The sequence below is a fragment of the Streptomyces lycii genome, from assembly GCF_009735685.1.
GTDB lineage: Bacteria > Actinomycetota > Actinomycetes > Streptomycetales > Streptomycetaceae > Streptomyces > Streptomyces lycii.
In genome coordinates, this window is record NZ_WHPN01000426.1 from 1 (window position 1) to 57,671 (window position 57,671).

At 73.3% G+C, this 57,671-nt stretch carries 41 protein-coding genes and 1 tRNA gene (1 of these 42 running past the window's edge); 30 read left to right on the forward strand and 12 right to left on the reverse strand.

What is annotated here, in order from left to right; all coding sequences use genetic code 11:
• The first annotated feature begins 110 nt into the window (after positions 1-110).
• Together GCU69_RS31070 and GCU69_RS31075 are read left to right on the forward strand one after the other, a co-directional pair.
• Positions 111-827, forward strand: coding sequence for a DegT/DnrJ/EryC1/StrS family aminotransferase (locus tag GCU69_RS31070; RefSeq protein ID WP_170315983.1), 717 nt, complete (start codon positions 111-113; stop codon positions 825-827).
• Positions 828-887: 60 nt separating this feature from the next.
• Positions 888-960 (forward strand) — tRNA-Thr (locus tag GCU69_RS31075).
• Positions 961-1,054: 94 nt separating this feature from the next.
• On the opposite strand, the gene GCU69_RS31080 is transcribed toward GCU69_RS31075, so the two are convergent.
• On the reverse strand, positions 1,055-3,730 hold the full coding sequence (locus GCU69_RS31080; RefSeq protein WP_156207891.1) for a SpoIIE family protein phosphatase: 2,676 nt from the start codon (positions 3,728-3,730) through the stop codon (positions 1,055-1,057).
• A gap of 407 nt (positions 3,731-4,137) precedes the next feature.
• Between GCU69_RS31080 and GCU69_RS31085 the strand changes: the two genes are divergently transcribed.
• The 9 genes from GCU69_RS31085 to GCU69_RS31125 all read left to right on the forward strand — a co-directional run bounded on the left by GCU69_RS31085 (position 4,138) and on the right by GCU69_RS31125 (position 18,429).
• Positions 4,138-9,648: a HAMP domain-containing protein gene (locus tag GCU69_RS31085; protein ID WP_098749868.1), complete on the forward strand. Its 5,511-nt coding sequence runs from the start codon at positions 4,138-4,140 to the stop codon at positions 9,646-9,648.
• A 237-nt stretch (positions 9,649-9,885) separates the two neighbouring features.
• On the forward strand, positions 9,886-10,560 hold the full coding sequence (locus GCU69_RS31090) for a response regulator (protein ID WP_098749869.1): 675 nt from the start codon (positions 9,886-9,888) through the stop codon (positions 10,558-10,560).
• A gap of 144 nt (positions 10,561-10,704) precedes the next feature.
• Positions 10,705-13,461: a DNA translocase FtsK gene (locus GCU69_RS31095; RefSeq protein WP_098749870.1), complete on the forward strand. Its 2,757-nt coding sequence runs from the start codon at positions 10,705-10,707 to the stop codon at positions 13,459-13,461.
• Positions 13,462-13,649: 188 nt separating this feature from the next.
• Complete coding sequence (locus GCU69_RS31100; RefSeq protein ID WP_156207892.1) at positions 13,650-14,444, forward strand: helix-turn-helix domain-containing protein; 795 nt, start codon at positions 13,650-13,652, stop codon at positions 14,442-14,444.
• A gap of 78 nt (positions 14,445-14,522) precedes the next feature.
• Positions 14,523-16,046, forward strand: a complete 1,524-nt coding sequence (rimO, locus tag GCU69_RS31105; RefSeq protein ID WP_098749872.1) for a 30S ribosomal protein S12 methylthiotransferase RimO — start codon at positions 14,523-14,525, stop codon at positions 16,044-16,046.
• Entirely contained in the window at positions 16,043-16,750 is a 708-nt protein-coding gene (pgsA, locus tag GCU69_RS31110; RefSeq protein ID WP_098749873.1) for a CDP-diacylglycerol--glycerol-3-phosphate 3-phosphatidyltransferase, read from the forward strand. The genes rimO and pgsA overlap by 4 nt, the downstream gene beginning before the upstream one ends.
• 32 nt (positions 16,751-16,782) lie before the next feature.
• The gene (locus GCU69_RS31115; RefSeq protein ID WP_235978822.1) at positions 16,783-17,262 is read left to right on the forward strand and encodes a CinA family protein; all 480 of its coding nucleotides are present in this window, start codon (positions 16,783-16,785) and stop codon (positions 17,260-17,262) included.
• Between the two features lie 109 nt (positions 17,263-17,371).
• Positions 17,372-17,752 (forward strand): helix-turn-helix domain-containing protein, encoded by a 381-nt coding sequence (locus GCU69_RS31120; RefSeq protein ID WP_098749875.1) that lies wholly within the window; start codon positions 17,372-17,374, stop codon positions 17,750-17,752.
• A 188-nt stretch (positions 17,753-17,940) separates the two neighbouring features.
• Complete coding sequence (locus GCU69_RS31125; RefSeq protein ID WP_098749876.1) at positions 17,941-18,429, forward strand: Dps family protein; 489 nt, start codon at positions 17,941-17,943, stop codon at positions 18,427-18,429.
• Positions 18,430-18,783: 354 nt separating this feature from the next.
• Here the strand turns inward: GCU69_RS31125 and GCU69_RS31130 are convergent, their stop codons facing one another.
• Together GCU69_RS31130 and GCU69_RS31135 are read right to left on the reverse strand one after the other, a co-directional pair.
• Entirely contained in the window at positions 18,784-19,599 is an 816-nt protein-coding gene (locus GCU69_RS31130) for an Fpg/Nei family DNA glycosylase (protein WP_098749877.1), read from the reverse strand.
• A 45-nt stretch (positions 19,600-19,644) separates the two neighbouring features.
• Positions 19,645-24,396 (reverse strand): Lhr family ATP-dependent helicase, encoded by a 4,752-nt coding sequence (locus GCU69_RS31135; protein ID WP_408055868.1) that lies wholly within the window; start codon positions 24,394-24,396, stop codon positions 19,645-19,647.
• 112 nt (positions 24,397-24,508) lie between these two features.
• Between GCU69_RS31135 and GCU69_RS31140 the strand changes: the two genes are divergently transcribed.
• The 7 genes from GCU69_RS31140 to recX all read left to right on the forward strand — a co-directional run bounded on the left by GCU69_RS31140 (position 24,509) and on the right by recX (position 30,368).
• On the forward strand, positions 24,509-25,552 hold the full coding sequence (locus GCU69_RS31140) for an AraC family transcriptional regulator (RefSeq protein WP_098749879.1): 1,044 nt from the start codon (positions 24,509-24,511) through the stop codon (positions 25,550-25,552).
• 9 nt (positions 25,553-25,561) lie between these two features.
• The gene (locus GCU69_RS31145) at positions 25,562-26,521 is read left to right on the forward strand and encodes an AzlC family ABC transporter permease (protein ID WP_156207873.1); all 960 of its coding nucleotides are present in this window, start codon (positions 25,562-25,564) and stop codon (positions 26,519-26,521) included.
• On the forward strand, positions 26,518-26,826 hold the full coding sequence (locus tag GCU69_RS31150) for an AzlD domain-containing protein (RefSeq protein WP_098749880.1): 309 nt from the start codon (positions 26,518-26,520) through the stop codon (positions 26,824-26,826). The genes GCU69_RS31145 and GCU69_RS31150 overlap by 4 nt, the downstream gene beginning before the upstream one ends.
• Before the next feature lie 30 nt (positions 26,827-26,856).
• Positions 26,857-27,051: a DUF3046 domain-containing protein gene (locus tag GCU69_RS31155; RefSeq protein WP_098749881.1), complete on the forward strand. Its 195-nt coding sequence runs from the start codon at positions 26,857-26,859 to the stop codon at positions 27,049-27,051.
• A 43-nt stretch (positions 27,052-27,094) separates the two neighbouring features.
• Positions 27,095-28,471 carry an AI-2E family transporter gene (locus GCU69_RS31160; RefSeq protein ID WP_408055869.1) on the forward strand — a complete coding sequence of 459 codons (1,377 nt, stop codon included), beginning with the start codon at positions 27,095-27,097 and terminating at the stop codon, positions 28,469-28,471.
• Between the two features lie 136 nt (positions 28,472-28,607).
• On the forward strand, positions 28,608-29,729 hold the full coding sequence (gene recA / locus GCU69_RS31165; RefSeq protein WP_176604688.1) for a recombinase RecA: 1,122 nt from the start codon (positions 28,608-28,610) through the stop codon (positions 29,727-29,729).
• Between the two features lie 3 nt (positions 29,730-29,732).
• Positions 29,733-30,368: a recombination regulator RecX gene (gene recX, locus GCU69_RS31170; RefSeq protein WP_098749883.1), complete on the forward strand. Its 636-nt coding sequence runs from the start codon at positions 29,733-29,735 to the stop codon at positions 30,366-30,368.
• 460 nt (positions 30,369-30,828) lie between these two features.
• Here recX and GCU69_RS31175 read toward each other — a convergent pair whose 3' ends face one another.
• The 5 genes from GCU69_RS31175 to GCU69_RS31195 form a co-directional block, all read right to left on the reverse strand.
• Positions 30,829-32,460, reverse strand: a complete 1,632-nt coding sequence (locus GCU69_RS31175; protein WP_156207874.1) for an FAD-dependent monooxygenase — start codon at positions 32,458-32,460, stop codon at positions 30,829-30,831.
• Positions 32,461-32,646: 186 nt separating this feature from the next.
• A complete protein-coding gene (locus tag GCU69_RS31180; protein ID WP_098749885.1) occupies positions 32,647-33,576 on the reverse strand; it encodes an amino acid ABC transporter permease in 930 nt (309 codons plus the stop codon).
• Positions 33,573-34,247, reverse strand: coding sequence for an amino acid ABC transporter permease (locus tag GCU69_RS31185; RefSeq protein ID WP_098749886.1), 675 nt, complete (start codon positions 34,245-34,247; stop codon positions 33,573-33,575). The genes GCU69_RS31180 and GCU69_RS31185 overlap by 4 nt, the downstream gene beginning before the upstream one ends.
• A 77-nt stretch (positions 34,248-34,324) precedes the next feature.
• On the reverse strand, positions 34,325-35,152 hold the full coding sequence (locus GCU69_RS31190) for a glutamate ABC transporter substrate-binding protein (protein ID WP_098749887.1): 828 nt from the start codon (positions 35,150-35,152) through the stop codon (positions 34,325-34,327).
• 71 nt (positions 35,153-35,223) lie between these two features.
• Positions 35,224-36,000 (reverse strand): amino acid ABC transporter ATP-binding protein, encoded by a 777-nt coding sequence (locus GCU69_RS31195; protein WP_098749888.1) that lies wholly within the window; start codon positions 35,998-36,000, stop codon positions 35,224-35,226.
• A gap of 289 nt (positions 36,001-36,289) precedes the next feature.
• Between GCU69_RS31195 and GCU69_RS31200 the strand changes: the two genes are divergently transcribed.
• Together GCU69_RS31200 and GCU69_RS31205 are read left to right on the forward strand one after the other, a co-directional pair.
• Positions 36,290-36,997, forward strand: a complete 708-nt coding sequence (locus GCU69_RS31200; protein WP_156207875.1) for a response regulator transcription factor — start codon at positions 36,290-36,292, stop codon at positions 36,995-36,997.
• Between the two features lie 19 nt (positions 36,998-37,016).
• Positions 37,017-38,435, forward strand: coding sequence for a sensor histidine kinase (locus GCU69_RS31205; RefSeq protein ID WP_098749890.1), 1,419 nt, complete (start codon positions 37,017-37,019; stop codon positions 38,433-38,435).
• A gap of 482 nt (positions 38,436-38,917) precedes the next feature.
• Here the strand turns inward: GCU69_RS31205 and GCU69_RS31210 are convergent, their stop codons facing one another.
• Positions 38,918-42,055, reverse strand: a complete 3,138-nt coding sequence (locus GCU69_RS31210; protein WP_156207876.1) for an alpha-mannosidase — start codon at positions 42,053-42,055, stop codon at positions 38,918-38,920.
• 251 nt (positions 42,056-42,306) lie between these two features.
• A complete protein-coding gene (locus GCU69_RS31215) occupies positions 42,307-43,305 on the reverse strand; it encodes a TAXI family TRAP transporter solute-binding subunit (protein WP_098749892.1) in 999 nt (332 codons plus the stop codon).
• A gap of 111 nt (positions 43,306-43,416) precedes the next feature.
• On the opposite strand from GCU69_RS31215, the gene miaB reads away from it, so the two are divergent.
• Complete coding sequence (gene miaB / locus GCU69_RS31220; RefSeq protein ID WP_176604689.1) at positions 43,417-44,904, forward strand: tRNA (N6-isopentenyl adenosine(37)-C2)-methylthiotransferase MiaB; 1,488 nt, start codon at positions 43,417-43,419, stop codon at positions 44,902-44,904.
• 235 nt (positions 44,905-45,139) lie between these two features.
• Positions 45,140-45,862 (forward strand): class III extradiol dioxygenase subunit B-like domain-containing protein, encoded by a 723-nt coding sequence (locus tag GCU69_RS31225; RefSeq protein WP_098749894.1) that lies wholly within the window; start codon positions 45,140-45,142, stop codon positions 45,860-45,862.
• Positions 45,863-46,072: 210 nt separating this feature from the next.
• Here GCU69_RS31225 and GCU69_RS31230 read toward each other — a convergent pair whose 3' ends face one another.
• A complete protein-coding gene (locus GCU69_RS31230) occupies positions 46,073-46,294 on the reverse strand; it encodes an antitoxin (RefSeq protein ID WP_156207878.1) in 222 nt (73 codons plus the stop codon).
• A 179-nt stretch (positions 46,295-46,473) separates the two neighbouring features.
• Here GCU69_RS31230 and miaA point away from each other — a divergent pair, with 179 nt between their 5' ends.
• The 5 genes from miaA (at position 46,474) to hflX (ending at position 52,734) form a co-directional block, all read left to right on the forward strand.
• The gene (gene miaA / locus GCU69_RS31235) at positions 46,474-47,412 is read left to right on the forward strand and encodes a tRNA (adenosine(37)-N6)-dimethylallyltransferase MiaA (RefSeq protein ID WP_235978821.1); all 939 of its coding nucleotides are present in this window, start codon (positions 46,474-46,476) and stop codon (positions 47,410-47,412) included.
• A gap of 107 nt (positions 47,413-47,519) precedes the next feature.
• Positions 47,520-47,960 carry a hypothetical protein gene (locus GCU69_RS31240; RefSeq protein ID WP_156207893.1) on the forward strand — a complete coding sequence of 147 codons (441 nt, stop codon included), beginning with the start codon at positions 47,520-47,522 and terminating at the stop codon, positions 47,958-47,960.
• Positions 47,961-48,023: 63 nt separating this feature from the next.
• Positions 48,024-48,914 (forward strand): diaminopimelate epimerase, encoded by an 891-nt coding sequence (gene dapF / locus GCU69_RS31245; RefSeq protein ID WP_098749898.1) that lies wholly within the window; start codon positions 48,024-48,026, stop codon positions 48,912-48,914.
• A 184-nt stretch (positions 48,915-49,098) separates the two neighbouring features.
• On the forward strand, positions 49,099-51,102 hold the full coding sequence (locus GCU69_RS31250) for a RelA/SpoT family protein (protein WP_156207879.1): 2,004 nt from the start codon (positions 49,099-49,101) through the stop codon (positions 51,100-51,102).
• A gap of 132 nt (positions 51,103-51,234) precedes the next feature.
• Entirely contained in the window at positions 51,235-52,734 is a 1,500-nt protein-coding gene (hflX, locus tag GCU69_RS31255; RefSeq protein WP_098749900.1) for a GTPase HflX, read from the forward strand.
• 242 nt (positions 52,735-52,976) lie between these two features.
• Here hflX and GCU69_RS31260 read toward each other — a convergent pair whose 3' ends face one another.
• Positions 52,977-54,140, reverse strand: a complete 1,164-nt coding sequence (locus GCU69_RS31260; RefSeq protein WP_098749901.1) for a trypsin-like serine peptidase — start codon at positions 54,138-54,140, stop codon at positions 52,977-52,979.
• A gap of 226 nt (positions 54,141-54,366) precedes the next feature.
• Between GCU69_RS31260 and GCU69_RS31265 the strand changes: the two genes are divergently transcribed.
• The 3 genes from GCU69_RS31265 to GCU69_RS31275 all read left to right on the forward strand — a co-directional run.
• Positions 54,367-55,434, forward strand: a complete 1,068-nt coding sequence (locus GCU69_RS31265) for an aminotransferase class III-fold pyridoxal phosphate-dependent enzyme (RefSeq protein ID WP_408055870.1) — start codon at positions 54,367-54,369, stop codon at positions 55,432-55,434.
• A 176-nt stretch (positions 55,435-55,610) separates the two neighbouring features.
• Complete coding sequence (locus tag GCU69_RS31270; RefSeq protein ID WP_156207881.1) at positions 55,611-57,527, forward strand: IucA/IucC family protein; 1,917 nt, start codon at positions 55,611-55,613, stop codon at positions 57,525-57,527.
• A gap of 15 nt (positions 57,528-57,542) precedes the next feature.
• Positions 57,543-57,671: the 5' end (the start) of a GNAT family N-acetyltransferase gene (locus GCU69_RS31275; RefSeq protein WP_170315985.1), read on the forward strand. Its footprint extends 693 nt past the window's final position; the window shows 129 of its 822 coding nt (coding positions 1-129); the start codon lies at positions 57,543-57,545; its stop codon lies beyond the right edge, outside the window.

Sequence of the window (57,671 nt, forward strand, 5' to 3'; positions counted from 1 at the left end):
AACAATTGTTGTGGGATTGCCCTGTCGGGAACTTAGTGTTCCTGGCAGGGCTTTCTTGCGTTGCCCTCCGGGTCACTCGAAGTTCACGTTCGGCCCGAAGCATGGGCGTCATGGGAGATCGAGCTGAGAGACTTGGGCGGACCCTGGCGGACTCGGGAGTGCGTAACGGCGACGAAGTCATCGTGCCGTCGTTCGGTACCGCGGATGTGGCCGAGGCGGTTCGTCTGGCCGGCGCGGTCCCCGTGTTCGCCGACATAGAGGCCGACAGCTACTGCCTCGATCCGTCTGCGGTCTCCGCGGCCGTCACACCTCGTACCGCGGCGATCGTCCCCGCCCACCAGTTCGGGCACCGCGCGGACCTGGCCGGCATCGGTGAGACGGCGCGGCGTCACGGGCTGCTGATCGTCGAATTCGAGGAGAGCGAGTCCACGGCGGCCGAGACGTTGGTCCGGCAGGAGAACGCCGCGTATCTGACGGCGCGGCTCAAGGGAGTCGTCACCCCCGAGGTGGCTCCCGGCGCCGGGCACACCTACCAGCAGTACGTCGTGCGCATTCCCGGGAACGGGCGCCCCGACCGCGACGCGTTCGCTCTCGTCCTGCGGAGCAAGGGAATACCGTGCCGGGTCCCCGTGCAGACGCCCGTCCACCGCATGCCCCGTTTCCGCCGGCCGGACAGCCTCACGCAGCCTGCCTGGCTGCCCGAGACCGAGCGGGCCTCCGACGAGTGCCTCGCCCTGCCGGTCGAGGCCGGTCTCCGCAAGCGCGACCTGCACCGGTTGGCCGGCGCCTGCAACGCCCTCGGAGGACTCCTCCAGCCGGCCGCCTGAGCATGCGAAGGGGTGTGCGGGAGGCACCCGGTGATCGGGTATGATCTATCCCGTTGCCGCGCCCCAATAGCTCAGTCGGCAGAGCGTCTCCATGGTAAGGAGAAGGTCTACGGTTCGATTCCGTATTGGGGCTCAGAGAGAAGGACGTCCCGCCACCGAAGAGGTGGCGGGACGTTCTGCGTTGCGCCCCCTCCGCCGGTCCGGGTGGTCCGGACCGCGGCGCGGGGCTACGCGGGCTCGGCCTGCGGCTCGGGGACGCGCATCGCGAGGATCGCCATGTCGTCGGACGCCGGCTCCGCGGCGAAGCGCTCGACAGCGCGGAGCACACGGGAGGCCACCGCTCCGGCCGTCAGTCCCGTGCAGGTCGTGAGCACGTCCGTGAGACCGTCGTCGCCCAGCATCCGGGGACCTTCGCGGCGCTCCGTCACGCCGTCCGTGACGCACAGCAGCACATCCCCCGGGTCCAGGGTCACCGTCTCCTCGTACAGCTCCAGGTCGTCCATCACACCGAGCAGCGGCTGCGGCTCCGCGGCCGGCTCGACGCTGCCGTCCTGACGCAGCCGCAGCGGGAGCGGATGCCCGGCGCAGACCACCTTCAGCAGTGCGCTGCCGTCATCCTGCGGCCACAGCTCCCCGTAGAGCAGCGTCAGGAAGCGGCTGCGCGCGCCCTCGTCGAGGATCGCCGCGTTGAGCCGCTCCAGGACGGCCGGGCCGCCGAAGCCCTCGCGGGCCAGCAGGCGCAGCGCGTGCCGGGCGAGGCCGGTGACCGCGGCCGCCTCCGGACCGGTGCCGCAGACGTCACCGATGGCGAAGCCGTACGCGCCGTCGCGGATCGGGAAGAGGTCGTAGAAGTCGCCGCCGACCTCGTTGCCCTCGCCGGCCGCGCGGTAGATGACCTCGACCTCGACGCCGGGGACCTCGGGCAGCTCCGGCGGCAGCAGGCTGCGCTGGAGCGACTGGCTGATGGCGGTGCGCTCGGAGTACAGCCGGGAGTTGTCCAGGGCCAGGGCGGCCCGGCGGGACAGGTCCTCGGCGAGTTCGAGGATCTCCTGCCGGAAGTGCTCGTCGGAGGGCTTGCCGAGGGTGAGCATGCCGATGACGCGGTTCCGCGCCACCAGGGGCAGCACGACCGTCTCGCCCGCGACGGCGGAAGCCGTGGCCAGCGACGGGCCGGGCCCCGAGGCCGAGTGGGAGGCGTCACCGAGGCCGAGGCTGCGCAGGGAGGACCGGAGGGCGGCGGAGTGCGCCGCGTCGCTCGGCGCGCTCCACACGCGCGCCCCGGGCGTGGGCACGGGCTCGGGCGGCGGGACCTTGCCGAGCAGGGTCTTGAGGCCGTCGATGCGGTCCTCGTCCTCGTGCAGTACGTAACTCAGCTCGGGCTCGGAGGCCTGGTCGGCGACGGTGTAGACCGCGCACCAGGTGGCCAGGGTGGGGACGGTCATCTGGGCCATCAGCGCCAGGGTCTGGTCCCGGTCGAGGGTTCCGGCGAGCAGGTCGGACGCCTCCACGAGGAAGGACAGCGAGCCACGGCGGAGGCGTTCGAGTTCGGTGAGGCGGGCGCGCTCCACGGCGAGCGCGATGCGGTCGGCGGCGAACTGGAGCCGCAGCGCCTCCTCGTTCGTGTAGCGGCCCGCGGCTTCGGCGGCGACGCCGAGGGAACCGGTGAGACGGCCCTCGACCTTGAGCGGAACGTTGACGACGGAACGCATGCCGGTCCCGGCGAGCAGCGGCACGGCGCCGGGGACGACCGTGAGGTCCTCGTGCACGGCCGGCATCCGCGCGGACCCGTAGCGGCCCGTGCCCGCCTCCACGGGGACGCGGGCGAAGCGCTGGCGGGCCGAGGGCAGGCCGGTGGAGGCGCGGACCTCCAGCTCGGTCTCGTCGTCGGTCGCGAGCAGCAGATAGGCGGCGTCCCCGTCGAGCATGTCACGGGCGCGCTCCACGGTGCGCTGCAGCAGTCCGTCGAGGTCGTCGGGGGCGGGGGAGCCGATGAAGACCTCGAAGGGGTCGGCGGAGGATCCCCTGGCCTCGCCGGAGCCTCCGCCGCCGTCGCCCGCGGACGCCCGGAGGGTGGTCTGGAGCACGGCGCGCTCGTGGTCGCGGACCAGCAGGCAGACGGTCGACGGGTCGCCGGCCGCGTCCCGGACCCGCAGGTGCGAGGCGTAGACGGGGATGACGCGGCCGTCGGTGGCGCGGATGCCGTACGAGCCCTCCCAGCGGGACAGCTGGAGCGCCTCGGCGATGCCGGTGCCCGTGCCCGGGGTGTGCGGCCAGGCGGCGAGGTCGGTCAGCTGCTTGCCGAGGACCTGATCGGCGGGATGGCCGAAGAGTGCCTCGGCGTCGTCGTTCCAGGAGCTGATGGCCCCGGCGCGGTCGATCTGGACGACGGCGACGCGGACCCGGGTCTCGGCGACGGGAAGGGCGTCGACCGGCAGCGCGGGGCCCGCCGAGCGGGTGCCCGCGGGACGCTCGGGGAGGTCGAGCTGGAACCAGACGGTCTTGTGCGTGGAGCTGTACTCCACGCCCCAGCTGGTGGCGAGCGCGCCGCACAGCATCAGCCCGCGGCCGCCCTCGCGGTCCGGGTTGGCGGCCTGCGCCGCGCTGCTCTGCAGCGGCACGTCCCGTTCCGGGTAGCGGTCGGCGACCTCGATGCGGACTCCGGCCTCGGTGCGCAGGCAGAGCACGTCCGCGGCGGTGCCCGCGTGCACGACGGCGTTGGTGACCAGCTCACTCGTGAGGACCACGGCATCGTCGACGATGTCGGAGAAGCCCCAGCCCTGGAGGGTGTCGCGGACGAAGGCTCGGGCGGTCGCGACCGAGCGCCCGACCGCCTCGAAGGTGGCCGTGGCCCGCGCGGTGATCACTGGTCTCCTCAAGGGTGTCTCGGTGGCCGGCGTACGCATGGTGGGCAGGGTCACTGCCCCCGGAGGCGTGCCGCCGCCGGAACCGTCGGGCAGCCGGCCGGTGTCAGCTTCCGCCAGGTCCTGCCGGACCAGGCTTTCGCCCCGCTCCTTCATGCCACTCCCTACGGCCGGACGGCCCGCCGCCGGCGCCTCACCGACGCCTTGCAGTACTCGCTTCCCCACCCGTCGTTTCGGCCGGGTGGTGGACAGCCGGATGCCAGGTTACTTACCTTCGCCGTTCGCGAGGATGCCGGTCGCGCGTGTTTCCGCCCGAGAGTGGTAGGGAGCGTGTCGGGCGGTGTGCGATGCTGCCGAACTGTTATGGCCTGGTTCTGTCCGGGTGAAACACTGGGCAGGCTTGAGTGAGAAAGCCCGGGTAGAACGGTCGACCCTGCGGGAGGGACACGGTGGAGTCTGGCGCAGCCGCGCGAAGCACCAAGACGCGCGCGAAGGGCGGTCGCTCCCGTAGTGGTGGGACGACCGAGGTGGACACGGCGGCCCTCAACCGGCTGCTGTCGGCGCTGGCCTCGATGCGGGACGGCAATTTCCGGAAGCGGCTGACCGTGTCCGGGGACGGTGTGATGGCGGAGATCGCCGCCGTCTTCAACGAGGTGGCGGACCGCAACCAGCAGCTCACGGGCGAGATCGCGAGGGTCCGGCGGGTCGTCGGCAGGGAGGGAAAACTCACAGAACGCCTGGAGACCGGGCCCTGTGAGGGTTCCTGGGCGGCGGCGATCGACGCCTCGAACGCCCTGGTGGACGATCTGGTACGGCCCGTCTCCGAGGTCGGCCGGGTGCTGTCGGCGGTGTCCGAGGGCGATCTCGAGCAGCGGATGGACCTGCGCTCGCAGGGCTCGGACGGCTCGGCGCACCCGCTGCGCGGCGAGTTCCTGAAGGTCGGGCGGACGGTGAACGGGCTGGTCGACCAGCTGTCGGCGTTCACCGACGAGGTGACCCGGGTCGCCAGCGAGGTCGGTACCGAGGGCAAGCTCGGCGGCCAGGCGAAGGTGCGCGGGATGTCGGGTTCCTGGAAGGACCTCACGGACTCCGTCAACACGATGGCGTACCGGCTCACCGCGCAGGTGCGGGACATCGCGCTGGTGACGACGGCGGTCGCGAAGGGCGATCTGTCCCGGAAGGTCACGGTTCACGTGGCCGGCGAGATGCTCGAACTGAAGAACACCGTCAACACGATGGTGGACCAGCTGTCCTCTTTCTCCTCCGAGGTGACGCGCGTCGCCCGGGAGGTCGGCACGGAGGGTGAGCTGGGCGGCCAGGCGAAGGTCCCGGGTGTCGCCGGGGTGTGGAAGGACCTGACCGACTCCGTCAACCTCATGGCGGGCAATCTGACCGCGCAGGTGCGCGGGATCGCGCAGGTCACGACGGCGGTCGCCAACGGTGACCTGTCACAGAAGGTGACGGTGAGCGCCCGCGGCGAGGTCGCGCAGCTCGCCGAGACGATCAACACGATGACGGAGACCCTGCGCACGTTCGCCGGTGAGGTGACCCGGGTCGCGCGGGAGGTCGGAGCCGAGGGTGAGCTGGGCGGCCAGGCGCAGGTGCCGGGGGCGGCGGGGACCTGGAAGGACCTGACCGACTCGGTGAACACCGCGTTCCGCAACCTCACCGGGCAGGTGCGGGACATCGCGCAGGTGACGACGGCGGTGGCGAACGGTGATCTGTCGCAGAAGGTCACCGTGGACGTGTCCGGCGAGATGCTGGAGCTGAAGAACACGGTCAACACGATGGTCGACCAGCTGTCGTCCTTCGGCGCCGAGGTGACGCGCGTCGCCCGGGAGATCGGGGTCGAGGGCGAGCTGGGCGGCCAGGCGCAGGTGCCGGGGGCGGCGGGGACCTGGAAGGACCTGACCGACTCGGTGAACACCGCGTTCCGCAACCTCACCGGGCAGGTCCGCAACATCGCGCAGGTGACGACGGCGGTGGCCAACGGTGACCTGTCGCAGAAGGTCACCGTCGACGTGTCCGGCGAGATGCTCCAGCTGAAGAACACCGTCAACACGATGGTCGACCAGCTGTCGTCCTTCGCCGACCAGGTCACCCGGATGGCCCGTGACGTGGGCACCGAGGGCCGGCTCGGCGGCCAGGCCCGGGTGGACGGGGTGTCCGGCACCTGGAAGGACCTGACCGACTCCGTCAACTTCATGGCCGGGAACCTCACCTCGCAGGTGAGGCAGATCGCCCAGGTGACGACGGCGGTGGCGCGCGGTGATCTGTCGCAGAAGATCGAGGTCGACGCCCGCGGCGAGATCCTGGAGCTGAAGAACACCATCAACACGATGGTGGACCAGCTCTCCGCCTTCGCCGACCAGGTCACCCGGGTGGCCCGGGAGGTCGGTACGGAAGGCCGGCTGGGCGGTCAGGCCCAGGTGCCCGGTGTCGCCGGCGTCTGGCGGGACCTGACCGACTCCGTGAACGGCATGGCCGGCAACCTCACCGCGCAGGTCCGCAACATCGCGCAGGTCGCGACGGCGGTGGCGCGCGGTGATCTGTCGCAGAAGATCGACGTGGACGCCCGCGGCGAGATCCTGGAGCTGAAGAACACCCTCAACACGATGGTGGACCAGCTCTCGTCGTTCGCCGACCAGGTGACGCGGGTGGCCCGCGAGGTCGGCACGGAGGGCATCCTCGGCGGCCAGGCCGAGGTGCAGGGCGTGTCCGGGACCTGGAAGGACCTCACCCAGTCCGTCAACTTCATGGCGAACAACCTGACGACCCAGGTCCGCAACATCGCGCAGGTGACGACGGCGGTCGCGAACGGTGACCTGTCGCAGAAGGTCACGGTCGACGCCAAGGGCGAGATCCTCGCCCTGGTGACCACGGTGAACACCATGGTGGACACCCTGTCGTCGTTCGCCGAGCAGGTGACGCGGGTGGCCCGTGAGGTGGGCACCGAGGGCCAGCTCGGCGGGCAGGCCCGGGTGCGGGACGTGTCCGGCATCTGGAAGGACCTGACGGACAACGTCAACCTGATGGCGAACAACCTCACCATCCAGGTGCGGAACATCGCGCAGGTCTCGTCCGCCGTCGCCAACGGCGACCTGACGAAGAAGGTCACCGTCGAGGCGCGCGGCGAGGTCGCGCAGCTCGCCGACACCGTCAACACGATGGTGACGACCCTGTCGTCGTTCGCCGACGAGGTGACGCGGGTGGCCCGCGAGGTCGGCACCGACGGCCGGCTCGGCGGGCAGGCCCGGGTGCCGGGCGTCTCCGGCACCTGGAAGGACCTCACCGAGTCCGTGAACTCGATGGCGTCCAACCTCACCGGCCAGGTCCGCAACATCGCGATGGTCACCACGGCGGTCGCCAAGGGTGACCTGACGAAGAAGATCGACGTCGACGCCCGCGGCGAGATCCTGGAGCTGAAGACGACCATCAACACGATGGTCGACCAGCTCTCCTCGTTCGCCGACCAGGTGACCCGGGTGGCCCGCGAGGTGGGCACCGAGGGCCAGCTCGGCGGCCAGGCGCGGGTGCGAGACGTGGACGGCACCTGGCGCGACCTGACGGAATCGGTGAACGAGATGGCCGGGAACCTCACCCGGCAGGTCCGCGCCATCGCGGCCGTCGCCGCCGCGGTCACCCGCGGCGACCTGAATCTCAAGATCGACGTGGACGCGGCGGGTGAGATCCTGGAGCTCCAGGACAACATCAACACGATGATCGCCACGCTCCGCGAGACCACGCTCGCCAACAAGGAGCAGGACTGGCTGAAGGGCAACCTGGCCCGGATCTCCGGGCTCATGCAGGGCCGGCGGGACCTGGACGACGTGGCGCGGCTGATCATGAGCGAGCTGACCCCGGTGGTCTCGGCGCAGCACGGCGCGTTCTTCCTGGCCACACCGACCGGTGACACGGCGGAGATCGCCGCCGCCGAGGAGGAGGGCTCGTACGAGCTGCGGCTGATCGGCTCGTACGGCTACTCCATGGGCGGGATGCCGACGTCCTTCAGGCCGGGCGAGTCGCTCATCGGCACGGCGGCCGAGGAGAAGCGCACGATCCTCGTCGAGAACGTGCCGCCGGGCTATCTGAAGATCTCCTCGGGGCTCGGCGAGGCGCCGCCCGCGCACGTGATCGTGCTGCCGGTGCTCTTCGAGGACCAGGTGCTGGGTGTGATCGAGCTGGCGTCGTTCCAGCCCTTCGCGCAGATCCAGAAGGACTTCCTCAGCCAGATCGCCGAGATGATCGCCACGAGCGTCAACACGATCAGTGTCAACACCAAGACCGAGGTGCTGCTCCAGCAGTCGCAGGAGCTGGCCGAGCAGCTCCAGGACCGCTCCGAGGAGCTGGAGAACCGGCAGAAGGCCCTCCAGGCGTCCAACGCCGAGCTGGAGGAGAAGGCCGAGCTGCTGGCCCAGCAGAACCGCGACATCGAGGTGAAGAACACCGAGATCGAGGAGGCGCGGCAGGTCCTGGAGGAGCGCGCGGAGCAGCTCGCGGTCTCCATGCGCTACAAGTCCGAGTTCCTCGCCAACATGTCGCACGAGCTGCGCACCCCGCTCAACTCGCTGCTCATCCTGGCCAAGCTGCTCGCGGACAATGCCGAAGGCAATCTGTCACCGAAGCAGGTGGAATTCGCAGAAACGATCCATGGAGCCGGTTCGGACCTGCTCCAGCTCATCAACGACATCCTCGACCTGTCCAAGGTCGAGGCGGGCAAGATGGACATCAGCCCGGCCCGGATCGCCCTCGTCCAGCTCGTCGACTACGTCGAGGCGACCTTCCGCCCGCTGACCGCCGAGAAGGGCCTGGACTTCTCCGTACGGGTCTCACCGGAGCTGCCGGGCACCCTGCACACCGACGAGCAGCGCCTGCTCCAGGTGCTGCGGAACCTGCTGTCGAACGCGGTGAAGTTCACCGACAGCGGCGCCGTGGAACTGGTGATCCGCCCGGCCGGCTCGGACGTGCCGGACGCCATCCGCGAGCAGCTCCTGGAGCACGGCTCGCTCCAGGAGGCCGACGCGCCGCTGATCGCCTTCTCGGTCACCGACACCGGCATCGGGATCGCGGCCAGCAAGATGCGGGTCATCTTCGAGGCGTTCAAGCAGGCCGACGGCACGACCAGCCGGAAGTACGGCGGTACGGGCCTCGGGCTGTCGATCAGCCGGGAGATCGCCCGGCTGCTGGGCGGCGAGATCCACGCGGCCAGCGAGCCGGGACGCGGGTCCACGTTCACGCTCTATCTGCCGCTCAGCCCCGGTGAGCTCCCGCCGCAGGGCTATCCGCAGCTGATGCCCGGCGGGGCGGACCTCGGGCCGCGGTTCAGCGGGCTGCGGGAGGTCGCCGCGGAGGCGGTCGACGGAGACGGGGAGCAGCCCGCGGCGGAGCGTGCGGAGGAGCCGGGCCGCGCCCCGGCCCGGCCCGCCCGCCGTCGCGGGCGGTCGGTGGCGCCGCCGGAGCCGAGGCGGGAGCTGACCGGTCCGGAGGACGAGGTGTCCGCCGAGCCGCAGCCGGCCCCCCGGGAGTCGTGGCTGGAGAACGGGCAGGACCTGGTCCGGCCCGGTCCGGAGAGCCACTTCCACGGCGAGAAGGTGCTGATCGTCGACGACGACATCCGGAACGTCTTCGCGCTGACCAGCGTGCTGGAGCAGCACGGACTGTCGGTGCTGTACGCGGAGAACGGCCGTGAGGGCATCGAGGTCCTGGAGCAGCACGACGACGTGGTCGTGGTGCTGATGGATATCATGATGCCCGAGATGGACGGTTACGCGACGACGGCGGCGATCCGCCGGATGCCGCAGTTCGCCGGGCTGCCGATCATCGCGCTGACCGCGAAGGCGATGAAGGGCGACCGCGAGAAGAGCATCCAGGCGGGAGCCTCGGACTACGTGACCAAGCCGGTCGACACCGACCACCTGCTGGCCGTGATGAACCAGTGGATGCGGGAAGGTGAGGACTGACCGTCTCCGAACGGGTGTGGAAGCGCGGTGCACGGGGAACCTTCTGGTCCCCCACCGCGTTTCCGGTACGTGCACAGTGACATCGCGGTGACAGGGTGTGGCGACAGGCGGGGTGCGGTTACGATGACCGGCACAAGGACGGGCGGCGTAAGGGAGTCGTCCCCCGGGGCGGCGTCCGGTGCTTCCCCGAGCTCCCCGAGCAGGGGAGGTTCCACGCCGGGGCGAGGAGGACGGGCCATGGTGCAGAAGGCCAAGATCCTCCTGGTCGATGACCGGCCGGAGAATCTGCTGGCGCTGGAGGCCATTCTCTCCGCGCTCGATCAGACACTGGTACGGGCATCGTCAGGGGAGGAAGCGCTCAAGGCGCTGCTGACGGACGATTTCGCAGTCATCCTGCTGGACGTCCAGATGCCGGGTATGGACGGGTTCGAGACCGCGGCGCACATCAAGCGACGGGAGCGGACGCGGGACATCCCGATCATCTTCCTGACGGCCATCAACCACGGGCCGCACCACACCTTCCGCGGTTACGCCGCCGGTGCGGTGGACTACATCTCCAAGCCGTTCGACCCCTGGGTGCTGCGGGCGAAGGTCTCGGTCTTCGTCGAGCTGTACATGAAGAACTGCCAGCTGCGGGAGCAGGCCTCCCTGCTGCGCGCCCAGATCGAGGGCAGCCAGCCCGAGCCGGGCGACGCCAAGGAGCCTCCCGGGCTGCTGGCCGAGCTGTCCGCGCGGCTCGCGGCGGTCGAGGAGCAGGCCGAGGCGCTGTCGAAGCAGCTCGACGAGTCCGCGGACGCGGCCGCCGTCGCCACGGCCGCCCATCTCGAACGGAAGCTCACCGGACTGCGCCGCGCGCTGGACGCCCTGGAGCCCGGCACGGGTGGCGCCGGGACGGTTCCGCAGCAGAGCTGAGGCCCCGTCGGCCGGCCCGCCGTGTGCGGTCCGGCCGGCGTGACCCGGCGTCAGCACGGCGCCGCGGCGGGGCGGACGACGACACGAACGGGTCAACCGGTGGGCACACGTGTCCCATCCGGCAGACACCGGTAACCTCGCAACATGGCCTCACGTACGTCCGGCAAGGGTTCCCAGGGCACGGCGGGCACCTCCAAGCCGCGCGGCGGCCGATCCGCGGGCCCCGCGAAGAAGGCGCCCGCGAAGAAGGCGGCGGCCAAGAAGGCCGCTCCGCGGAAGGCGCCCGCGAAGAAGGCCCCGGCCAAACCCGCGCCGTCCCCGACCGGCGGCGTCTACCGCCTCGTACGGGCCCTGTGGCTCGGCCTCGCCCACACGGTGGGCGCGCTGTTCCGGGGCATAGGCCGCGGTGCCAAGGGCCTGGATCCCGCGCACCGCAAGGACGGGCTCGCGCTGCTGCTGCTCGGCATCACCCTGATCGTCGCCGCCGGCACCTGGTCCAGCCTCGACGGCCCGGTCGGTGAACTCGTCGAGATGCTGGTGACGGGCGCCTTCGGCCGCCTCGACCTGCTGGTGCCGATCCTCATCGGGACCGTCGCCGTACGGCTGATCCGCCATCCGGAGAAGCCGGAGGCCAACGGGCGGATCGTGATCGGACTTTCGGCCCTGGTCGTCGGCGTGCTCGGCCAGGTTCACATGGCCTGCGGCTCACCGGGCCGCGGCGAGGGCACCGAGGCGATCCAGGACGCGGGCGGGCTGATCGGCTGGGGCGTCTCCAAGCCGCTGGTCTTCACCGTCGGCGAGGTGCTGGCGGTGCCGCTGCTGGTCCTCGTCACCGTCTTCGGGCTGCTCGTCGTCACCGCCACCCCCGTGAACGCGATCCCGCAGCGGCTGCGCGCGCTCGGCGCCCGGCTGGGCCTGGTGGAGCCCGCCCCCGCGGCGGGCGACGCCCTGTCGGAGGACGACGCGGCGTACGACGAGGACTGGCGCAAGACGCTGGAGCCCGCGCCCCGCCGCCGTTCGTCCCGCTCCGCGGCGGCCGCGGCCGCCGCGGACGCCGACGAGGACGAGGCCGTGGAGGCCGCACCGGTGCGGCGGAAGCGTTCCCGTCGCACGGCCGGCGCGCAGCCCGCGGTGCGCTCCGGGGAGCCGGACGCCGTGGACGTCGCGGCGGCCGCCGCGGCCTCCCTGGACGGCGCGGTGCTGCACGGGGTGCAGCCCTCGCCGCTGGTGGCCGGGCTCAGCCACAGCGTCGGTGAGCGGACGGCCGAGGTGCCCGGGGCCCGGGGTGCGGAGGAGGCGCGTCCGGTCGAGCGGGCTCCCGCGAGGGACGCCGCGGCGGAGCGTGCCGTACCGGATCTCACCCGCGGGGCCGAGGAGCCGCCCCGGCCGCTGCCGGCCCGGGCGGAGCAGCTCCAGCTCTCCGGGGACATCACCTATGCGCTGCCGTCGCTGGGCCTGCTGGAGCGCGGCGGTCCGGGGAAGACGCGCAGCGCCGCCAACGACGCGGTGGTGAACTCCCTGCAGAACGTCTTCTCCGAGTTCAAGGTCGACGCCGAGGTCACCGGTTTCACCCGGGGGCCGACGGTGACCCGTTACGAGGTCGAGCTGGGGCCCGCGGTCAAGGTCGAGAAGATCACCGCGCTGGCCAAGAACATCGCCTACGCCGTCGCGAGCCCCGACGTGCGCATCATCAGCCCCATCCCGGGGAAGTCGGCGGTGGGCATCGAGATCCCCAACACCGACCGCGAGATGGTCAACCTCGGCGACGTGCTCCGGCTCGCGGACGCCGCCGGTGACGAGCACCCGATGCTCGTGGCGCTCGGCAAGGACGTCGAGGGCGGCTACGTGATGGCCAACCTCACCAAGATGCCGCACATCCTGGTGGCGGGCGCGACCGGTTCCGGCAAGTCCTCGTGCATCAACTGCCTGATCACCTCGGTGATGATGCGGGCCACGCCGGAGGACGTGCGGATGGTCCTGATCGACCCCAAGCGCGTCGAGTTGACGGCGTACGAGGGCATCCCGCACCTGATCACGCCGATCATCACCAACCCGAAGCGGGCGGCCGAGGCCCTGCAGTGGGTGGTCCGCGAGATGGACCTGCGCTACGACGACCTGGCGGCGTACGGCTACCGGCACATCGACGACTTCAACGCCGCCGTCCGCAGCGGCAAGGCGAAGGCCCCGGAGGGCAGCGAGCGGGATCTCCAGCCGTATCCGTATCTGCTGGTGATCGTGGACGAGCTGGCCGATCTGATGATGGTCGCCCCGCGCGACGTCGAGGACGCCATCGTGCGGATCACGCAGCTGGCGCGCGCCGCCGGCATCCATCTGGTGCTGGCCACCCAGCGGCCGAGCGTCGACGTGGTGACCGGCCTCATCAAGGCGAACGTCCCGTCCCGGCTGGCCTTCGCGACCTCCTCGCTGGCCGACAGCCGGGTCATCCTCGACCAGCCTGGCGCGGACAAGCTCATCGGCAAGGGTGACGGGCTGTTCCTGCCGATGGGCGCGGGCAAACCGACCCGTATGCAGGGCGCCTTCGTCACCGAGGAGGAGATCGCGGGGATCGTCGAGCACTGCAAGAAGCAGATGGCTCCGGTGTTCCGCGAGGACGTCACGGTGGGGACGGCGAAGAAGAAGGAGATCGACGAGGAGATCGGCGACGATCTGGACCTGCTCTGCCAGGCCGCGGAACTGGTCGTCTCCACGCAGTTCGGCTCGACCTCGATGCTCCAGCGGAAGCTGCGGGTGGGCTTCGCCAAGGCGGGGCGGCTGATGGATCTCATGGAGACACGGGGTGTCGTCGGCCCGAGCGAGGGGTCGAAAGCCCGCGATGTGCTGATCAAGCCCGATGAATTGGACGGAATGCTTGCCGAGATCCGTGGGGAGACTCAGTCGTAAGAGTGGCGGAGGCAACCGTTTCGCCTGCTGATACGTCACATCGGACGAAGCGACGGACGGATGTGTGATCATCTGGCGTTCGGACCGCCCGATGGGCTACAAAGTCCGTCCTCCCGGTTGCCCCACCCTTTTGCACCACCCCTAGACTGAACCTCCAGCAGGTGGCTACACGCTCGAAAGGCGCCCTCGTGCCCATCGGCAACTCCTCCGAAGACGACCGTCCTTCCGTCGGCCGAGCGCTCCAGCAGGCCCGTATCGACGCCGGACTGACCGTCGAACAGGTCAGTACGACGACCCGGGTGCGCATCCCCATCGTGCACGCGATCGAACAGGACGATTTCACCCGCTGTGGTGGCGACGTCTATGCCCGCGGCCACATCCGCACCCTGGCGCGTGCGGTGGGCGTCGACGCCACCCCGCTGATCGAGCAGTACGACGCCGAGCACGGCGGACGGCCCGCGCCGACCCCGGCCGCGCCGCTCTTCGAGGCCGAGCGGATCCGGCCCGAGCGGGGCCGGCCCAACTGGACGGCGGCCATGGTCGCCGCGATCGTCGCCGTCGTCGGTTTCGTCGGCTTCACCTTCTGGGGCGGCGGCGACGACGGGGGCACCCCGACCGCCGGGTCCACGCCCACGAAGTCCCCGCAGAGCGAGCCCGACCGCAAGAAGCCCGCCGACCCGAAGCCGGATCCGTCCGACAGCGCCATCGCGGCCGTGCCCGCGGACAAGGTCACGGTCAAGCTGACGGCCGAGGACGGAGCCAGCTGGGTCTCCGCCAAGGACCACAACGGCACCGTCCTCCACCAGGGCGTCATCGAGCAGGGCGACTCCAAGACCTTCACCGACAAGCAGAAGATCGATCTGATCCTGGGGAACGCCGGCGGCGTACAGCTGTACGTCAACGGCAAGGAGGTCGACAACGAGTTCAAGCCCGGCGAGGTCCAGCGCCTGACCTACACGAAGGGCGACCCGCAGGCCGGGTGATCCGGACGGCGCGGAGCCGGAGGTTCCGCGACGGAGGGCTGGACTCGGGGTGTCGTCGGGACAAAGTAGTCTGATCCCATGCCCGAACGCCGTACCGTCGCACTGGTCACCCTTGGCTGCGCCCGTAACGAGGTGGACTCGGAGGAGCTCGCAGGCCGTCTGGCGGCGGATGGCTGGGATCTCGTCCCGGAAGCCGCCGACGCGGACGTCGCCGTCGTCAACACCTGCGGATTCGTCGAGGCCGCCAAGAAGGACTCCGTCGACGCCCTGCTCGAGGCCAACGACCTCAAGACCGCCGCGGCCGAGGGCCGGGGGCGGACGCAGGCCGTCGTCGCCGTCGGCTGCATGGCCGAGCGCTACGGCAAGGAGCTCGCCCAGGCGCTGCCCGAGGCCGACGGCGTGCTCGGCTTCGACGACTACACCGACATCTCCGACCGTCTGCAGACCATCCTCTCCGGCGGGGTGCACGCCTCGCACACCCCGCGCGACCGCCGCAAGCTGCTGCCCATCACCCCCGCCGAACGGCAGAGCGCCGACGTGGCCCTGCCCGGCCACGGCGACGCCCCGGCCGACCTGCCGGAGGGCGTCGCGCCCGCCTCCGGGCCCCGGGCCCCGCTCCGCCGCCGGCTGGACAGCAGCCCCGTCGCCTCGGTGAAGCTGGCCTCGGGCTGCGACCGGCGCTGCTCGTTCTGCGCGATCCCGGCCTTCCGCGGGTCGTTCATCTCCCGCCGCCCCTCCGACGTGCTGGGCGAGACCCGCTGGCTCGCCGGGCAGGGCGTGAAGGAGATCATGCTGGTCTCCGAGAACAACACCTCCTACGGCAAGGACCTCGGAGACATCCGGCTGCTGGAGACCCTGCTGCCCGAGCTCGCCGCCACCGACGGCATCGAGCGGATCCGGGTCAGCTATCTCCAGCCGGCCGAGATGCGGCCCGGGCTGATCGACGTCCTCACCTCGACGCCGAAGGTCGCCCCGTACTTCGACCTGTCCTTCCAGCACTCCGCGCCCGGTGTGCTCCGCGCCATGCGCCGCTTCGGTGACACCGACCGCTTCCTGGAGCTGCTCGACACGATCCGCTCGAAGGCCCCGGAGGCCGGGGTCCGGTCGAACTTCATCGTGGGCTTCCCCGGCGAGACCGAGGACGACCTGGCCGAGCTGGAGCGTTTCCTCACCGGCGCCCGGCTCGACGCCATCGGCGTCTTCGGCTATTCCGACGAGGAGGGCACGGAGGCCCTGACGTACGACGGGAAGCTCGACGAGGACACGATCGCCGAGCGGCTCGGGCACATCTCCCGTCTCGCCGAGGAGCTCACCGCGCAGCGCGCCGAGGAGCGGCTCGGCGAGACCCTCCAGGTGCTCGTCGAGTCCACGGACGGCGAGGACGGCCCCGTCGGGCGCGCCGCGCACCAGGCGCCGGAGACCGACGGCCAGACGCTGCTGACCCTGTCGCACGGGCTCGTCCCCGGCCGTATGGTCGAAGCGAAGGTGGTGGCGGCCGAGGGCGCCGATCTTGTCGCCGAGCCCCTCGCCGCCGGGAGCGCCGCCGGCGCCGGTGACGGCGTGGCGTCCGGCGCGGTGTGTACCGAGGAGGCGGGCGTATGACAGGAATCCCCGCGTCCGCGGCGGGCGGTGCGGGTCGTGCGCCGGTGCACGGAAAGCCGGCGGCAGGAGCGTCCGTGGCAGCCGTACGGCCGGCGCGGCTGTGGAACATCGCCAACATCCTGACGATGGCGCGGCTGCTGCTCGTGCCCGGCTTCGTACTGCTGCTGCTCCACAACGGCGGGTACGACCCGGTCTGGCGCGCGTTCGCCTGGGCGGCGTTCGCCATCGCCATGATCACCGATCTGTTCGACGGCCATCTGGCCCGGCGCTACAACCTCGTCACCGACTTCGGGAAGATCGCCGACCCGATAGCGGACAAGGCGATCATGGGTGCCGCGCTGGTCTGTCTCTCCGCTCTCGGCGACCTCCCGTGGTGGGTCACCGGGGTGATCCTGTTCCGGGAGCTAGGCATCACCCTGATGCGGTTCTGGGTCATCCGGCACGGTGTGATCCCGGCGAGCCGCGGCGGGAAGATGAAGACCCTCGCGCAGGGCACGGCGGTCGGCATGTACGTCCTGGCGCTCACCGGACCGCTCGCCACGCTGCGCTTCTGGGTGATGGGGGTGGCCGTGGTGCTGACCGTGGTCACCGGCCTCGACTACGTACGGCAGGCCGTGGTCCTGCGCCGCGCCGGGCTGGCCGGGCGGCGGCAGGGCGGTCCCTCCGGGGGCGCGGCCGGCGCGGCCGGGGGCGCGGAGCGGTGAACGGCAGCGCGGCCGCCGACGTACTGCACTCGATGGCAGCGCACGGGAATACGCTCGCGGTCGCGGAATCGCTCACGGGTGGGCTGGTGGCCGCGGAGCTCACGGCCGTCCCCGGCGCCTCGGCGGTCTTCCGCGGCGGGGTGACGGCGTACGCCACGGAGCTGAAGCACGCGCTGCTCGGCGTGGACGCCGCTCTGCTGGCCGAGCGGGGCGCGGTGGACGCGGAGGTCGCGGAGCGGATGGCCGGCGGCGTGCGGCGGCTGCTGGGCGCCGACTGGGGCGCCGCGACGACCGGGGTCGCCGGGCCGGAACCGCAGGACGGCCGTCCGGTCGGCACCGTGTACGTCGCCGTCGCGGGGCCCGCCGGCCCGGCGCGGGTGCGGCGTCTGGACCTGTCCGGTGACCGGGAGACCATCCGCCGGGGGAGCGTTCGAGCAGTTCTCGAACTGCTGCGGGAAGAACTCCCTGAAAATGTGCGAACACAGAATACGGAACAGCGTGGGGGGAATTGATGTTTGCAGCCCTGAGTGAACACGTCATCGCTCCCCGCACGGCCGCCGCCCGAGGCGGTACGGTGGGGCGAGAAGGATCCGGATCCGAGGTCCGAGGAGGGAGCCACCGATGATTCTGCTCCGTCGCCTGCTGGGTGACGTGCTGCGTCGGCAGCGCCAGCGCCAGGGCAGAACCCTGCGCGAAGTCTCCTCGTCGGCGCGGGTCTCCCTCGGCTACCTCTCAGAGGTCGAACGGGGGCAGAAGGAGGCGTCCTCCGAGCTGCTCTCCGCCATCTGCGACGCACTGGAAGTGCGGATGTCGCAGGTCATGCGCGAGGTGAGCGACGAACTGTCGCTGGCCGAGCTGGCGCAGTCGGCGGCGGACGAGACGGTGCCTGCGCCGATGCGGCCGATGCTCAATTCGGTCTCGGTGACGTCCGTGACGGGCGTTCCCGAGGAGCGCGTGACGATCAAGGCGCCCACCGAGGCGGTGGACGTCGTCGCGGCCTGACGACCCAGTTGGTTCATGACAGCGGAGAGCCCCGGACGGTGACGTCCGGGGCTCTCCGCTGTCCGGTGCCGGCCTCTCCGCTGCTGTGATCCGCGTCACGAAGCCGGCGGCGTCCCGCGCACATGCCCGGCGGCGAGCGGGTATGCGATGGTGGAGAAGGGTTGATCGGACAAACAGGAGGATTTCGGATGTCTGTCGTCAAGAGCCCGCTGTCCGACGAGGGCGACCGCCGCGTCGTCGCGGAGGCTCTCCAGGGCGCCCTGGTGGATCTGGTCGATCTCTCGCTGGTGGCCAAGCAGGTGCACTGGAACGTGGTCGGCCCCCGCTTCCGCTCCGTACACCTCCAGCTCGACGAGGTGGTCGACACCGCCCGGCAGCACGCCGACACCGTGGCCGAACGGGCCGCGGCGCTCGGGATCTCCCCCGACGGCCGGGCCGAGACGGTCGCGAAGACCAGCGGCGCGGGGCCGGTGAAGGAGACCTGGATCAAGGACACCGACGCCGTGCAGACCCTGGCGGAAGCCCTCGGGGCCGTCATCACGCGGATGCGCGAACGGATCGAGGCCACGGACAAGCCGGACCCGGTGACCCAGGACATCATCATCACGCTGACCGGTGACCTGGAGAAGCACCGCTGGATGTTCGCCGCGGAGGACGCGGAGGGCTTCGGCGCCTGATGCGGCGCCTGGGGTCCCTGCCGTGGCGGCTCGCGCCCGCGGGGCGCCCGGAGCGCCCCGCGGGACTCTCGCGGCGCCCCGGAGGGGCCTGAGGCTGGCGCCCCGGAGGAGCCTGAGGCTGCGGAGCCGGCGGGACCGAGCCTGAAGGCTTCGGTTCCCGGTGTCACGGGAGCCTGATGCCGGGTGCCCGGCGGCACCGGGCCCGCCCGGCGCGTCGCCCTGGGTCCTCGGGGCGCCCGAAGCCTGACGCTCGGGAGATCCCGGGCGGCACCGTGCCCCGTGTTGCGGAGCCCCGCCACGAATGCCTGAAGCCGGGTGTCCGGCGGCACCGGGGCACGATCCGTCCGTCCCCGGTCACCCGCCCGTGGCGGCGTCCCCGGGGACGGGACCGGGCTGGCAGCGCGGGCACCAGTACGTGTCCCGCGCCTGGCTCGCCTCGCCCTGCAGACGGTGCCGTACCGGCGTTCCGCAGCGCAGACAGGGCTTGCCCGCCCTCCCGTACACCCACAGCGGCCGGTCCCCCCGGGGATCGGCCGTCGTCACGCGTGACACCCGGTCCTTGTTGACCTCCAGGAGCCGCTTGGCGAGCGTGGTCACCCGTTCGGGTGAAGGGGTGTCGCCCGTGGGAAGCCAGGGCGAGACCCGGAGCATGAAGCACAGCTCGGACTTGTAGACATTGCCGATGCCGGCCAGGTTCCGCTGGTCCAGCAGGGCCTCGCCGAGCGGTCGCGCCGGGTCGGACAGCAGCCGCCGCCGGGCCTCCGCGGCGTCCCAGTCCGGCCCCAGCAGATCCGGGCCGAGATGCCCGACCACCTCGTCCTCGTCGGCCGTGCGCAGCAGCGCCAGCACCGGCAGCCGGTATCCGACGGCCTGTTTCGCGGGCGTGGCCAGGATCGCCCGGATCTGGTGGGCGGGGCCGCCGCGCGGCCGCTCCTCCGCGCCGTAGACCCGCCAGGCTCCGTCCATCCGCAGATGGGAGTGGAGCGTCAGGCCGCCCTCGAACCGGGTCAGCAGGTGCTTGCCGCGCGGCAGCACCCCGAGGACCCGGCGGCCGGTGAGGTCGGTCGTGGCGAGCTTCGGGACCCGCAGGTCGGAGCGCACGAGGCGCTCTCCGGCGAGCGCTTCGCGCAGCCGGCGGGCCGTTCGCCAGACGGTGTCTCCTTCGGGCATGGCCCCATCATCCTCCGGTGCGTTCCGGCGTGTCCGGTGCGGGCATCACTGCGGGCGGAGCCGGAGTCCGCGCGGGGTGGCGTGGAAGCCGGCGGCCTCCAGGGCCCGGCCCACCGGGGACGACAGGGCCGAGGCGCCGTTCGCCCGCTCCACGGTGAGGGTGCCCAGCGCCCCCTGGCGGGCGGCGCCGGCCAGGGTCTCCGCCGCGAGCCGCAGCCGGGGATCCTCGCCGGGGCTTTCCGCGTTCTCGCCGGGCCAGGCCAGCAGGCTCTTCCCGCCGCGCTCGACATACAGCACCAGCTCCCCGTCGACCAGGACCACCAGGGCGCCCGCCTTGCGGCCGGGCTTGTGACCGCCGCCGGACGCGGGGGAGTCGGGCCAGGGCAGGGCGGCGCCGTAGGCGTTGGCGGGGTCGGCCGCGGCCAGCAGGACCGCGTTGCCCCGGTCGGCGCGGTCACCGGGCCGGGGCGCCGGGGCGCCGTACCCCGGGTCCGGGCCCGCCGCCGCGGCCCGCTCCCGGGCCGTGCCCGCCGCGCGGAGCCGGTCCACCGCGCCGTCCATCGCGAACTGCGCGGCCCCCAGTCCCTCCACCACATAGCCGCGCCGGGCCTGACCGGTCTCCTCGAAGGCGGAGAGCACCCGGTAGGCCGCCGAGAAACCACCGGTGACGCCCTCGGCCGAGACCGCACCGCGGGTCACCACCCCGTGCCGGTCCAGCAGCGTGTGGGCGAGGGCGTGCGCCCGGTGGGTCGGTTCCGGCTCGCGCGGGGGCAGCAGCGACCAGCGGCCCGCGACCGTCGGCGGACCGCCCGGCGAGGCCGTCGGCCGGGCGCCGCGCCCGGTGAGCGAGCCGTAGCGCCCGCGCGGCACGGAGCGCCTCGCCCGGTGGGCGGTGGACCCGGCGGTACGGCCCGAGCCGAGCAGGGAGCGCAGCGGTGACAGCGTGTCGTTGGTGAGCCGGCCGGACCAGACCAGGTCCCAGAGGACGCCGGCCAGCACGGTGTCGGTCACGTCGGGGTGTCCGGCGGCCCGGACCTGCTCGGCGATCTGCCGGAAGAACAATCCGTACCCGCCGGAGAGGGCGTCCAGGACCGTCCGGTGCAGCGGGCCCTCCTCGAGCGGCAGCGGCTCCGGGAGCAGCAGCGGCACGGCGTCCGCGAGATACAGCGACAGCCAGCCGTCCTTGCCCGGCAGCGCGCCGGCGCCCGCCCACACCACCTCGCCGGCGGCCGTCAGCTCGTCGAGCAGGGCGGGGGAGTAGCCGCCGACCCGGGACGGCAGCACCAGCTTCTCCAGCGCCGACGCGGGAACCGGCGCGCCCTGCAACTGCTCCACGGTGCGCACCAGGCCGTCGATGCCGCGCAGGCTGTGCGTCCCCACGTGCTGCCACTGGGGGAGGAAGGACGCGAGCGCGGCCGGGGCGACCGGCTCCAGCTCCTGGCGCAGGGCGGCCAGCGAACGGCGGCGCAGCCGGCGCAGCACGCCCGCGTCGCACCACTCCTGGCCCGCCCCGGCCGGGTGGAACTCGCCCTGGACGACGCGCCCCGCGGCGGCGAGCCGGTGCAGCGCGCCGTCGGTGACGGCGGTGCCCAGGCCGAAGCGCTCGGCGGCCGCGGCGGAGGTGAACGGTCCGTGGGTGCGGGCGTACCGGGCGAGGAGATCGCCGAGGGGGTCCTTGACGGGCTCGGTGAAGGCCTCCGGCACGCCGACGGGCAGGGCCGTGCCGAGGGCGTCGCGCAGCCGCCCGGCGTCCTCCACGGCGGCCCAGTGCCCGGCCCCGGCGATCCGGACCCGGATGGCGCGCCGGGCCTCGGCCAGCTCCGCCGCCCAGCCGGGCTCGGCCCCGCGGTCGGCCAGCTCGGCGTCGGTGAGCGGCCCGAGGAGGCGGAGCAGGTCGGCGACGCTCTCGGGATCCTTGGCCCGGCGCTCCTCGGTCAGCCACTGGAGCTCCCGTTCCAGGTCCGCCAGCGCCTCCACGTCCAGCAGCTCGCGCAGCTCGGCCTGGCCCAGCAGCTCCGCCAGCAGCCGGGAGTCCAGGGACAGGGCGGCGGCGCGGCGCTCGGCGAGCGGGGAGTCGCCCTCGTAGAGGTACTGCGCGACATAGCCGAAGAGCAGCGAGCGGGCGAACGGGGACGGCTCGGGCGTGGTGACCTCGACGAGACGCACCCGGCGCGCCTCGACGTCCCCCATCAGCTCCGTCAGGCCGGGCACGTCGAAGACGTCCTGGAGGCATTCGCGCACGGCCTCCAGGACGATCGGGAACGAGCCGAACTCCGACGCCACCTGGAGCAGTTGCGAAGCGCGCTGCCGCTGCTGCCAGAGCGGCGTCCGCTTGCCCGGGTCCCGGCGCGGCAGCAGCAGGGCGCGGGCGGCGCACTCCCGGAAGCGGGCGGCGAACAGCGCGGAGCTGCCGACCTGGTCGGTGACCAGCTGCCCGATCTCACCGGCGTCGAAGACGGTGTCGGCGGCCCCGACGGGCGGCTGCTCCGGATCGGCGGGAAACCCGGCGGGCGCCCCGCCGGGAACGGAACCGTCCGGGGCGGCGGGCAGGTCCAGCAGGTCGAGGCCCATCATGTCGGCGTCCGGCAGCCGCAGCACGATGCCGTCGTCGGCGTGCATCACCTGCGCGTCCATGCCGAACCGCTCGGAGAGCCGGGCCCCCAGCGCGAGCGCCCACGGCGCGTGCACCTGGGCGCCGAAGGGCGAGTGCACCACGACCCGCCAGTCGCCCAGCTCGTCGCGGAAGCGCTCGACGACGATCGTCCGGTCGTCGGGGACATGGCCGCAGGCGCGGCGCTGCTCGTCGAGATACGCCAGGACGTTGTCCGCGGCCCAGGTGTCGAGCCCGGCGGCGGACAGCCGTCGCCGCGCGTCCTCGGGCGCCAGTCCGCCGATCTCGCGCAGGAACGAGCCCAGCGCCCGCCCCAGCTCCAGCGGCCGGCCGAGCTGGTCGCCCTTCCAGAACGGCAGCCGGCCGGGCACGCCGGGGGCGGGGGTGACCAGGACCCGGTCGCGGGTGATGTCCTCGATGCGCCAGGTCGTGGTGCCGAGCGTGAAGACGTCGCCGACCCGGGACTCGTAGACCATCTCCTCGTCCAGCTCGCCGACCCGGCCGCCGCCTTTCTTCGGGTCGGCACCCGCCAGGAACACCCCGAACAGGCCGCGGTCCGGGATGGTGCCCCCGGAGGTCACGGCCAGCCGCTGCGCCCCCGGCCGGCCCGTGACCGTACCGGCCACCCGGTCCCACACGACGCGCGGCCGGAGCTCGGCGAAGGCGTCCGACGGATAGCGCCCGGCGAGCATGTCCAGCACCGAGGTGTACGCCGACTCGGGCAGCGAGGCGAAGGGCGCGGCCCGCCGCACGACGGCCAGCAGCTCGTCGACGTCCCAGGTGTCCAGCGCGGTCATCGCGACGAGCTGCTGGGCCAGCACGTCCAGCGGATTGGCGGGGACCCGGAGCGCCTCGATGGACCCGGTCCGCATCCGCTCCGTGACGACCGCGGCCTGCACCAGATCGCCGCGGTACTTCGGGAAGACCACACCGGTGGAGACCGCGCCGACCTGGTGCCCGGCACGCCCGACCCGCTGGAGGCCGGAGGCGACCGACGGCGGTGACTCGACCTGGACGACGAGGTCGACGGCGCCCATGTCGATGCCCAGCTCCAGGCTGGAGGTGGCGACGACGGCGGGCAGCCGGCCCGCCTTGAGGTCCTCCTCGACCTGGGCGCGCTGCTCCTTGGAGACCGATCCGTGGTGGGCCCGGGCCAGCACCGGGGGCGCTCCCTGGGCCGCGCCCGATCCGCCCATCAGCTCGGCGGGGGAGTGGTCCTCGGGGACGGGCTCGCCGGTGGCACGCTCGTACGCGATCTCGTTGAGCCGGTTGCACAGCCGCTCCGCCAGCCGGCGGGAGTTCGCGAAGACGATCGTGGAGCGGTGGGCCTGGACCAGGTCGGTGATCCGCTCCTCCACATGCGGCCAGACCGACGGCTTCTCGGCCGCGCCTCCGGTGTCGGGGGCGGCGTCCCGGGCCGGGGCGCCGCCCAGCTCGCCCAGGTCCTCGACCGGCACGACCACGGAGAGGTCGAACTCCTTGGCCGACGGCGGCTGGACGATCCTCGCCTGCCGCCGCGGCGACAGATACCGCGCGACCTCCTCGACGGGCCGGACGGTCGCGGACAGGCCGATGCGGGTGGCGGGCCGGGGCAGCAGCTCGTCCAGCCGCTCCAGGGAGAGGGCGAGATGGGCGCCGCGCTTGGTGCCGGCGACGGCGTGGACCTCGTCGAGGATGACGGTCTCCACCCCGGCCAGGGCGTCCCGCGCGGCGGAGGTCAGCATCAGGAACAGCGACTCGGGCGTGGTGATCAGGATGTCCGGCGGCCGGCCGGCGATGGACCGCCGCTCGGCGGCGGGGGTGTCGCCGGAGCGGATGCCGACCCGCACCTCCGGCTCGGGCAGGCCGAGCCGTGCGGCCTCGTGCCGGATGCCGGTCAGCGGGCTGCGGAGATTGCGCTCGACGTCGACCGCGAGGGCCTTGAGCGGCGAGACGTAGAGCACCCGGCAGCGCTTCTTGGCCTCGGCGGGCGGCGGGGTGCTCGCGAGCCGGTCCAGCGCGGCCAGGAACGCGGCGAGCGTCTTGCCGGACCCCGTCGGGGCGACCACCAGCACGTCCGAGCCCTCGCCGATGGCCTGCCAGGCGCCCGTCTGCGCCTCGGTGGGCGCGTGGAAGGCCCCGGTGAACCAGGCGCGGGTCGCGGGGGAGAAATTGTCCAGGGCCGGGGCGGCCGGGTGGTCCGACATGCCAACCATCGTGCACCCGGGCACCGACATTGGTACGTACCCGCAGGTCAGAGCCGGTGAACGGGTGAGGCCCCCGGGGTGGGGGAGCGGTCCGGCGGGCACAATGGGCCGCATGGGCGCGACGGAACACGCACGGTACTGGCAGCATCCGCGGCTGCCCGGCGTCGATCTGCTGCGTGCCCGCTACGTCAGCCACACCTTCTCCCGGCACGCGCACGACGGCTTCGTGATCGCCGCCGTGACCTCCGGGGTCGAGGGCGTGGGGCTGCCGCGCGGCGCCGAGAACGTCGGCGCCGGGGGCGTGGTGCTCATCAACCCGGAGACACCCCACACCGCGTACGCCGGCGCCCGGGAGGGCTGGAGCTACCGGGTGCTCTACCCGCCGGTCGGGCTGGTCGCGGAGGTCGCCGCCGAGGTGACCCCGCTGCGCGGCACCCCGTCCTTCACCGAGAACGTGCTCGACGACCCCGGCGGCGGCCGGCTGATCGCGGACGTGCACCGGGCGGCCGAGGCGGACAACGCCCTCGCCGCCGACACCCTGCTGCGCCGGACCGTCGCCCGGCTGCTGCGCCGCTGCGGCAGCACGGCCGCGGACCCCTCCGGAGCGGCCGGTTCCGGCGCGGCGGCCGCCGCCCGGGCCCGCGAACTGCTCGTCGAGCACATGGCGGACCCGCCCACGCTGGAACGGCTCGCCGCGGCGACCGGCACCGGGCCGTTCGCCCTGCTGCGCGCCTTCCGGGCCGCGTACGGGCTGCCGCCGCACAGCTGGCTCACGGGCGCCCGGGTCCGGCGCGCACGGCAGCTGCTGGACGCGGGCTGCACGCCCGCCGGGGCCGCGGCGGCGGTCGGCTTCACCGACCAGCCGCACCTGAACCGGCATTTCACCCGCATCGTCGGTGTGCCGCCGGGCGCCTACCAGCGCGAACGCCGGCGTACGGGCTCGGCGGGCCGCGGGGACGGCGGCACGGGGAGCCGTGGGCCGTCGGCACGGGAGCCGTGGGCCGGAACAGCCGGAGCCGTGAGCCGGAACACCGCGGGTGAAGGCTTCGCGGCGGGCGGGCCCCCGGGCGGGCGGGCCGCGGGGCAGGGCACCCGCCGCCCCGCCGTCCCGGCGGCCGCAAAAACGTACAAGACGGAGCCGGGCTCCGGACCGTAGCGTGCGGGTGTGACACAACAGACCGGGATACGGACGGAGGCCCCGCCGCGCTCCGACGCCGCGGTGGTCCGGGACGCGCTGGGCGTGGGCGTCGCCGTGGGGCTGTCCGGCTTCGCCTTCGGAGTGACCGCGGCGGGTGCCGGGCTCACCGTCCTCCAGACCTGCGCCCTGAGCCTGCTCGTCTTCACCGGGGCCTCGCAGTTCGCGCTGGTGGGCGCGCTCGCGGCGGGCGGCAACCCGTTCACGGCCGCCGCCGGGGCGTTCTTCCTCGGCGTCCGCAACGCCTTCTACGGGCTGCGGCTGGCCCAGCTGCTGCGGCTGCCGCGCGCGCTGCGGCCGTTCGCCGCCCAGTGGGTGATCGACGAGACGACCGTCGTCACCCTCGCCCAGTCCGGCCGGCGCGCGGCCCGCATCGGGTTCGCGGTGACCGGGGCCACGGTCTACCTGCTGTGGAACCTCACCACGCTGCTCGGCGCCCTCGGCGCGTCGGCGCTCGGCGACCCGGACGCCTGGGGGCTGGACGCCGCGGGGCCCGCCGTCTTCCTGGCGCTGCTCGCCCCGATGCTGCGCACGGCCGTCGAGCGCGCCGTCGCGGGGCTCGCGGTCGTCCTCGTGCTCGTCGGCGTGCCGCTGCTGCCCGCGGGCGTACCGGTGCTGGTGTCCGCGCTGGCGGCGCCCGCCGTGCTCGCCCTGCGCGGCCGGGTCCCGGGCCTGCCGAAGACGGAACCGGACACCGCGGACCTGCCGGACCCGCCGGACCCGGAGGACCCGCCGCACCCGCTGGACCCGGCGGACCCGGGGCGCGGAGGTGCGGACGGGACGGGGGCCGTCGGGGGCGACGGAGCACGGACCGCGACAGGGGGCCGGGCCGGGACCGGGCGCGCGGCAGCCGGCCCGGAGACCGGTGCGGAGACCGGTGCGGAATCCGGTGCGGAGACCGGCGCGGACGAGAAGGAGCAGGTCGGATGAGCGTCTGGATCGCCATCGGGGTCACCACCGTCGGCTGCTATCTGGTGAAACTGCTCGGTCTGTCCGTCCCCGCGGGCGTCCTGGAACGCCCCGCGGTGAAGCGGCTGGCCGCGCTGGTCCCCATCGCCCTGCTGGCCGCGCTCACGGCCCAGCAGACGCTGAGCGAGGGCACGGCCCTGGTCCCGGACGCGCGCGTGGCGGGTGTCGGCGCGGCGGCGGTCGCCCTGCTGCTGCGGGCCCCGTTCCTGGTCGTCGTCGGCGTCGCCGTACTGGTCACCGCCGGGGCCCGGGCGCTGGGTGCCTGAGGGCAGGCGGCCGGGCGCGATACTGGAGACATGCGGTTGACGGTTTTCTGGCAGCGGATGGCGGATCACTTCGGCGAGGCGTACGCCGACTCCTTCGCGCGCGATCATGTGATGTCCCAGCTCGGCGGGCGGACGGTGTACGAGGCGCTGGACGCGGGGTGGAACGCCAAGGAGGTGTGGCGGGCGGTCTGCGCGGCCGTGGAGGTGCCCGCCGACAAGCGCTGACGGGGTCCGGTTTTCCCGGGCTGCCGCCCGTCCCGGCCGCCCGATGGGCGAGACTTGCCGGGTGGCAGCGACAGACGACGACCTTCCGCACGGCCCGGCGGCCGGGTCCGGGCCCGGCCGGGCCCCCGGCGACACCGGCCCCGGTCCTGGCCCCGGCCCCGGTCCGGCTCCCGGCCCGGATCCCGTTCCCGGTGACGGGACCGGCGGCGGAGACGGCGACGGAGCCGGCGCCGGTGGCGGTGGCGGGATCCCCGCGCCGTCCGCCGATCCCGGCCGCATGCCGCGCTGGTTCCCCCGCGCGGTGCTCCTGGTGTTCGCCGCGTACGCCGTCTTCCAGCTGGCGACGTGGGCCTTCCACGCCCTGACGGGGCTGCTGCTCAACGTACTGATCGCGTTCTTCCTGGGGCTGGCGATCGAGCCCGCCGTGGACCGGATGGCGGCGCGCGGTGTGCGCCGCGGGTTCGCCACGGCCTCCGTCTTCCTCGGGATCCTGGTCGCCGTCGCGGGCTTCGTGACCCTGCTCGGCTCGATGCTCGCGGGCCAGATCATCACCATGGTCGAGAACTTCCCGCAGTATCTCGACTCCGTGATCCGCTGGAGCAACGAGAGCTTCAACACCAGCCTGTCGCGGCTGGAGATACAGGACAGCCTGCTCAAGTCCGACTGGCTGCAGCGGTACGTGCAGAACAGCGCGGGCGGGGTGCTGGACATCTCGGCCCAGGTGCTCGGCGGGCTCTTCACCACGCTGACCGTGGTGCTCTTCTCCTTCTACTTCGCCGCCGACGGCCCGCGGCTGCGCCGCGCCCTGTGCTCCGTACTGCCGCCGACCCGGCAGACGGAGGTCCTGCGGGCCTGGGACATCGCGGTCGCGAAGACGGGCGGCTACCTCTACTCCCGCGGGCTGATGGCGCTGATCTCGGGCTTCGCGCACTACGTGCTGCTGGAGATCCTCGGTGTGCCGTACGCCCCGGCGCTCGCGGTCTGGGTCGGTCTGGTGTCGCAGTTCATCCCGACCATCGGCACCTATCTGGCGGGCGCGCTGCCGATGCTGCTCGCGTTCACCGTCAACCCCTGGTACGCCCTGTGGGTGCTCGGTTTCGTCGTGGTCTACCAGCAGTTCGAGAACTACATCCTGCAGCCGCGGATCACGGCCCGGACCGTGGACATCCACCCGGCGGTCGCCTTCGGCTCGGTGGTGGCGGGCACCGCGCTGCTGGGCGCGGTCGGCGCGCTGATCGCGATTCCCGCGACGGCCACGCTCCAGGCGTTCCTCGGCGCGTACGTGAAGCGGTACGACGTGGCCGACCACCCGGGGGTCAGCGGCCGCCCGCGGCGGAATCCGGGGGCCTCGGCGCTGGCCCGGGCGCGGCGGGTGCTGCGCAGCGGACGGCGGCTGCCGGGCGCCGACCGGGACGCTTGACACCGAAATCGAACATCCATTCTTATGGACGTCCCGGAGTTTTCCACAGGCCGGACGGAGCCGGGGCGGATTGTCAGTGGCAGGCGTTAGCGTCGTGGACGTGAAGCGATCGACTCAAGCAAATCGGGTGGAACCCATGGCAGGAACCGACCGCGAGAAGGCGCTCGACGCCGCGCTCGCACAGATTGAACGGCAATTCGGCAAGGGCGCGGTCATGCGCCTCGGCGACCGGCCGAACGACCCCATCGAGGTCATCCCCACCGGGTCGACCGCTCTCGACGTCGCGCTGGGCGTCGGAGGCCTGCCGCGCGGCAGGGTGGTGGAGGTGTACGGACCGGAGTCCTCCGGTAAGACGACCCTGACGCTGCACGCGGTGGCCAACGCCCAGAAGGCGGGCGGCACGGTGGCCTTCGTCGACGCGGAGCACGCGCTCGACCCGGAGTACGCCAAGGCCCTCGGCGTCGACACGGACAACCTCATCCTCTCCCAGCCCGACACCGGCGAGCAGGCCCTCGAGATCGTGGACATGCTGGTCCGCTCCGGCGCCCTCGACCTCATCGTCATCGACTCGGTCGCGGCCCTGGTGCCCCGTGCGGAGATCGAGGGCGAGATGGGTGACTCGCACGTCGGTCTCCAGGCCCGGCTGATGAGCCAGGCGCTCCGGAAGATCACCAGCGCGCTGAACCAGTCCAGGACCACCGCGATCTTCATCAACCAGCTCCGCGAGAAGATCGGCGTGATGTTCGGCTCGCCCGAGACGACCACCGGTGGCCGCGCGCTGAAGTTCTACGCCTCGGTGCGCATCGACATCCGCCGGATCGAGACCCTGAAGGACGGCACCGACGCGGTCGGCAACCGGACCCGCTGCAAGGTCGTCAAGAACAAGGTCGCCCCGCCCTTCAAGCAGGCGGAGTTCGACATCCTCTACGGCGAGGGCATCAGCCGTGAGGGCGGCCTGATCGACATGGGTGTCGAGCACGGCTTCGTCCGCAAGTCCGGCGCCTGGTACACCTACGAGGGCGACCAGCTCGGCCAGGGCAAGGAGAACGCCCGCAAGTTCCTCAAGGACAACCCCGACCTGGGCAACGAGATCGAGAAGAAGATCAAGGAGAAGCTGGGCGTCGGCGTGCGGCCGGAGGCTCCCGAGGCGGAGCCGGGCGCGGACGCCGCGGGTCCGGTGGCCGAGCCGGCCAAGTCGGTGCCCGCGCCGGCGGCCAAGGCCGGCAAGACGGCCAAGGCTGCCGCGGCCAAGAGCTAGCCCGTGACGCGGCGAACGGAATGGCCCGGCGCGACGGAGAGCGGCGAGGCCGGTGTGGACGGCGGTGGCCCCTCTTCGTCGAGGGCCGATCAGGGGGCACCGCTCCGGGGACGCGGGGCCGCGACGGGAGGCGCGGACCCCGCCGAGCAGGCGCGGGCGATCTGCCTGCGCCTGCTCACCGGAACCCCCCGCACCCGCAAGCAGTTGGAGGACGCGCTGCGGAAGCGGGACATCCCCGATGACGTCGCGGACGAGGTGCTCTGCCGCTTCGAGGACGTCGGTCTGATCGACGACGCGGCGTTCGCCGACGCCTGGGTGGAGTCCCGCCACCAGGGCCGGGGACTCGCGCGGCGGGCCCTGGCGCGCGAACTGCGCCATCGGGGAGTGGACACGGCCGTGATCGACCAGGCCGTGTCCCGGCTCGACCACGACCAGGAGGAGGAGACCGCCCGGCAGCTGGTCGAGCGCAAGCTCCGGGCCACCCGTGGTCTCGAGCGCGACAAGCGGATACGCCGCCTGGCCGGAATGCTGGCCCGCAAGGGCTACTCCGAGGGCTTGGCCCTGCGGGTGGTCCGGCGTGCGCTGGAGGAGGAGGGCGAGGACCCGGAGTCCCTGGAGTGGCATCTGCCCGGGTCCTGAGGACTGTCCCGCAAACCCCGGCCCCGGTGGACCGGTGCGCGGCGTCGCGTGCGGCGCGTCTGCGAGGTGACGGGCCGCGAGGCGGCGCGTCCGGGAGACGGTGCGTCCGCGAGGTGACGGGTCGCGAGATGGCGCCTCCGCGAGGCGGAGGGCTGCAAGGCAGTGCGTCCGTGAGATGGCGCGGCCGTGAGGCGGAGGGCCGCCCTCATACCGGGTGCGTTCGGGGCGGCCCGGCAACGCTTGGGGGTGATGGCGCGGCCGTGAGGCGGAGGGCCGCCCTCATACCGGGTGCGTTCGGGGCGGCCCGGCAACGCTTGGGGGTGCCGTGGCTGTCGTCGGGCACCCGCCGGGCATTACGGGACAGCCCTCGCAGGGCTCAGGGGAGAAGACCGCCGGGGGTGCGGCCCCACAGCCCTCGCAGGGCTCGGGGAGAAGACCGCCGGGGGCGCGGCCCGGTTCGTCAGGGCGAGGTGCGGGCCCCGTTCGCCGAAGCGGCCCCGGTCCCGGATGTCCCCGTGGTCCGGCTGCCGCCGGACGCCGCGTTCCGCGTGCTGCCGGCGCCCCGGACGATGTCGGCGCAGGCGTGGAGCTGGTCCGGCCGGACCCCCGGCACCGCCGCGGCGAGATGCCCGTCCGGCCTGATCAGCAGCACCGTGTGCGCGGGGGCGCCCGGATAGGCCTCCGCCACCAGCAGTTCGGCACGCACCGGGAGCGCCGTGACGGCGGCCGCCAGACGCGGCATCAGGCCCGCGCCCATCCAGTGCTTGCGGTCCCAGACACCGGTGCCCGGAGCGATCAGGAGCACCAGCAGATCGCCGCCCAGCCGCTCCCGGAGCCCGGTGACCGTCCCGTCCGGGGCGGTCACCGGTATGTCCTCCACCGGAGCGCCGGGCGGTGTGACCGGCAGGGCGGCCTCGGCGGCGGGCGGGGTGAGCGGGGAGCGCGCGTACACCGGCGGTGCGCCCAGCGGGCCCCGGCCCAGGTGGCCGTCCGTGAGCAGCGTGTCCTCCCCCCGGGTGCCCGGGAGCAGGGAGCGGCGGACGGTGGGCCAGGCGCCGCCGGACCGCAGCAGCGGCAGCGTCTGGTCGGCCGCGCGCAGCCGTGCGCCGACGGCTCCGCGCCGCTCGGCCTGATAGCTGTCGAGGAGGGCGTCGGGGGCGCTGCCGTGCCGGACCAGCGCGAGTTTCCAGGCGAGGTTCTCCGCGTCCCGCAGTCCCTCGTCGAGCTGCTGGGTGCCGAGCGAGCCCAGCAGATGGGCGGCGTCGCCGGCGAGGAAGGCCCGGCCGGTGCGCCAGCGCCGGGCGAGCCGGTGGTGCACGGTGTGCACACCGGTGTCGAGGAGTTCGTACGGGGGGAGCCGGCCGCACCAGGTGGTGAGGGAGTCGTGGATCCGGGTGAGCAGCGCCTCGGGGGTGACGAGTTCGCCGCCGCGCGGGAACAGCCAGTCGATGCGCCAGACGCCGTCGGCCAGCGGCCGTGCCAGCGCCTCGCGTCCGCCCGGCGGTGACCGGTGCAGCACCGCCTCGCCGGGCCAGGGCAGTTCGGCACGGAGCGCGGCCACCGCGTGCCGTTCGACCGCCGTACGGCCGGGGAAGCGGACGTCGAGAAGTTTCCGCACGGTGGACCGGGCCCCGTCACAGCCGACGAGATGGCTGCCCCGGTGCCGGGTCTCGCCCGGCCCCCGGGTGTGGACGGTCACGCCCGTCGAGTCCTGGTCGAGCCCCGTGAGGCGGGTGCCGGTGAGGACGCGGGCGAGACCGTCCCCGTCCACGGCGGACCGCAGGGCCCGGGCCAGGAGGTGCTGCGGGAGGTGTACCGGCGCGTCCTCGCCCAGCTCCTGACGGTGTGCCGGACGGCGGCGGCGCAGCGTCCGCCAGGCGGACCAGCGGGCACCGGCGGCGGAGACCGGTGTACCGCAGAGCCGGTCGGCGAAGGCGGCGGTCTCCGGCCGGAGCACGGCGGTGCGGGCCGGCCGGGCGTCCTCGCCGTCCGCTGCCTCGTCGAGCAGCAGGACCGGGACACCGTGACGGGTGAGGGCCCGGGTGAGCGCGAGGCCGACGGGGCCCGCTCCGACGACGATCACCGGGTCCACGGCGCGGCTCCAGCGGTTCGGCGGGTGGTCGGGGAGGAGCCGGAGGGTGGAGCCGAGTGCGCGATCACAGACCGTATGCAACCCATCGGGGGATACCCACGTCAAGCGAGGGGGGCAGCAGCTCGCGCTGCTGCCCCCCGGGCAGTTCTCCGCCCGGCCCCCGGCGGGCCGGCGGCCGGGCGGACGTCAGCCGGCGTTCGCGTCTCCGTCCCCGCCCGTGGGGCCTCCCGTACCGGCCAGTCCTCCGGTCACGGTGTCGCCCGGCGTGCCCGCGACGACGGCCCCGGTGCTCTTCTTGCCGCGCCGGATGCGGCCCTCCAGCCAGCTCGCGAAGCTGGTGAGGAGGAAGTTGAGCAGGATGAAGATCAGGGCGACCACGGTGAAGGCGGCGATCGTGTTCGCCCCGTAGTTCGCGGTGATCTCCCGGATCTGGCCGAGCAGTTCGCCGAAGCCGAGCAGCGCGCCACCGAGGGCGGTGTCCTTGACGATCACGACCAGCTGGCTGACCAGCGCAGGCAGCATCGCGGTGACCGCCTGCGGCAGCAGCACGTAGGACATGGTCTGTCCCTTGCGCATGCCGATGGCCTTGGCCGCGTCGGTCTGCCCGTGCGGCAGGGAGAGGATGCCGGCCCGGACGATCTCGGCGATGACCGAGGCGTTGTACAGCACCAGGCCGGTGACCACGGCGTACAGCGGACGGATCTCCGGCTCGATGGTGGTGAGCTGTGCGTACGCCTCGTGCGAGAACAGCATCAGCAGCAGCACCGGGATGGCGCGGAAGAACTCGACGACCGCGCCCGCGGGCATGCTGATCCAGCGGTGGTCGGAGAGCCGGGCGATCCCGAAGAGCGCGCCGACGGGCAGCGCGATGACGATGGACAGCGCGGCGGCCTTGAGGGTGTTCAGCAGCCCGGGCAGCAGATAGGTCGTCCACACCCGGCCGTCGGTGACGAAGGGGCTCCACTTGTTGCCGGCCAGCTGGTCCTTGTCGGCCATGATGCCCAGGACCCACCAGGCGGCCAGGACGACGACGGCGACGAACAGCACGGTGTAGAGCCAGTTCCGCCGCTTGGCGCGGGGCCCCGGGGCGTCGTACAGAACGGAGAGGTCACTCATCGCTTCACCGCCACGCGCTTGCTGACCCAGCCGAGCAGGAGGCCCGTCGGGAGGGTGAGGACAATGAACCCGAACGCGAACACGGCGAACACCAGGAAGATCGCGTCGCTTTCGTTCTCGATCATTTCCTTCATCAGCAGGGCGGCTTCGGGAACGCCGATGGCCGCCGCCACCGTGGTGTTCTTGGTCAGCGCGATCAGCACGTTCGCCAGTGGCGCGACGACCGAACGGAAGGCCTGGGGAAGGACGATGAGGGTCAGGACCTGGGTGAAGCCCAGGCCCAGGGCGCGCGCCGCCTCGGCCTGGCCGACCGGCACCGTGTTGATTCCGGAGCGCAGTGACTCGCAGACGAACGTCGCGGTGTAGGCGACGAATCCGAGCACGGCCAGCCGGAAGCCCGCCTCCTTGGAGTCCCCGCCGCCGAGTGTCATGCCGAGGGTCTGGTAGAGCCCGAGCGAGGTGGCGACGATGATCACCGTCAGCGGTGTGTTCCGCATGACGTTGATGTACGTGGTGGCGAAGCCCCGCATCAGCGGAACGGGGCTGACCCGCATACCGGCCAGGATCGTTCCCCAGACCAGGGAGCCGACCGCCGAGTACAGGGTGAGCTGCACCGTCACCCAGAACGCTCCGAACAGGTCGTACTGTTCGAGATCTAGAAAGTCGAACACGTGTTCCCGCGCTCTCCCCTGGTTGGATGATGCGGCGCGCCGCCCGGGCCGGGCGGCGCGCCGTCAGCCGGTCGTCGTCAGCTGGTTTCGGTGATCTTCGGCGCGGGCTCGTTCTTGTAGTCGGAGGGGCCGAAGTTGGCCTTCACGGCCTTCTCCCAGGAGCCGTCCTCGACCATCTTCTCGAGCGCGTCGTTGATCTTCTTCTGCAGCTCGGTGTCGCCCTTCTTGAGGCCGATGCCGTAGTTCTCGTCGCTGAGGTTCAGACCCGCGAGCTTGAACTTGCCCTGGTGCTCCTTCTGCGAGGCGTAGCCGGCCAGAATGGAGTCGTCGGTGGTCAGCGCGTCGACAGCCTTGTTCTCCAGGCCCGTCAGGCACTCCGAGTAGCCGCCGTACTCCTGGAGGTCGGCCTTGGGCGCGAAGTCGTTCTTGACGTTCTGCGCCGAGGTCGACCCCGTCACCGAGCAGAGCTTCTTGGAGTTGAGGTCCTTGGCGTCCGTGATCGACGAGTCGTCGGCGCGGACCAGCAGGTCCTGGTGCGCCAGGAGGTACGGGCCGGCGAAGCTGACCTTCTCCTTGCGCTCGTCGGTGATGGAGTAGGTCGCCGCGATGAAGTCGACGTCACCGCGGGAGATCAGGTTCTCGCGCTCCGCGCTGGGCGCTTCCTTCCACTCGATGTCCTTCTCGTCGTAGCCCAGCTCCTTGGCCACGTACGTCGCGACATCGACGTCAAAACCGGTGAACTCGCCGTCCGGCGTCTTCAGCCCCAGGCCCGGCTGGTCGAACTTGATGCCGATGGTGATCTTTTCCTCGTCACCGCTGCCACCGCTGCCGCCCCCGCAGGCCGTCGCGGTGAGGGTCAGAACGAGTGCAGCAGCGGCGGCAGCGCCGGCCTTGCGGAGTTTCATGAGCGGACTTCCTCACGGTTGAAAGCGGTAAAGGTGGATCGCCGGCCCGGGCGCCGGAGGGCGGGCCGGACTCAGTGGTGCAGGATCTTCGACAGGAAGTCCTTGGCACGGTCGCTGCGCGGGTTGCTGAAGAACTGGTCCGGCTGGGCCTCTTCGACGATCCGGCCGTCCGACATGAAGACGACGCGGTTCGCCGCGGAACGCGCGAAGCCCATCTCGTGGGTGACGACGACCATCGTCATGCCGTCCCGGGCGAGCTGCTGCATGACCTCCAGCACCTCATTGATCATCTCCGGGTCGAGAGCCGAGGTCGGCTCGTCGAACAGCATCACCTTCGGGTCCATCGCCAGGGCGCGGGCGATCGCCACGCGCTGCTGCTGACCGCCGGAGAGCTGCGCCGGGTACTTGTCCGCCTGGTTGGCGACCCCGACCCGGTCGAGGAGGGCACGCGCCTTCTCCTCGGCGAGCTTCTTCTCCGTGCGCCGGACCTTGAGCTGGCCCAGCAGCACGTTCTCCAGCACGGTCTTGTGCGCGAAGAGGTTGAAGGACTGGAACACCATGCCGACGTCGGCCCGCAGCCGCGCCAGCTCCCGCCCCTCGGCGGGCAGCGGCTTTCCGTCGATGGTGATGGAGCCCGAGTCGATCGTCTCCAGCCGGTTGATCGTGCGGCACAGCGTCGACTTCCCGGACCCGGAGGGCCCGATCACGACGACGACCTCGCCGCGCGCGATGGTCAGGTCGATGTCCTGGAGCACATGCAGCGCGCCGAAGTGCTTGTTGACGTTGTCCAGCACGACCAGCGGGTCCGCGGCCGGTGCGGCGTCCTTGGTCACCGATACTTCGGTCATCGAGCTCTTGCTCCGTCCTCCTCGGTTGAGGAGTGACCTTAATGACCGTGGCCGACCAGCGTCATTACATCTGAGCCTAAATTGAGCATAACGATACGGCCACCACGCACCACGTACGGTGACCGCGCGACTGCGCAGACGGCGGCTTGGCTACCGGCTCCGTAACGGATGGCCGCGCGAGCCTCTTTCCGCTTGACGCCGGCTGCCCGAATCCGGCTGTATGCCCGAAGAGGACGCGCCGCGCCACCGGCCGCGCGGGCATCGCACGCCACGCACCGGAAGGGGGCCCATGAGACTGCTGCTCGTCGAGGACGACGATCACGTGGCGGCGGCCCTGTCCGCGGTGCTCGCCCGGCACGGCTTCGACGTGACCCACGCGCGCAGCGGCGCCGAGGCACTCCAGTCGCTGCTGCCCGGCGGGGACGCGGCGCCCTTCGGTGTCGTCCTGCTCGACCTCGGCCTGCCCGACCAGGACGGCTTCGAGGTGTGCGGGAAGATCCGCAAGCTCACCACGACCCCGGTGATCATGGTGACGGCCCGCTCCGACGTGCGCTCCCGGATCCACGGCCTGAACCTCGGCGCGGACGACTACGTGGTCAAGCCGTACGACACCGGCGAGCTGCTGGCCCGTATCCACGCGGTGTTCCGGCGCACCGTCCCCGGTGATCCCGCCGACGGCGACAACCCCGCAGGGGAGGCCGAGCCGCTGCGCCTGGGCCCCGTCCACATCGAGCTGCCGACCCGCCGGGTACTGGTCGAGGGCATGCACGTGCCGCTGACCCGCAAGGAGTTCGACCTGCTGGCGCTGCTGGCGCAGCGGCCCGGGGTGGTCTTCCGGCGCGAGCAGATCATCAGCGAGGTGTGGCGGACCAGCTGGGAGGGGACCGGCCGCACCCTGGAGGTGCACATCGCCTCGCTCCGCTCGAAGCTGCGGATGCCCGCCCTGATCGAGACCGTGCGCGGCGTCGGCTACCGGCTCGTCGCGCCGGCCGGCTGAACCGTACGGACCGTCCCCCTTGCGCACCCGACTTCTCCCGCTGCTCATCGTCCTCATGGCGGCCGTGCTGCTCGCGCTCGGCTTCCCGCTCGCGGGCAGCCTCGCCGCCGCCGAGCAGCAGCGGACGGTGGTCGACCGGATCGACGACACCGCCCGGTTCGCGGCCCTGGCCCAGTTCGTCACCGCGCGCCCGGTCGGCACCGTGCCCGCCGAGGACGAGGGCGGCCGGCTCGCCACGCTCCGCGCCGAGCTGGACCGCTATCACGACGTGTACGGCATCCGGGCCGGGGTCTTCTACCGCGACCGCGCCGCGATGGCCGTGGCGCCCGTGGGCTGGACGGTCGCCTCCGAGGGGGAGATCGACCAGGCGTTCCGCGAGGCGCTGGCCGGCCGCCGCAGCCACGACCCGGCGCAGGTCTGGCCCTGGGAGAACGGCCGGCTCGCCGTGGCGTCCCCGGTGATCCGGGACGGCGACGTCGTCGCCGTCGTCGTCACAGACTCGCCGACCGGGCAGATGCGTTCCCGGACGCTGCGCGGCTGGCTGCTGATCGGCGCCGGGGAGTCCGCGGCCATGCTGGTCGCCGTCGGCGCCGCGATCCGGCTCGCCGGCTGGGTGCTGCGGCCGGTGCGGGTGCTGGACGCGGCGACCCACGACATCGCGACCGGGCGGATGAACTCCCGGGTCGCCGCCGGGGGCGGGCCGCCCGAGCTGCGCCGGCTCGCCAAGTCCTTCAACGAGATGGCCGACAACGTCGAGGACGTGCTCGAACAGCAGCGGGCCTTCGTCGCCGACGCCTCGCACCAGTTGCGCAATCCGCTGTCCGCCCTGCTGCTGCGGATCGAACTGCTGGCTCTGGAGCTTCCCGAGGGCAACGAGGAGGTCGCGTCGGTCCGCGCGGAGGGCAAGCGGCTGGCCCGGGTCCTGGACGACCTGCTCGACCTGGCGCTGGCCGAGCACGCCGCGGCCGACCTCCAGCTCACGGACATCGCCGAACTCGCGGCCGAACGCGTCGGCGCCTGGCGGCCGGTGGCCGACCGGGAGGGGGTGTCCCTGCGCTACGAGGGCCCGGCGGGGGCCAGCGGCTGGGCGGACCCGATCGCGCTCTCCAGCGCCTTGGACGCGGTGGTCGACAACGCGCTCAAGTTCACTCCGGAGGGCGGTGGCGTCACGGTGTCCGCGGAGACCGGCGGCGAGGCCGACACCGTGCGGATCGTGGTCGCCGACGGGGGGCCGGGCCTCACCGAGGAGGAACTCGAGCGGATCGGCGACCGGTTCTGGCGCAGCAGCCGGCACCAGAACGTCTCCGGTTCCGGACTCGGCCTGTCGGTGTCCCGGGCGCTGCTCGCCGCGGGCGGCGCGACCATCGGCTACGCGCCGAACGAACCGAACGGGCTGCGTGTCACGATCACCCTGCCGAGGTCGGCGCCGCACGGGTGAGGGCGGGCGGCGCCGTGCGGGTGACGCCCGGGGCGGCCCCGTGCGGGTGGGGCGGGCGCCGGACGGGTGACGCCGCCCGGGGCGCGGTTCCGGATTGGGCCGGTACCGCGCCCCGGGCGGCGCCACCTGGAGGGGCCGACCGCCGGAATCGCGGGTTCGGCCCCGGCCGGGACCTGCCGCGTGGGCCTGCCGCCGGGCCTTCGGCAGCGGCCCCGACCGCCGGTCCCGCGGCCCGGAGCCGCCGTACCCGTGTCGGCAGCCGTCGTACGCGCGGTCCGGAGTCTCCGTACCCGCGGCCCGGGGCCTGCGTCCCCGCGGCCCGGGGCCTGCGTCCCCGCGGTCCGGTGCCGCAGCACCTTTCCGCCCGCGTGCGGCGGCACCTTCGGCCCGGTGCCGCCGCACGCGGACCGGAGGCGCCGCACGCCCACGCGGCCCGGAGGCGCCGCACCGCGCGTCTCCGGACCGCTCCCCGGGTCCGCCGCTCAGTCGCCGCGGGCCAGGCGCAGCGTCACGATCTGGAACGGCCGCAGGGACAGCCGCACCGTGCCGCTGTCCGTGCCACCGTCCGTGCCGCCGCCCGCGCCGTCCGTGCCGTCGCCCGCGCCGTCAGGGCCATCGCCCGTGCCGCCGGGGCCGCCGTCCGCGCCGCCCGCCGTGACAGCGGCCCCGGGGCCGCCCGGCCCCTCCGGCAGCGGGCGCTCCAGCAGGTCGGTCACCGTGACCCCGGCCACCGGGAAGCCGGTGGACAGCACCGCCTGCGCGCGCCCGCCGTGCGACTCGTACAGCCGGACCACCACGTCACCGCTGCGGTCCTCGGCCAGCTTCACCGCCTCCAGGACGACCTGGTCGTTGTCGGCCGACACCAGCGGCTCGACGGCGCGGTCACCCGGCACCGACCGCTCCGGCAGGTTGATCCGGTGTCCCTCGCGCACCGCGTCCCCGATCCCGGCGCCCGGTGCGAGCGCGTACCGCAGCCGGTGCGTGCCCTGGTCGGTCTCCGGGTCGGGATAGCGCGGGGCACGCAGCAGCGACAGCCGTACGGTGGTGGTCTGCCCGCCGTCCGGGCGCACGGCGCGGGTGACGTCGTGCCCGTACGTCGAGTCGTTGACCAGGGCCGCTCCCCAGCCCGGCTCCTCGACCTGGATCCAGCGGTGGGCGCAGATCTCGAACTTCGCCGCCTCCCACGAGGTGTTGGTGTGGGTGGCGCGGAAGACATGCCCGAACTGGGTCTCGGCGGCCGACCGGTCGGCCTTCACGTCCAGCGGGAAGGCCGCCTTGAGGAACATCTCGGCCTCGTGCCAGTCGACCTCGGTGTCGATGTCCAGCACCTTGGCGCCGGAGCCCAGCGTGAGCCGCTGGAGCACCGAGGAGTTGCCGAAGACGCGGCGCACGGTGACCACCGCGCGGTCCTCCGCCGACTCGGTGAGCGTCACCTCCTCGGCCCCGGTCAGGTCGGTGACGTTGTTCCGGTAGAAGGCGTCGACGTCCCAGGCGTCCCAGTGGTTGGGCAGATCGGGGTGGATCTGCAGCAGGTTGGCTGCCGCGCCCGGCGCCACGGCCTCGCGGCGGGCCGCCAGGTCGTACGCGGAGACGACCAGGCCCCGGTCGTCGATCTCGACCCGCAGGAGCCCGTTGTCCAGCACGAAGCCGCCGGCCGCGCGGGGCCCGGCGGTCACCGCCCCGCCCGGCCGCTCCGGGGCCGGCTCGGCACCGCCCGCCGGCACGCCGCCCCGGGTGTGCGGGGCGCCGTTGAAGACCACCGTGCCGGTGCCGCCGCCCGCCAGCGCGCGCTGCGCCTCGGTGATCATTCCGTCCAGCTCGGCGTGCACGCGCGCGTACGTCTCCCGGGCCTCGCGGTGCACCCAGGCGATCGACGAGCCCGGCAGGATGTCGTGGAACTGGTGCAGCAGCACCGTCTTCCACAGCTCCTCCAGCCGCTCGTACGGGTACGCGAAGCCGGGCACCCGCAGCGCGGCCGTCGCCGACCACAGTTCGGCCTCCCGCAGCAGCGACTCGCTGCGCCGGTTGCCCTGCTTGGTCTTGGCCTGCGAGGTGTACGTGCCGCGGTGCAGCTCCAGATACAGCTCGCCCGCCCACACCGGCGCGTCCTCGTACTCCGCGTGCGCCGCCTCGAAGAACGCCGACGGCTTCTCCACCGTGACCCGCGGCGAGCCCTCCAGGTCCCGCAGCCGCTCGGCGCGGGCCAGCATCTCCCGGGTCGGGCCGCCGCCCCCGTCGCCGTATCCGAAGGGCGCCAGGGAACGGGTCCCGCGGCCCTTCTCCTGGTAGTTGCGCGCCGCGTGCGCCATCTCGGCGCCGCCCAGGTTGGAGTTGTACGTGTCGACCGGCGGGAAGTGCGTGAAGACCCGGGTGCCGTCGATGCCCTCCCACCAGAAGGTGTGGTGCGGGAACTTGTTCGTCTGGCTCCAGGAGATCTTCTGCGTCAGGAACCAGTCCGAACCGGACAACTTCACCAGCTGCGGCATCGCCGCCGTGTAGCCGAAGGAGTCCGGCAGCCACACCTCCTTGGTCTCGATCCCGAACTCGTCGAGGAAGAACTTCTTGCCGTAGAGGAACTGCCGGGCCATGGCCTCGCCGCCGACCATGTTGGTGTCGGACTCCACCCACATGCCGCCGACCGGCACGAACTGCCCGTCCGCCACCTTCTTCTTGACCCGTGCGTAGACCTCCGGCCGGTGCTCCTTGATCCAGGCCAGCTGCTGGGCCTGGGACATCGCGAAGACGAACTCCGGGTGGTCGTCCATCAGCGCCACCATGTTGGAGGCCGTGCGCGCCACCTTCCGCACGGTCTCGCGCAGCGGCCACAGCCAGGCCGAGTCGATGTGCGCGTGCCCGACGGCGCTGATCCGGTGCGCCGACGCGTGGGCGGGCGAGGAGAGCGCCCCGGCGAGCCGCTCCCGGGCGCGTCCGGCGGTGCCCGGCAGATCGGTCAGGTCCAGGGCGTCGAGGCAGCGCTCCGTCGCGCGCAGCAGCCCGAAGCGGCGGGCGTCGCCGGGCGACAGCTCCAGCATCAGCTCGCCCGCCACCTCCAGGTCCTGGACGAGGTTCCACACCTCCGGCTCGAAGACGGTGAGGTCCATCCGCGCGATCCGGTACAGCGGCTCGCCGCTCGCGGTCAGCCGGTCGCCCTGGTACGTCGGGGTCTGGCCGGCCAGGATCGGGTTGGCCGCCGCCTCGACGTACAGCAGCACGTCCTCGCCGCCGTCGGCCGGAGCGGCGATCCGTACCCAGTCGTTGTGCGGGTTGAGAGCCTTCACGGCCTCGCCGTCGGCCCGGTGGACCAGGCCCTCGCACTGGAAGCCGGGCATCGACCGCTCGAACCCCAGGTCGAGCACGGCCTCGACGGTGCGCCCCGCCCAGTCCTCCGGCACCCGGCCGGTGACCTTGAACCAGCTGGTGCCCCAGGCGGGCCCCCAGGCGTCCCCGGCGGCGGCCGGGGCGTACGGCGCGGACAGCCCCTCGGCGACCGGCACCGGCTCGCCCGGCGCGTCCCAGCGTTCGACGGTCAGGGGCACGGGATCGCGGTGGACGGCGGGGCGCAGGCGTTCCTCCAGCACGCGGTGCAGTCGTTGTTCGACGATGCTCCGGTCGTCATGCATGACGGCGGCTCCGTTGGTTCGCGGGGCTGAATGCACGGGGGGTCTTACCCGGTGGCAGGCGCGCAACCGCATCCGGAGCGGAATCTTCCGACGGCGGCCGCCGGTTCGGACGGGGTCCGCCGATTCCGGCGGGTCCTCTGCCGGTCCCGTCGCTTCTCGGCGGTCCTGCCGCTTTTTGGCGGCTCTCGGAACTCTCGGCGGTTTTTGGTGCTTGTGGCAGGTTGTGCCGGGTTCTTGGCGGCGTTGCGTTGTCAGGGTTTGACGGATCCGTAGTAGCGGCTCGCCCCGTCGTGCAGCGGCAGCGGATCCGTGAAGATCGCCGTGCGGAGATCCACCAGCTGGGCCGCGTGCACCTCGCGCCCGATCCGGTCCCGGCTGTCGATGACCGTGCGGGTGATGCCCTCGGTGAGCCGCGGGTCCGTGCGGTCCGTCGTCACCAGGAGGTTGGCGACGGCGACCGTCTTCACCGACTTGCCGCGCTGCACCCGCGGATAGGCGTCGGCGGGCATGACGGCGGCCCGGTAGTGCCGCGCGGTGCCGCCCAGCGCGTGCAGCTCGTCGACGAGATCCCCCAGCGGCACCAGCCGGACGTCCGTCCGCGCGGCCAGCTCCTGCACCGCCCCGGTGGGCAGCCCGCCGGACCAGAAGAACGCGTCGATCTCCCCGGACCGCAGCATTCCGGGCATCCGGTCGATCCCCACCGGGACGGGCGTGATGTCCTTCGCGGCGTCGATCCCGGCCGCCTCCAGCAGCCGCCCGGTGATCAGGCTGACGCCCGAGCCCGGCTGCCCCACGGCCACGCGCCGCCCTCGCAGGTCCGCGGCGCTGCCGATGTCCGAGCCCGCCGGGACGACCAGCTGCATGTAGTCGTCGTAGAGCCGGGCGCAGGCCCGCAGCGTCCCGGCGCCGGGGCGCTTCTCGTCGCGGTAGGCGGCGACCGAGTCGGCGGTCGCGATGGTGAAGTTGGCCTCGCCGGAGACCAGCCGCCTGATGTTCTGCACGGAGCCCTCGCTGGCGTGCAGCCGTACGTCGACCTCCGGCAGATCGTGCGCCAGCTGCTCCTCGAGCAGCTTTCCGTACCGCGAGTAGACGCCCGTCGGCACCCCGGTCGTGAACTCCATCGTGCCCCGCGGCTCCGGCCGTCCGCCCAGCGGCAGCAGCCACCACAGCAGCAGCGCCAGCACGGCCGACGCCGCGAGGACGGCCTGCGCGGCGCGGCGTCGGCCGATGCGGTGGACTACCGGTGTCATGCGCGGAATCCTGCCAGCCGCCGGGGGCGGTGGCCAGAAACGGGCCGGGAGGTCGGACCGGGGGAAGCCGGGGGCGGGATGTCCGGGGGAGCACGTAGTCTGGTGGGCGAGATGAGCGCGAAGACTTACGAGGTGCGCACCTACGGGTGCCAGATGAACGTCCACGACTCCGAGCGGCTCTCCGGCCTGCTGGAGGACGCCGGATACGTCCGCGCGCCCGAAGGCCGTGCCGAGGGCGACGCCGACGTCGTCGTCTTCAACACCTGCGCGGTGCGGGAGAACGCCGACAACCGGCTCTACGGCAACCTCGGACGGCTCGCCCCGATGAAGGCGAAGCGGCCCGGCATGCAGATCGCCGTGGGCGGTTGCCTCGCCCAGAAGGACCGCGACACCATCGTCAGCAAGGCGCCCTGGGTCGACGTGGTCTTCGGCACGCACAACATCGGCAGCCTGCCGGTGCTCCTGGAGCGGGCCCGGGTCCAGGAGGAGGCGCAGGTCGAGATCGCGGAGTCGCTGGAGGCGTTCCCGTCGACGCTCCCGACCCGCCGCGAGTCCGCGTACGCCGCGTGGGTCTCCATCTCCGTCGGCTGCAACAACACCTGCGCCTTCTGCATCGTGCCCGCGCTCCGCGGCAAGGAGAAGGACCGCCGGCCCGGCGACATCCTCGCCGAGGTCGAGGCGCTGGTCGCGGAGGGCGTCACCGAGATCACCCTGCTCGGCCAGAACGTCAACGCCTACGGCTCGGACATCGGCGACCGGGAGGCGTTCTCCAAGCTGCTGCGTGCCTGCGGGAGGATCGAGGGCCTGGAGCGGGTCCGCTTCACCTCGCCGCATCCGCGCGACTTCACGGACGACGTCATCGCCGCCATGGCCGAGACGCCGAACGTCATGCCGCAGCTGCACATGCCGCTCCAGTCCGGGTCCAGCAGGGTGCTCAAGGCCATGCGCCGCAGCTACCGCCAGGAGCGCTATCTCGGCATCATCGAGAAGGTCCGCGCCGCCATGCCGGACGCCGCGATCTCCACCGACATCATCGTCGGCTTCCCCGGCGAGACCGAGGAGGACTTCGAGGAGACGCTGCACGTCGTCCGGGAGTCCCGGTTCGCGCAGGCCTTCACCTTCCAGTACTCCAAGCGCCCCGGCACCCCCGCGGCCGACATGGCGGACCAGATCCCCAAGGAGGTCGTCCAGGCGCGCTACGAGCGGCTGGTCGCCCTCCAGGAGGAGATCAGCTGGCAGGAGAACAAGCAGCAGGTCGGCCGGGTGCTGGAACTCATGGTCGCCGAGGGCGAGGGGCGCAAGGACGGAGCCACCCACCGGCTCTCCGGCCGCGCCCCCGACAACCGCCTGGTGCACTTCACCAAGCCCGCCGAGCCGGTGCGCCCCGGGGACATGGTGACCGTCGGGATCAGCTACGCCGCGCCGCACCACCTGCTCGCGGAGGGCCCCGTCAAGGCCGTCCGGCGCACTCGCGCGGGTGACGCCTGGGAGAAGCGCAACGCCGCGCCCCAGCAGCCGGCCGGTGTGATGCTGGGCCTGCCGACGATCGGTGCCCCGGCCGCGTCACCGGCGCCCGCCACGGGTTGCGGCTGCGACTAGCACCGGCCCGCCGGGCCGCCGCCGAGGGCCGTGGCCGGCACGGGCCGGCCCGTGCCGGACTGCGACCGGCCGGGCCGCCCGCCGAGGGCCGCGGCCACGACCAGGGCCGTCGTCGGTGCCGCGCCTCACCGCCCGGCTCCGCGCCTCACCGCCCCGCCCGCCTCCGCGCCTCACCTCACCGCCCGGCTCCCGGCACGCACGGGAGCCGGGCGGCCGGTCTTGTTACGCTCCGATCATGCTCGCCGCCGCCGCTGTCTGCCCCTGCCCGCCGCTGCTCGTGCCGGAGGTCGCGGCGGGGGCCGCCGCCGAACTCGGCGATCTCCGGACGGCCTGCGCCGACGCCCTCTCCGTCCTGGCCGCCGCCCGCCCCGACCGGCTGGTCGTCGTCGGCCCCGCCGAGGGCTCGGGGATCGCGGCCCACCCGCAGGGCTCCACCGGTTCGTTCCGGCCGGTCGGCGTCGACCGGGAGGTCCGGCTGGGCCCGGGGGAGCCGCCCGCCGCGGACCGCGCCGGGGCCGGGCTGCCACCGGCCCTCGCCGTCGGCGGCTGGCTGCTGGAACGCGCTGCGTGGGGTTCGGCCCCCGTCGAAGGGCTGGGCGTCGGGGAGTCGCTGGACCCGGAGCGCTGCGCCGCCGCGGGCCGGGAACTCGCCGCGACGGCCGAACGCGTCGCCCTGCTGGTGCTCGGTGACGGCAGCGCCTGCCGCACGGTGAAGGCCCCCGGTTATCTGGACGAGCGGGCCACGGGATTCGACGCCGGGGTCGCGCGCGCTCTCGCCGCGGCGGACACCGCGGCCCTGGCGGCGCTGGACCCCGGGACGGCGGCCTCGCTGCTGGCCGCGGGCCGTGCGCCGTGGCAGGTGCTCGCGGGCGCCGCCGCGACGGCCGGGCTGGAGGGCCGGCTGCTGTACGAGGACGCGCCGTACGGCGTGGGGTATTTCGTCGCCGTCTGGTCGTGAGCCCGGCCGCGGAACGCTCCGACACCGGCCCCGCCGCCGGTCTCACGTTCCGTGGCGCCCGGGCCCGCGGAGGCTCCGCGCCGGCGCCCCACGGCCCCGCAGCGGCGGCCCGCCCGCTGTCCGGTCCGGCCCCGCCGGTCCGGCCCCGCAGCCCCGCACGGCGAAGGCCGCACGGCCCGGGGAGGGTGCGGCCTTCCGGTGTCCGGGGGCTCAGGTGCCGGTGCCTTCGTCCCGGCCGGAGTAGCGGCCGAGGGCGTCCTTCCCCTTCTCCGTACCGGTGTCGATGTGCTTGCTGTACTTGCCCTGGGTGCGTTCGTCGGCCGTATCACCGGCCCGGTCCACACCCTTGTCCATCTTCTCCCCGTGCCGGCGCGCGAGGTCGCGGCCTTCCTGGCCCTTCATCTTGGCCTTGAGCTTGTCCATCATGCCCATGAGCCACATCTCCCTCGTCACAGATCGGGCGGCGGCGTGCACGGTGCATGAGCTTGCATGAATCACCGCAATACGCCCATATACCCTCAATAGTTTACGCGCGTTGGGCCGATCCCGCCCGGTGGCTCCGGACCCGGAACCGGGTCCGGAGCGGCCCCGGTCTTTGGGAGACTGGACGGGTGAAGAGCACCAGGCACGCCCCCCGGGTCATCGCCGTCGTCGGTCCCACCGCGGCCGGAAAGTCCGATCTGGGCGTCGCCCTCGCCCACCGGCTCGGTGGCGAGGTCGTGAACGCCGACTCCATGCAGCTGTACCGGGGCATGGACATCGGCACCGCCAAGCTGACCCCCGCCGAACGGGAGGGAGTGCCGCACCGGCTGCTCGACATCTGGGACGTGACCGAGGCCGCCAGCGTCGCGGAGTACCAGCGGCTGGCCCGCGCCGAGATCGACCGGCTGCTCGCGGAGGGCCGCACCCCCGTCCTGGTGGGCGGCTCCGGGCTGTACGTCCGGGGCGCCATCGACGCCCTGGAGTTCCCCGGCACCGACCCGGCCGTACGCGCCCGGCTGGAGGCGGAGCTAGCGGCGGACGGCCCCGGCGCGCTGCACGCCCGGCTGGCCGCGGCCGACCCCGCGGCCGCCGGGGCGATCCTGCCGGGCAACGGACGGCGCATCGTGCGCGCCCTGGAGGTCATCGAGATCACGGGCCGCCCCTTCACCGCCAACCTCCCCGGCCACGAGTCCGTCTACGACACCGTTCAGATCGGCGTCGACGTCGCACGGCCCGAGCTCGACGCGCGGATCGCCTCCCGCGTCGACCGCATGTGGGACCAGGGGCTGGTCGCGGAGGTACGGGCGCTGGAGGCCGCCGGGCTCCGCGAGGGCCGTACGGCCTCCCGGGCCCTCGGCTACCAGCAGGTGCTCGCCTTCCTCGCCGGGGAGTGCACGGAGGACGAGGCGCGGGCCGAGACCGTACGGGCCACGAAGCGGTTCGCGCGCCGCCAGGACTCCTGGTTCCGGCGCGACCCCCGGGTGCACTGGCTGAGCGGGGCGGCGGACGGCCGGCGGGAACTCCCCGGGCAGGCGCTGACGTTGGTCGAACGAGCGGTCACAGCCTGATCACGTGATGGCATCGGGACGCTCCAGGCGCGCTCCGGGCCCTCTGGAGCGTGTCATCATCGACCTCGATCGAGCCCTGATGTCTCAGGTAGGGAGGGCGCGTGGCGATGGAGGCCGGCCCTCGCGACAGACAGCAGTCCCCGGACGCGCCCGCCGCGTCCCTGGCCCCCGACGGTCCCGCTGCCGACGGCACGGATCTGCCGCACGGCGGTGAGTCGTTCAGCGAGATCCGCCCGCCCCGGCGGCTGCGGATCTGGCAGCTCGCGCCGATCGTGGCGCTCGCCGCCCTCGGCTCCCTGATGTTCGCCTTCCCGCTGGCCTTCGCCTTCGGCGACGGGGGAGCGGTCGTCGCCATGCTCGGGCTCCTCCTCAGCGGCTGCGCGGCCGGCTGGAGCGTGATGGCCACCCGCCGGGTCGGCCTCAGCTGGCCGGGGCTCCCGGCGCCCGGCTCCGGCACCCGCCCCGACTGGCGCGTCGCCGCCTGCTACGCCCTGGTCGTCGCCACCGTGGTCGTGCTCTGCCTGTGGCGCGTCGGCCGGCTGCGCTGACCGCGGCGGGGGCCGTACCGGCGCGCACACGCGGGCGCGGCGGGGCCGCGTAGGATCGGAAGGGTGAGCACCGCACCCCTCGCCTTCCTCAAGGGACACGGCACGGAGAACGACTTCGTCATCCTGCCCGACCCCGGCAACGCCCTGGAGCTGTCCCCGTCCGCCGTCGCCCGGCTGTGCGACCGGCGGGCCGGCATCGGCGGCGACGGGCTGCTGCACGTCGTGCGCTCCGCCGCACACCCGGAGGCGGCCGCGATGGCCGGCGAGGCCGAGTGGTTCATGGACTACCGCAACGGCGACGGCAGCGTCGCCGAGATGTGCGGCAACGGCGTCCGGGTCTTCGCCCGGTACCTCCAGCGGGCCGGGCTCGCGGCCGAGGGCGACCTCGCCGTCGCCACCCGCGCGGGAGTGCGCCGGGTGCACATCGCGAAGGCGGGACCCGACGGGACGCCCGGCGAGATCACCGTCGGCATGGGGCGGGCACTGCTCCCCGGCGGAGAGGTGACGGTGTCCGTCGGGGACGGGACCCGGCCCGCGCGCAACGTCAACATGGGCAACCCGCACGCCGTGGTCTTCGTGTCCGACCTCGCCGAGGCCGGTGATCTGCACACCGCGCCCGAGGTCCGCCCGGCGAGCGCCTACCCCGACGGCACGAACGTCGAGTTCGTCGCCGACCGCGGCCGCCGGCACGTGGCGATGCGCGTGCACGAGCGGGGCTCCGGGGAGACCCGCTCCTGCGGCACCGGCGCCTGCGCCGTCATGGTCGCCGCCGCCCGCCGGGACGGCGCGGACCCCGCGGTCAGCGGCCGCCCCGAGACGTACGCCGTGGACCTGCCCGGCGGACGGCTGACGGTCACCGAGCGGCCGGACGGCGAGATCGAGATGACCGGGCCCGCCGAAATCGTCGCCGAGGGCACCTTGGACCCGGACTGGCTCGCAATCGCATTCGCCTGAGCTTTCGCTCGAACGGGTGATGTCATTCACTCCGGGCGGGCGCGGTTCGGCGGTGCCTGACGGGGCCGGTAGCATCAAGCACCGGCCTGGACGACCGTTCGGACGTCCGGGGGAGCGCGGCACTGCCGCGGCGGGCCCTCGCCCGGAAGAACCCCAGCACGCCGGTCTGCAGCCGGAGGTGCCCATGTGCGAAGAGGCCGTGAAACCAGCTTCTCCCCGCAGGCGCGGCCGCCCGCGCGTCGAGCTGCGCAGACTCGGCCGCGCCGCCCTCCTCGGCCCCGCCGCCCGGCACCGGGTGCCGGACGCCATCGAGCACGTCGCGAAGGCGCACCGCGCCCACCACCCGGGCGCCGATCTGGAACCGCTGCGCCGCGCGTACCTCCTCGCCGAGTCCTCGCACCGCGGCCAGACCCGCAAGAGCGGCGAGCCGTACATCACCCACCCGCTGGCCGTGACCCTGATCCTCGCCGAGCTGGGCGCCGAGACGACCACCCTGACCGCCTCCCTGCTGCACGACACGGTCGAGGACACGGCGGTGACGCTCGCCCAGGTCGGCGGGGAGTTCGGCGAGGAGGTGCGCTTCCTCGTCGACGGGGTCACCAAGCTGGAGAAGGTCGAGTACGGTTCCGCCGCCGAACCGGAGACGTTCCGCAAGATGCTGGTCGCCACGGGCAACGACGTCCGGGTCATGTCGATCAAGCTCGCGGACCGGCTGCACAACATGCGGACCCTGGGCGTCATGCGCCGCGAGAAGCAGGTACGGATCGCCGAGGTCACCCGGGACGTGCTCATCCCGCTGGCCGACCGGCTCGGTGTCCAGGCGCTCAAGACCGAGCTGGAGGACCTGGTCTTCGCGGTCCTGCAGCCCGAGGACTGCGCCCGCGCCCGCGCCGTCGCGCGGGAGCACGCCGTCGGCGCGGGCCCGCTGTCCGCCGCCGCCGAGCAGATCCGCGCCGTGCTGCGCGAGGCGGGCATCACCGCCGAGGTCCTGATCCGCCCCCGGCACCTCGTCTCCGTCCACCGCGTCGGGCTCAAACGCGGCGGGCTGACCGCCACCGACCTGGGCCGGCTGCTGGTGCTCGTCACCGAGGACGCCGACTGCTACGCGGTCCTCGGCGAGCTGCACACCTGCTTCACCCCGGTGATCTCGGAGTTCAAGGACTTCATCGCGACACCCAAGTTCAACCTCTACCAGTCCCTGCACACGGCCGTCGTCGCCCGGTCCGGCGGTGAGGTCGCCGAGGTGCTCATCCGGACCCGCCGGATGCACCGGGTGGCAGAGGCGGGCGTCGTCGCGCTCGGCAACCCCTACGCCCCGGGCACCGACGGCGCGCCGTCCGCGGACACCGCGGACGGCGAGCGGGCCGATCCCACCCGGCCCGGCTGGCTCTCCCGGCTGCTCGACTGGCAGCAGGCCACCCCCGACCCGGACGCCTTCTGGGCCTCGCTGCGCGCCGACCTCGCCGAGGACCGCGAGATCACCGTCTTCCACGGCGCGGGCCGAACGCTCGCACTCCCGGCGGGCTCCAGCTGTGTGGACGCCGCCTACGCCCTGCACGGCGACGCGGCGCACACCTGCATCGGCGCCCGGGTCAACGGCCGGCTCGCGGCGCTGGGCACCGTGCTCGCCGACGGGGACGCGCTGGACCTGCTGATGGCCCAGGACCCGGCCGCCGGGCCGTCCCCGGAGTGGCTGGAGCACGCCCGTACGCCCGCCGCGCGGATCGCCATCAGCGGCTGGCTCCGGGCCCATCCCGCCGTGCCCGCGGGGCCGGACGCGGCCGGGCCCGCGGCTCCGGGCGCGGTCACCCGCGGCCAGGCCCCGCCGGTGGCCGGTTCGGCGCGCTCCGGTGCGGCGCGGGACGCGGCTCCGCCCGGTGCCGCCGGCCCCGGCGGCCGGATCACCCTCCTCGCCGAGGCCTTCGGCGGCCCGCACCTGCTCGCGGACCTCACGGAGGCCATCGCCCGGGAAGGCGCGGCCGTCGTCTCCGCGGAGGTCGAGCCCCCGCACGAACAGCGCGTACGGCATACGTACACGGTCGAGCTGACGGACCCCGCCGGGCTCCCGTCGCTGATCCGCGCCATGCGCGACGTCCCCGGCGTGTACGACGTCAGCCGCGTCCGGTGGCCGGCCGGCGGTGCCGCACCGGTCCGGGTGACGGAGCCGCCGGCCGGCGCGGTCACCTGAGCGGGCGGGAAACCGCGTGACGGCCGGGGTGGGCCGTGGGACCATCGTCGGGTCGGCGCGGCCGGTGCCGGGGAATCTCCCGGGCCCTCCGGGCGTTCTCCCGACAGGACATCCCATCGACGTAAGGATCCAATGACCGCCTCTTCCCCTTCCCAGGACGCCCAGAATTTCCCGCAGAATCTCTCGGCGAGTCTCAGGGCCGACGCTCTGATGGAAGAGGATGTCGCCCGGGATTACGGGACCGAGGGCCACGACGGCGAGCAGTACGACCGCTCCGACCGTGCGGCGCTGCGACGCGTCGTGGGCCTGTCCACCGAGCTGGAGGACGTCACCGAGGTCGAGTACCGGCAGCTCCGCCTGGAGCGCGTCGTGCTCGTCGGCGTCTGGACCTCGGGCACCGTGGACGACGCCGAGAACAGCCTCGCGGAGCTGGCCGCGCTCGCCGAGACCGCCGGAGCCGTGGTCCTCGACGGTGTCATCCAGCGCCGTGACAAGCCCGACCCCGCCACGTACATCGGATCCGGCAAGGCGCTGGAGCTGCGCGACGTGGTGCTGGAGACCGGGGCCGACACCGTGGTCTGCGACGGTGAGCTGTCCCCGGGCCAGCTGATCCACCTGGAGGACGTCGTCAAGGTCAAGGTGGTCGACCGCACCGCCCTGATCCTCGACATCTTCGCCCAGCACGCCAAGTCCCGCGAGGGCAAGGCACAGGTCTCGCTGGCACAGATGCAGTACATGCTGCCGAGGCTGCGCGGCTGGGGCCAGTCGCTGTCCCGGCAGATGGGTGGCGGTGGCTCCGGTTCCTCCGGTGGCGGCATGGCCACCCGCGGCCCCGGTGAGACCAAGATCGAGACCGACCGGCGGCGGATCCGCGAGAAGATGGCGAAGATGCGCCGGGAGATCGCGGAGATGAAGACCGGCCGCGACATCAAGCGGCAGGAACGCCGCCGCAACAAGGTGCCCTCGGTCGCCATCGCCGGATACACCAACGCCGGCAAGTCGTCGCTGCTGAACCGGCTCACCGGCGCGGGTGTGCTGGTGGAGAACGCCCTGTTCGCCACCCTGGACCCGACCGTGCGCCGCGCCGAGACCCCCAGCGGGCGGCTCTACACCCTGGCCGACACCGTCGGCTTCGTCCGGCACCTGCCGCACCACCTGGTCGAGGCGTTCCGGTCCACGATGGAGGAGGTCGGCGACTCCGATCTCATCCTGCACGTCGTGGACGGCTCGCACCCGGTCCCGGAGGAGCAGCTGGCCGCCGTGCGCGAGGTCATCCGTGACGTCGGCGCGGTGGACGTGCCGGAGATCGTGGTGATCAACAAGGCGGACGCGGCGGACCCGCTGGTCCTCCAGCGGCTGCTGCGCACCGAGAAGCACGCCATCGCGGTGTCGGCCCGCACCGGCCGGGGCATCGACGAGCTGCTCGCGCTGATCGACGAGGAACTGCCGCGGCCGCAGGTCGAGATCGAGGCGCTCGTGCCGTACACCCGGGGCGGTCTGGTCTCGCGGGTGCACGCCGACGGAGAGGTGATCTCCGAGGAGCACACGGGCGACGGCACCCTGCTCAAGGCGCGGGTGCACGCGGAGCTGGCGGCCGAGCTGGAGCCGTACGTCCTCGCCGGGCAGCGCTGACGCCCTCCGCCCGCGGAGGACACGGCGGGGCGCAGCGCATGAAGGTGCCGCGCACGAGCAGCGCATGAAGGTGCCGCGCACGAAGGCGCCTCCCGGTTTCGGGAGGCCGCCTTCGTGCGCGTGAGGTGACGTGCCCCGCGCAGCCGAGAGGCCCGCCCCTCACCGTTCACGGTGGGGGCGGGCCTCTTCCGCGCGCTTGGCGCCCGGTGGCCGGCGGCGCGGGCAGCGCCGGGTTCCGCCGGTTACGGCGCGAACTTCTCGCTGACGCCGTCGAAGACCGACTTGGCCCCGTCACCGAGATGCGGGCCCGCCAGCCAGCCGGCGTTCACCGGTCCGATCGAGGTGTTCGACAGCAGCGCCGTCTCGCCGCCGACCTTCGCGAACCAGCCGCCGCCGGACGAACCACCGGTCATGGTGCAGCCGATCCGGTACATCGTGGGCTGCGCCGCGGACAGCGAGAGACGGCCCGGGGTGTCGACGCAGCTGTGCATCTTCACGCCGTCGAACGGCGGCGCCGCCGGGTAGCCCCAGGCGCCCATCGAGTCGATGTCCTTCACCGCGGGGGCGTCGAACGCGACGGGCAGCGCGGTCCCGACCGTCTCCTCCAGGGACTTGCCGCCGCTGTTCTCCGGCTTCACGTGCAGCACGGCGTAGTCGTGCGGCGCTCCCGCGCCGCCCTCGGCGGCTCCCTCGGAGATCCACTCCTGGGACGTCGACGCCCAGTCGGACCACCAGATGCCGTACGGGGCGACCTCCTCGCGCGGCGTGTTCGCGATCTGCGACGCCTCGGCGCCGTTGTCGTTGTACGACGGCACGAAGACGATGTTGCGGTACCAGCCGCCCTGCTTGCCGGCGTGCACGCAGTGGCCGGCCGTCCACACCATGTTGGACTTGCCCGGGTTGGCCGGGTCCTTCACCAGGGTGCCGGAGCAGACCATCGAGCCCTTGGGGCCGTCGAAGAACACCTTGCCCACCGGGGCGGCGTTCTCGTGGTACGGCGTCGCCACCGGCTCCGCCTCGACGGGCTCGGGCACCGGGTCCGTGACGCCCTGGTCGTCGGAGATGTCCGGCGGCACCGTCTTGTCCGGCTCCTCGGCGTCGCGCATGCGGCCCGGGTCCCAGAGGTCCTCGATGATCGGGTTGATGAAGTCGTTGGCCTCGCGCAGCCAGTCGTCCTTCTTCCAGTTGCGCCACTCGCCGTCCCGCCACTGGTCGAGGTCGACGCCCAGTTCCTTGAGCCGCTCGCCGAAGTCGTCGGGGAGCGCGAGGTCTTCCTGCCCGGTTCCGGCTGAGGAGCCGGAGGAGCCGCCCGCGTCGTCCTCGCCCGGGCCGCACGCGCCGACGGTCAGCGAGAGGACTGCGGTGAGCGCGGCCGCGGCAAGAGCGGGCCTGCGTATCGATCCCATCGGTGGAACTCCCCGTTGCTCGTCTTCGGTTCTCCGGAACGGTCACGGTGGACCGCTCGGGCACCCCACTATGCCGGTGCGGGCTAGGACTATCACGAGCGGGTCTCCGGTTCCCGTCCCGCGGCGGGAAATGATCTCGTCGTCGGCCGAATCCTCGCGGCTCTCCTCCTCGTTGCTACGTAGAGGACCAGAGCGGTGTTCACAGGAGGGCCGATCAGAGGTGGCCGTGACCGAGTCTCCCGTGGCGGAGCTGTCCGCCGGGCAGAGCGGCGTGACGGCGCGCGATCCCGGCGCGCGCTCCCTCCCCGTCGTGCCGGTGCGCGCCCGCGGACTGACGATCGAGGGCGCGGACGGGCGGCGCTATCTGGACTGCGCGTCCGGCTCGGGCGCGCTGGCCCTCGGGCACAATCACCCGGTGGTGCTCCGGGCGATTCGCTCCGTGCTCGACTCGGGGGCTCCGCTGCACACCCCGGGGCTGGTGACCGGGGCCGAGGAGGACTTCACCGCCGAACTCCTGCGCACCCTCCCGGCGGGACTCGCCGAACGGGCCCGGGTGCGGTTCTGCTCCCCGGCGGCGGGCGACCCGGTCCCGGAGGCGCTGCGGCTGGTGGCGGCCGGGGGCCGCCCCGGTACGCTGCTGCGGCCCGTGCGCGGCGACGGCGGCGTCACGCCCGCCCCGGACGCCCGGGTGCGCGAGCTGCGGGAGCGGACCGCCGCCGCGGGCATCCCGCTGATCGCCGACGAGACGCGGACCGGTGTCGGCCGGACCGGCGCGTTCTGGGCGGTGGGACACAGCGGCGTCGTGCCCGACGTGATGGTCGTGGCCCGGGCGATCGGCGGCAGCCTGCCGCTGGCCGCCGTCGTGCACCGCGACGACCTCGTTCCCGGCGCGCCGCAGGACCGCGCGGACAGCTTCCGGGGCAACCAGCTGGCGATGGCCGCGGGCGCCGCGACGCTGGCGTACGTCCGGGAGAACGGCCTCGCCGCCCGCGCCGCGGACCTCGGCGGGCGGATGCTGCGCCAGCTGCGGGACTTCGCCGCGGGACTGCCCTGCGCCGCCGACGTGCGGGGCCGCGGGCTGCTGATCGGCATCGCGTTCGCCGCGCCCGGACGCGCCGCCCGGGTGCGGAACGCCTGTCTGCGCCGCGGCCTCATCGTCGAACTCGCCGGGCGGAAGTCCGGCGTCGTCCTGCTCCTGCCCCCGCTGACCGTCACCGACGAACAGGCCGCCGCGGTCCTGGACCGGCTGACCGATGCCGTCCAGGCCGAGGCCGCCCTCCGGCACGGCCCCTGACCCCCGCCGTGCCACCGCCCGCCGGGGAGCGCGCCGGTCACCACCGGACACCCGCCCGGCGCACGGTGCGGAACCGCTCCGCACCGGGGCCGTCCGGCCCGCCCGACCCCCGACCGCCGCAAAGGAGACCGGCGCCCGTGCCGCCCGCCCGCGGGCCCCGCGGCCGCCGACCGCACATGAACGCACACCCCGCCCCCCGGTCCGACACCGCCGCCACCGAAGCCCTCCTGCCGCGCCAGCACGGCCCCGCGGACGCCGGCCCCGGCTCCGCCCGCGACCCGCTGGAGCACCCCGACCCCCGGGCGGCCGCCGACGCGGCGGCCGCAGAGAACCTGCTGCGCTGCTGGGTGCGGGAGTGCGGTACGCCCGCCCCTGCCGACGGCCTGCTCCGGCTGCCGCTCCGCTCCGGCGGCTGTGTGCTGCTGGTCCCGGTCCGCCACTGGTCGGCCACCGGCTGGCACCGCTTCGGGCAGCCCTCGCTGGAGGGCGCCCCCGCCGGCGTACTCGCCGTCGACGCTGTGACGCTCGCCGCCCTCCTGGGACGCGAGGCCGCACACGGAGCGGATCCGGCCACCGCGGCCGACGGCGCCGATCTCGTCGGCCGGGTCGCCGACTCCGTGCGCCGCACCGCCGTGTTCCTCGCCGGCCGCCGCGCCGCCGGCGCGGCACCGGACCACGGCCGCTTCCTGGACGCCGAGCAGTCGCTCGTGCTCGGCCATCCGCTGCACCCGACCCCCAAGAGCCGCGAAGGGCTCTCCGACGCCGAGTCCCGCGCGTACTCGCCCGAGCTGCGCGGCTCCTTCCCGCTGCACTGGATCGCGGTCGACCGGAGCGTTCTGGCCACCGACTCGGCATGGACCGAACGCGGCCGGACGGTATCCGCCGAACAGCTCGCGACCCGGCTGGCGGGCGGTCCCGGCACCGGCCCCGCCATCCCGGAGGGCACCGTTCCGCTGCCGCTGCACCCCTGGCAGGCGCGGGAGATCCGGCACCGGCCCGCCGTCGCCGCACTCCTCGGCGACGGGCTGCTGCACGACCTCGGCCCGTCCGGACCCGACTGGCATCCGACGTCCTCGGTGCGCACCGTGTTCCGGCCCGGCGCCCCCGCGATGCTCAAGCTGTCCCTGGCCCTGCGCATCACCAACTCCCGCCGGGAGAACCTCGCCAAGGAGCTGCTGCGCGGCGTCGAGGTGCACCGGCTGCTGCGCAGCGGGCTGGGCGAGGAGTGGCAGCGGGCGCATCCCGGCTTCGACATCGTCCGCGACCCGGCCTGGCTGGCCGTGCGCGGCACGGACGGCGCTCCGCTGCCCGGCCTGGACGTGATGATCCGGCACAACCCGTTCGGCCCGGAGGACGATGCGGTGTGCGTCGCCGGGCTGGTCTCGCCGCGGCCGGTGCCGCTCCCCGGGACGACGCAGCCGGGGACGACGCAGCCGGGGACGACGCAGCCCGGCGTGCCCGCGATGCGGTCCCGGCTGGCGGAGGTCGTCGCCGCGCTCGCGGGCCGTACGGGCAGGACGGCCGCCGCCGTGGCCGCCGAGTGGTTCCTGCGCTATCTGGAGGCCGTCGTCCGGCCCGTGCTGTGGCTGGACGGGACGGCCGGGGTCGCCCTGGAGGCGCACCAGCAGAACACGCTCGTCCTGCTCGACGCCGAGGGCTGGCCCGCCGGCGGCCGGTACCGCGACAACCAGGGCTATTACTTCCGCAAGTCCCGGCGGGAGGAACTCGACCGCAGGCTGCCCGGCCTCGGCGTGGAGAGCGACACCTTCGTCGCCGACGAGATCGCCGACGAGCGCTTCGCCTACTACCTCGGGATCAACAACGTCCTCGGGCTGATCGGCGCGTTCGGCTCCCAGCGCCTCGTCGACGAGCGGGTGCTGCTGGCCGCGTTCCGGCGCTTCCTCGGCGACGCCGCGTCCGGGCCCCGGGCGTGCGGCTCGCCGCTGCCCGCCCTCCTGCTGGAGTCGCCCACGCTGCGCTGCAAGGCGAACCTGCTGACCCGGTTGCACGGACTGGACGAACTGGTCGGCCCGGTCGACACCCAGTCGGTGTACGTCACCCTGGCGAACCCGCTCGCCGCGCCCGCCGGCTGAGGCGGGAACGACACCGTGCCCGCCCCGGAAAGCACCTCCGGTGAGGACGACACCCTGGAACTGCGGGTGCCGCTCCCGCCGTTCCGCGCGGAGGACTATCCGGCGCCGGGCACGGAGGACCCGCCGGGCTCCGGGCAACCGGGA

Bases quoted from the DNA above. Each gene is read 5' to 3' on its own strand.
- GCU69_RS31070 (WP_170315983.1), top strand. From the start codon at position 111: ATGGGAGATCGAGCTGAGAGACTTGGGCGGACCCTGGCGGACTCGGGA.
- GCU69_RS31080 (WP_156207891.1), bottom strand. From the start codon at position 3,730: ATGCGTACGCCGGCCACCGAGACACCCTTGAGGAGACCAGTGATCACC.
- GCU69_RS31090 (WP_098749869.1), top strand. From the start codon at position 9,886: ATGGTGCAGAAGGCCAAGATCCTCCTGGTCGATGACCGGCCGGAGAAT.
- GCU69_RS31095 (WP_098749870.1), top strand. From the start codon at position 10,705: ATGGCCTCACGTACGTCCGGCAAGGGTTCCCAGGGCACGGCGGGCACC.
- rimO (WP_098749872.1), top strand. From the start codon at position 14,523: ATGCCCGAACGCCGTACCGTCGCACTGGTCACCCTTGGCTGCGCCCGT.
- pgsA (WP_098749873.1), top strand. From the start codon at position 16,043: ATGACAGGAATCCCCGCGTCCGCGGCGGGCGGTGCGGGTCGTGCGCCG.
- GCU69_RS31115 (WP_235978822.1), top strand. From the start codon at position 16,783: ATGGCAGCGCACGGGAATACGCTCGCGGTCGCGGAATCGCTCACGGGT.
- GCU69_RS31120 (WP_098749875.1), top strand. From the start codon at position 17,372: ATGATTCTGCTCCGTCGCCTGCTGGGTGACGTGCTGCGTCGGCAGCGC.
- GCU69_RS31125 (WP_098749876.1), top strand. From the start codon at position 17,941: ATGTCTGTCGTCAAGAGCCCGCTGTCCGACGAGGGCGACCGCCGCGTC.
- GCU69_RS31130 (WP_098749877.1), bottom strand. From the start codon at position 19,599: ATGCCCGAAGGAGACACCGTCTGGCGAACGGCCCGCCGGCTGCGCGAA.
- GCU69_RS31135 (WP_408055868.1), bottom strand. From the start codon at position 24,396: ATGTCGGACCACCCGGCCGCCCCGGCCCTGGACAATTTCTCCCCCGCG.
- GCU69_RS31140 (WP_098749879.1), top strand. From the start codon at position 24,509: ATGGGCGCGACGGAACACGCACGGTACTGGCAGCATCCGCGGCTGCCC.
- GCU69_RS31150 (WP_098749880.1), top strand. From the start codon at position 26,518: ATGAGCGTCTGGATCGCCATCGGGGTCACCACCGTCGGCTGCTATCTG.
- GCU69_RS31155 (WP_098749881.1), top strand. From the start codon at position 26,857: ATGCGGTTGACGGTTTTCTGGCAGCGGATGGCGGATCACTTCGGCGAG.
- GCU69_RS31160 (WP_408055869.1), top strand. From the start codon at position 27,095: ATGGGCGAGACTTGCCGGGTGGCAGCGACAGACGACGACCTTCCGCAC.
- recA (WP_176604688.1), top strand. From the start codon at position 28,608: ATGGCAGGAACCGACCGCGAGAAGGCGCTCGACGCCGCGCTCGCACAG.
- GCU69_RS31180 (WP_098749885.1), bottom strand. From the start codon at position 33,576: ATGAGTGACCTCTCCGTTCTGTACGACGCCCCGGGGCCCCGCGCCAAG.
- GCU69_RS31190 (WP_098749887.1), bottom strand. From the start codon at position 35,152: ATGAAACTCCGCAAGGCCGGCGCTGCCGCCGCTGCTGCACTCGTTCTG.
- GCU69_RS31195 (WP_098749888.1), bottom strand. From the start codon at position 36,000: ATGACCGAAGTATCGGTGACCAAGGACGCCGCACCGGCCGCGGACCCG.
- GCU69_RS31200 (WP_156207875.1), top strand. From the start codon at position 36,290: ATGAGACTGCTGCTCGTCGAGGACGACGATCACGTGGCGGCGGCCCTG.
- GCU69_RS31210 (WP_156207876.1), bottom strand. From the start codon at position 42,055: ATGCATGACGACCGGAGCATCGTCGAACAACGACTGCACCGCGTGCTG.
- GCU69_RS31215 (WP_098749892.1), bottom strand. From the start codon at position 43,305: ATGACACCGGTAGTCCACCGCATCGGCCGACGCCGCGCCGCGCAGGCC.
- miaB (WP_176604689.1), top strand. From the start codon at position 43,417: ATGAGCGCGAAGACTTACGAGGTGCGCACCTACGGGTGCCAGATGAAC.
- GCU69_RS31225 (WP_098749894.1), top strand. From the start codon at position 45,140: ATGCTCGCCGCCGCCGCTGTCTGCCCCTGCCCGCCGCTGCTCGTGCCG.
- GCU69_RS31230 (WP_156207878.1), bottom strand. From the start codon at position 46,294: ATGGGCATGATGGACAAGCTCAAGGCCAAGATGAAGGGCCAGGAAGGC.
- GCU69_RS31240 (WP_156207893.1), top strand. From the start codon at position 47,520: ATGGAGGCCGGCCCTCGCGACAGACAGCAGTCCCCGGACGCGCCCGCC.
- GCU69_RS31250 (WP_156207879.1), top strand. From the start codon at position 49,099: ATGTGCGAAGAGGCCGTGAAACCAGCTTCTCCCCGCAGGCGCGGCCGC.
- hflX (WP_098749900.1), top strand. From the start codon at position 51,235: ATGACCGCCTCTTCCCCTTCCCAGGACGCCCAGAATTTCCCGCAGAAT.
- GCU69_RS31260 (WP_098749901.1), bottom strand. From the start codon at position 54,140: ATGGGATCGATACGCAGGCCCGCTCTTGCCGCGGCCGCGCTCACCGCA.
- GCU69_RS31270 (WP_156207881.1), top strand. From the start codon at position 55,611: ATGAACGCACACCCCGCCCCCCGGTCCGACACCGCCGCCACCGAAGCC.